The sequence below is a fragment of the Schaalia canis genome, from assembly GCF_003858455.1.
Lineage (GTDB): Bacteria > Actinomycetota > Actinomycetes > Actinomycetales > Actinomycetaceae > Pauljensenia > Pauljensenia canis.
This window is the reverse complement of record NZ_RQZF01000012.1, coordinates 1-57671: the sequence shown is the minus strand read 5'-3', so window position 1 is coordinate 57671 and position 57671 is coordinate 1. Positions and strand designations below refer to the sequence as shown.

44 protein-coding genes, 1 tRNA gene, 2 pseudogenes and 1 riboswitch (1 of these 48 running past the window's edge) are annotated in these 57671 nt (G+C 60.5%); of the genes and pseudogenes, 15 read left to right on the top strand and 32 right to left on the bottom strand.

Annotated elements, in window-relative coordinates:
• The 5 genes and pseudogenes from EII11_RS09455 to EII11_RS09435 form a co-directional block, all read right to left on the bottom strand.
• Positions 1–274, bottom strand: partial view of a BMP family lipoprotein gene (locus tag EII11_RS09455; protein ID WP_124872050.1) — the beginning only. Its footprint begins 827 nt before the window's first position; the window shows 274 of its 1101 coding nt (coding positions 1–274); it begins with the start codon at positions 272–274; the stop codon falls past the left edge of the window.
• A gap of 301 nt (positions 275–575) precedes the next feature.
• Positions 576–848 (bottom strand): annotated as a pseudogene (locus EII11_RS09450) (50S ribosomal protein L25/general stress protein Ctc); the annotation flags it as partial.
• 169 nt (positions 849–1017) lie between these two features.
• Entirely contained in the window at positions 1018–1998 is a 981-nt protein-coding gene (locus EII11_RS09445; RefSeq protein WP_124872044.1) for a ribose-phosphate diphosphokinase, read from the bottom strand.
• Positions 1999–2051: 53 nt separating this feature from the next.
• Positions 2052–3092 (bottom strand): bifunctional UDP-N-acetylglucosamine diphosphorylase/glucosamine-1-phosphate N-acetyltransferase GlmU, encoded by a 1041-nt coding sequence (locus tag EII11_RS09440; RefSeq protein WP_124872042.1) that lies wholly within the window; start codon positions 3090–3092, stop codon positions 2052–2054.
• A gap of 58 nt (positions 3093–3150) precedes the next feature.
• A tRNA-Gln gene (locus EII11_RS09435) sits at positions 3151–3222 on the bottom strand.
• Between the two features lie 123 nt (positions 3223–3345).
• On the opposite strand from EII11_RS09435, the gene EII11_RS09430 reads away from it, so the two are divergent.
• The 3 genes from EII11_RS09430 to EII11_RS09420 all read left to right on the top strand — a co-directional run bounded on the left by EII11_RS09430 (position 3346) and on the right by EII11_RS09420 (position 6469).
• Positions 3346–3942, top strand: a complete 597-nt coding sequence (locus tag EII11_RS09430) for a MarR family winged helix-turn-helix transcriptional regulator (protein WP_420820453.1) — start codon at positions 3346–3348, stop codon at positions 3940–3942.
• A gap of 89 nt (positions 3943–4031) precedes the next feature.
• Entirely contained in the window at positions 4032–4787 is a 756-nt protein-coding gene (locus tag EII11_RS09425; RefSeq protein ID WP_124872036.1) for an ABC transporter ATP-binding protein, read from the top strand.
• Positions 4772–6469: a hypothetical protein gene (locus tag EII11_RS09420; protein WP_124872033.1), complete on the top strand. Its 1698-nt coding sequence runs from the start codon at positions 4772–4774 to the stop codon at positions 6467–6469. Before EII11_RS09425 ends, EII11_RS09420 begins: the two co-directional genes overlap by 16 nt.
• 422 nt (positions 6470–6891) lie before the next feature.
• Here EII11_RS09420 and EII11_RS09415 read toward each other — a convergent pair whose 3' ends face one another.
• Positions 6892–7182 carry a DUF1540 domain-containing protein gene (locus tag EII11_RS09415; RefSeq protein WP_124872030.1) on the bottom strand — a complete coding sequence of 97 codons (291 nt, stop codon included), beginning with the start codon at positions 7180–7182 and terminating at the stop codon, positions 6892–6894.
• 443 nt (positions 7183–7625) lie between these two features.
• On the opposite strand from EII11_RS09415, the gene EII11_RS09410 reads away from it, so the two are divergent.
• Both EII11_RS09410 and EII11_RS09405 read left to right on the top strand, forming a co-directional pair.
• Positions 7626–8336 carry a hypothetical protein gene (locus EII11_RS09410; protein WP_124872027.1) on the top strand — a complete coding sequence of 237 codons (711 nt, stop codon included), beginning with the start codon at positions 7626–7628 and terminating at the stop codon, positions 8334–8336.
• Complete coding sequence (locus EII11_RS09405) at positions 8333–10636, top strand: transglutaminase domain-containing protein (protein WP_124872025.1); 2304 nt, start codon at positions 8333–8335, stop codon at positions 10634–10636. The genes EII11_RS09410 and EII11_RS09405 overlap by 4 nt, the downstream gene beginning before the upstream one ends.
• 175 nt (positions 10637–10811) lie before the next feature.
• On the opposite strand, the gene EII11_RS09400 is transcribed toward EII11_RS09405, so the two are convergent.
• From EII11_RS09400 to EII11_RS09370, 7 genes are all read right to left on the bottom strand, one after another.
• Complete coding sequence (locus tag EII11_RS09400) at positions 10812–12734, bottom strand: ABC-F family ATP-binding cassette domain-containing protein (protein WP_124872021.1); 1923 nt, start codon at positions 12732–12734, stop codon at positions 10812–10814.
• 120 nt (positions 12735–12854) lie between these two features.
• On the bottom strand, positions 12855–13859 hold the full coding sequence (locus EII11_RS09395; RefSeq protein WP_124872018.1) for a 4-(cytidine 5'-diphospho)-2-C-methyl-D-erythritol kinase: 1005 nt from the start codon (positions 13857–13859) through the stop codon (positions 12855–12857).
• On the bottom strand, positions 13852–14985 hold the full coding sequence (gene rsmA, locus EII11_RS09390; RefSeq protein ID WP_124872015.1) for a 16S rRNA (adenine(1518)-N(6)/adenine(1519)-N(6))-dimethyltransferase RsmA: 1134 nt from the start codon (positions 14983–14985) through the stop codon (positions 13852–13854). The genes EII11_RS09395 and rsmA overlap by 8 nt, the downstream gene beginning before the upstream one ends.
• A gap of 46 nt (positions 14986–15031) precedes the next feature.
• Positions 15032–16372 carry an aggregation-promoting factor C-terminal-like domain-containing protein gene (locus EII11_RS09385; RefSeq protein ID WP_124872012.1) on the bottom strand — a complete coding sequence of 447 codons (1341 nt, stop codon included), beginning with the start codon at positions 16370–16372 and terminating at the stop codon, positions 15032–15034.
• A 153-nt stretch (positions 16373–16525) separates the two neighbouring features.
• Positions 16526–17650 (bottom strand): resuscitation-promoting factor, encoded by a 1125-nt coding sequence (locus EII11_RS09380; protein ID WP_240623135.1) that lies wholly within the window; start codon positions 17648–17650, stop codon positions 16526–16528.
• Between the two features lie 220 nt (positions 17651–17870).
• Positions 17871–18467: a DUF4853 domain-containing protein gene (locus tag EII11_RS09375; RefSeq protein ID WP_124872009.1), complete on the bottom strand. Its 597-nt coding sequence runs from the start codon at positions 18465–18467 to the stop codon at positions 17871–17873.
• A gap of 1 nt (position 18468) precedes the next feature.
• A complete protein-coding gene (locus tag EII11_RS09370; RefSeq protein ID WP_124872006.1) occupies positions 18469–19863 on the bottom strand; it encodes an alpha/beta hydrolase in 1395 nt (464 codons plus the stop codon).
• A gap of 242 nt (positions 19864–20105) precedes the next feature.
• Between EII11_RS09370 and EII11_RS09365 the strand changes: the two genes are divergently transcribed.
• The gene (locus EII11_RS09365; protein ID WP_165867135.1) at positions 20106–21215 is read left to right on the top strand and encodes an ABC transporter permease; all 1110 of its coding nucleotides are present in this window, start codon (positions 20106–20108) and stop codon (positions 21213–21215) included.
• Positions 21215–21889, top strand: coding sequence for an ABC transporter ATP-binding protein (locus EII11_RS09360; protein WP_124872000.1), 675 nt, complete (start codon positions 21215–21217; stop codon positions 21887–21889). Before EII11_RS09365 ends, EII11_RS09360 begins: the two co-directional genes overlap by 1 nt.
• 3 nt (positions 21890–21892) lie before the next feature.
• On the opposite strand, the gene EII11_RS09355 is transcribed toward EII11_RS09360, so the two are convergent.
• Positions 21893–22804, bottom strand: a complete 912-nt coding sequence (locus tag EII11_RS09355; RefSeq protein WP_124871997.1) for a TatD family hydrolase — start codon at positions 22802–22804, stop codon at positions 21893–21895.
• 103 nt (positions 22805–22907) lie between these two features.
• Between EII11_RS09355 and EII11_RS09350 the strand changes: the two genes are divergently transcribed.
• A complete protein-coding gene (locus EII11_RS09350) occupies positions 22908–23984 on the top strand; it encodes a CPBP family intramembrane glutamic endopeptidase (protein ID WP_165867134.1) in 1077 nt (358 codons plus the stop codon).
• Positions 23985–24070: 86 nt separating this feature from the next.
• On the opposite strand, the gene guaA is transcribed toward EII11_RS09350, so the two are convergent.
• Both guaA and EII11_RS09340 read right to left on the bottom strand, forming a co-directional pair.
• Positions 24071–25648 (bottom strand): glutamine-hydrolyzing GMP synthase, encoded by a 1578-nt coding sequence (gene guaA / locus EII11_RS09345; protein ID WP_124871991.1) that lies wholly within the window; start codon positions 25646–25648, stop codon positions 24071–24073.
• A 98-nt stretch (positions 25649–25746) separates the two neighbouring features.
• Positions 25747–26454, bottom strand: coding sequence for a biotin transporter BioY (locus tag EII11_RS09340; protein WP_124871988.1), 708 nt, complete (start codon positions 26452–26454; stop codon positions 25747–25749).
• 90 nt (positions 26455–26544) lie between these two features.
• On the opposite strand from EII11_RS09340, the gene EII11_RS09335 reads away from it, so the two are divergent.
• The gene (locus EII11_RS09335) at positions 26545–27249 is read left to right on the top strand and encodes a TetR family transcriptional regulator (RefSeq protein ID WP_124871985.1); all 705 of its coding nucleotides are present in this window, start codon (positions 26545–26547) and stop codon (positions 27247–27249) included.
• 88 nt (positions 27250–27337) lie between these two features.
• Here the strand turns inward: EII11_RS09335 and EII11_RS09330 are convergent, their stop codons facing one another.
• From EII11_RS09330 to purH, 3 genes are all read right to left on the bottom strand, one after another.
• Entirely contained in the window at positions 27338–29080 is a 1743-nt protein-coding gene (locus EII11_RS09330) for an ABC transporter ATP-binding protein (protein WP_240623134.1), read from the bottom strand.
• The gene (locus EII11_RS09325) at positions 29077–31173 is read right to left on the bottom strand and encodes an ABC transporter ATP-binding protein (protein WP_124871982.1); all 2097 of its coding nucleotides are present in this window, start codon (positions 31171–31173) and stop codon (positions 29077–29079) included. The genes EII11_RS09330 and EII11_RS09325 overlap by 4 nt, the downstream gene beginning before the upstream one ends.
• Before the next feature lie 201 nt (positions 31174–31374).
• A complete protein-coding gene (gene purH / locus EII11_RS09320; RefSeq protein WP_124871978.1) occupies positions 31375–33339 on the bottom strand; it encodes a bifunctional phosphoribosylaminoimidazolecarboxamide formyltransferase/IMP cyclohydrolase in 1965 nt (654 codons plus the stop codon).
• Positions 33340–33368: 29 nt separating this feature from the next.
• A riboswitch (ZMP/ZTP riboswitch) is annotated at positions 33369–33456 on the bottom strand.
• Between the two features lie 262 nt (positions 33457–33718).
• On the opposite strand from purH, the gene EII11_RS09315 reads away from it, so the two are divergent.
• On the top strand, positions 33719–34978 hold the full coding sequence (locus tag EII11_RS09315; protein ID WP_124871974.1) for an ATP-binding protein: 1260 nt from the start codon (positions 33719–33721) through the stop codon (positions 34976–34978).
• Positions 34979–35163: 185 nt separating this feature from the next.
• Here the strand turns inward: EII11_RS09315 and purN are convergent, their stop codons facing one another.
• The 5 genes from purN to EII11_RS09290 form a co-directional block, all read right to left on the bottom strand.
• A complete protein-coding gene (purN, locus tag EII11_RS09310; RefSeq protein WP_124871971.1) occupies positions 35164–35817 on the bottom strand; it encodes a phosphoribosylglycinamide formyltransferase in 654 nt (217 codons plus the stop codon).
• The gene (locus EII11_RS09305) at positions 35810–37918 is read right to left on the bottom strand and encodes a cell division protein PerM (protein ID WP_124871968.1); all 2109 of its coding nucleotides are present in this window, start codon (positions 37916–37918) and stop codon (positions 35810–35812) included. The genes purN and EII11_RS09305 overlap by 8 nt, the downstream gene beginning before the upstream one ends.
• A gap of 421 nt (positions 37919–38339) precedes the next feature.
• Positions 38340–39260 carry a succinate--CoA ligase subunit alpha gene (sucD, locus tag EII11_RS09300; protein ID WP_124871965.1) on the bottom strand — a complete coding sequence of 307 codons (921 nt, stop codon included), beginning with the start codon at positions 39258–39260 and terminating at the stop codon, positions 38340–38342.
• 29 nt (positions 39261–39289) lie between these two features.
• Positions 39290–40480, bottom strand: a complete 1191-nt coding sequence (gene sucC, locus EII11_RS09295; RefSeq protein WP_124871962.1) for an ADP-forming succinate--CoA ligase subunit beta — start codon at positions 40478–40480, stop codon at positions 39290–39292.
• A 405-nt stretch (positions 40481–40885) separates the two neighbouring features.
• Positions 40886–44173, bottom strand: a complete 3288-nt coding sequence (locus EII11_RS09290) for an ATP-dependent helicase (protein ID WP_420820452.1) — start codon at positions 44171–44173, stop codon at positions 40886–40888.
• 219 nt (positions 44174–44392) lie between these two features.
• On the opposite strand from EII11_RS09290, the gene EII11_RS09285 reads away from it, so the two are divergent.
• On the top strand, positions 44393–44644 hold the full coding sequence (locus tag EII11_RS09285) for a type II toxin-antitoxin system Phd/YefM family antitoxin (protein ID WP_124871959.1): 252 nt from the start codon (positions 44393–44395) through the stop codon (positions 44642–44644).
• Between the two features lies 1 nt (position 44645).
• Positions 44646–44900, top strand: a complete 255-nt coding sequence (locus EII11_RS09280) for a Txe/YoeB family addiction module toxin (RefSeq protein WP_124871956.1) — start codon at positions 44646–44648, stop codon at positions 44898–44900.
• A gap of 132 nt (positions 44901–45032) precedes the next feature.
• On the opposite strand, the gene EII11_RS09275 is transcribed toward EII11_RS09280, so the two are convergent.
• From EII11_RS09275 to EII11_RS09265, 3 genes are all read right to left on the bottom strand, one after another.
• The gene (locus tag EII11_RS09275) at positions 45033–46523 is read right to left on the bottom strand and encodes a DUF1846 domain-containing protein (RefSeq protein WP_124871953.1); all 1491 of its coding nucleotides are present in this window, start codon (positions 46521–46523) and stop codon (positions 45033–45035) included.
• Positions 46524–46786: 263 nt separating this feature from the next.
• On the bottom strand, positions 46787–47437 hold the full coding sequence (locus tag EII11_RS09270; protein ID WP_124871950.1) for a LuxR C-terminal-related transcriptional regulator: 651 nt from the start codon (positions 47435–47437) through the stop codon (positions 46787–46789).
• A gap of 4 nt (positions 47438–47441) precedes the next feature.
• Positions 47442–48713 carry an ATP-binding protein gene (locus tag EII11_RS09265; protein WP_240623133.1) on the bottom strand — a complete coding sequence of 424 codons (1272 nt, stop codon included), beginning with the start codon at positions 48711–48713 and terminating at the stop codon, positions 47442–47444.
• Between the two features lie 115 nt (positions 48714–48828).
• Here EII11_RS09265 and EII11_RS09260 point away from each other — a divergent pair, with 115 nt between their 5' ends.
• On the top strand, positions 48829–50847 hold the full coding sequence (locus tag EII11_RS09260) for a PspC domain-containing protein (RefSeq protein ID WP_124871947.1): 2019 nt from the start codon (positions 48829–48831) through the stop codon (positions 50845–50847).
• A 10-nt stretch (positions 50848–50857) separates the two neighbouring features.
• Positions 50858–51403 (top strand): hypothetical protein, encoded by a 546-nt coding sequence (locus tag EII11_RS09255; RefSeq protein WP_124871944.1) that lies wholly within the window; start codon positions 50858–50860, stop codon positions 51401–51403.
• Positions 51404–51526: 123 nt separating this feature from the next.
• On the opposite strand, the gene metG is transcribed toward EII11_RS09255, so the two are convergent.
• Positions 51527–53338: a methionine--tRNA ligase gene (gene metG / locus EII11_RS09250; protein WP_124871941.1), complete on the bottom strand. Its 1812-nt coding sequence runs from the start codon at positions 53336–53338 to the stop codon at positions 51527–51529.
• Between the two features lie 135 nt (positions 53339–53473).
• Here metG and EII11_RS09245 point away from each other — a divergent pair.
• Positions 53474–54025 (top strand): annotated as a pseudogene (locus EII11_RS09245) (isochorismatase family protein); the annotation flags it as partial.
• Positions 54026–54157: 132 nt separating this feature from the next.
• Here the strand turns inward: EII11_RS09245 and rsmI are convergent.
• The 4 genes from rsmI to EII11_RS09225 form a co-directional block, all read right to left on the bottom strand.
• Positions 54158–55015 (bottom strand): 16S rRNA (cytidine(1402)-2'-O)-methyltransferase, encoded by an 858-nt coding sequence (rsmI, locus tag EII11_RS09240; protein WP_124871935.1) that lies wholly within the window; start codon positions 55013–55015, stop codon positions 54158–54160.
• On the bottom strand, positions 55008–55766 hold the full coding sequence (locus tag EII11_RS09235; RefSeq protein ID WP_124871931.1) for an HAD hydrolase-like protein: 759 nt from the start codon (positions 55764–55766) through the stop codon (positions 55008–55010). The genes rsmI and EII11_RS09235 overlap by 8 nt, the downstream gene beginning before the upstream one ends.
• Before the next feature lie 60 nt (positions 55767–55826).
• Complete coding sequence (locus tag EII11_RS09230) at positions 55827–56687, bottom strand: DUF4352 domain-containing protein (RefSeq protein ID WP_165867133.1); 861 nt, start codon at positions 56685–56687, stop codon at positions 55827–55829.
• Between the two features lie 681 nt (positions 56688–57368).
• Positions 57369–57608: an Rv0909 family putative TA system antitoxin gene (locus EII11_RS09225; RefSeq protein ID WP_124871924.1), complete on the bottom strand. Its 240-nt coding sequence runs from the start codon at positions 57606–57608 to the stop codon at positions 57369–57371.
• Positions 57609–57671: the final 63 nt, after the last annotated feature.

Genomic DNA, 57671 nt, shown 5'->3' with positions numbered 1-57671 from the left:
CGGAGTGGGACTCGGAGTAGGAAACCTCAACGCCGAGTTCTGCCTTAGCCTTCTCCAGGCCTTCCTTACCGGACTGGTTGAAGGACTTGTCCTCGAAGCCGCCAGCGTCAGAAACCATGCAGGCCTTCAGGGTGCCCGAAGCTGCGGGGGTGCCCGATGCTGCGCCGTCGGTGGCGGGGGCGGAGGAAGCGGGTGCGTCGGGAGCTGCACCGCAGGCTGCGAGAGCCAGGGCTGCAGCAGCGGCAACTGCGCCAAACTTCAGGGAGTTCTTCACAGGGATTCTCCTTTGGTTCCGAAAAGAATCGCTGGGTTGCGGCCCCAGCACGTTTCACCATGCTAAACCTGTCAAATGAGAAACATCGCATTCGTTTCCTAATCGCAACACATCTGAGACGAGAGAACTCTCACATCTATGAATATCTGAAAGATTCCCTGCTTCCCGCGAAGAAGCCAGATGCTACTACCAAGAAAGCACTGTGGGCCCCGCGCAATCGCGGGACCCACAGGAAATATTGAAGAACGGCAACAAGCACTCTGTCAGAGAGATGCTGCCTCAATGCTCACTTGTCGAGCTGGAAGTCGACGTGCAGCAGAGCGCGGCTGACGGGGTGCACCTGCACGGACTTGATGAAGGCAGCGATCTTCTTGCCGTCAAGCTGCAGTTCAACCTTGGCGCCCTTGGTGGAACGAGCAATGAGGAAGAGGTCGTGGCCGGGAACGTCCAGGTGAAGGGTCTCTTCGCCTGCACCGTAGAGAACGCCGGGGACGAAGCCTGCGCGGCGGGCGCGGCGGGCAGCACCCTTGCCGAACTCGGTGCGGGACTCAACGACGAGAACGTTTTCGCTCATGGGATATCTCCTTGAAATGGTCGATGTTTTCAGCAACGGCGTACAGCCAGGAGATGTCCGTAGACGCCCTGTCGATAACGGCAACAGCTCACGAGCCGTCGCCCTCGCCGGAGCAACTGTATGAGTCTAGCGTGAGTGGGCCACCCAAAGCGACCCCCCACACTAGGGTTTAGGCCACTCCATCAAAGAGGGAGGCCACCGAACCGTCCTCAAAAACTTCCTTGATCGCTGAGGCGAGCAAAGGAGCAATGGACAGGACTGTCAGGTTATCGAAACGCTTATCATCGGTGATCGGCAAGGTGTCGGTGACGATCACTTCAGAGGCCCCGCATTCAGAGAGACGCTCGGCGGCAGGTGCTGAGAGGATGCCGTGGGTGGCGGCAATAATGACCGACTCTGCGCCCTCGTTGTAGAGGACCTTGACGGCCTCAGCAATAGTGCCGCCGGTGTCGATCATGTCGTCAACGAGCACACACTGGCGGCCGGCAACGTCACCAACAACACGGTTAGCAACCGACACGTTCGGACGGGTAATGTCGCGGGTCTTGTGAACGAAAGCCAGGGGGCATCCGCCGAGCTTGCGCGACCACTTTTCTGCCACGCGAATACGACCGGCATCAGGGGAGACCATGGTGACCTTGTCGAGATCAACATGGTCGCGCACATAGTCAACGAGGACGGGCATTGCCCACAGATGGTCGACGGGGCCGTCGAAGAAGCCTTGCTCCTGGGAAGCGTGCAGGTCAACGCTCATCACGCGGTCAGCGCCAGCGGTTTTGAACAGGTCAGCCACAAGGCGTGCAGAGATGGGCTCGCGGCCTTGGTGCTTCTTATCTTGGCGGGCGTAGGGGTAGAAGGGGGCGACGGCGGTGATGCGCTTAGCGGAGGCTCGTTTGGCTGCGTCAATCATGAGCAGTTGTTCCATGAGCCACTTGTTGATCGGCCCCGTGTGGGACTGGATGACGAAGACGTCAGCGCCGCGCACGGATTCGTTGAAGCGCACGTAGATTTCCGAGCTGGCAAAGTCGTAGGCGGTGGTGGGGCTGACGCCGCAGCCGAGTTCTTCACCTACCTGTCGGGCGAGTTCAGGGTGGGCCCGTCCGGACACCACAACGAGACGCTTTTCTCCGCTAGTCACCAAGCCGGTCATGCGGCGTTTCCTTCCCCTGTTGCAATCTCTTTGCTTCGCCCACTATCCACAGATCAGTTGAGGATCGAGTGCGGTGTTCCAATGGTATCGGCTGGGAGGTTCACGTTTGAACCCCACAGGGACGGCAGAACGCTTCGCGCACCAACCGTCACGTCGGTCAAGGTGGTGTGGGGGCCGATCTGGCAGCCTCCCTCGATCTGAGTGTGTCCACGTAGGACTGTGCCCGGCCAAATCGTCGTATCTGGGCCGATGGTGACATCAACATCAATCCACGTTGAGGCTGGATCAACGATGCTGACCCCTTCACGCATATGGGTCAGGCAGATGCGTCGGTTCAGCTCTGCACCAAGTTCAGCCAGTTGCGCGCGATCGTTACATCCGCGCGCCTGCCATTCGTCTTCAAGGACGAGGGCGCCTGCGGTGCGTCCGGCGGGCGCGGCGGCGGCGACAACGTCGGTGAGGTAGACCTCGCCCTGGGCGTTGTTCGTGCCCACGCCTTGGAGTGTTGAGTGGAGGAAGGCAGCGTCAAAAGCGTAGATGCCGGCGTTGATCTCACGGACGGCGGCTTGTTCGGGGGTGGCGTCACGTTGTTCAACAATGGCGACGACGTGGCCCGCTTCGTTGCGGATGATGCGCCCGTACCCCGTGGGGTTGTCAACGATGGTGGAGACAAGGGACACTGCGTGGCCGGCTTTGTCATGCAGATGCACGAGCTGGGCCAGGGTGTCGGCGGCGAGGAGGGGGACGTCGCCGGAGGTGACGAGAATGGTTCCAGTGAGTTCACCGATGCGTTCACGCAGCTCAGCGAGCCCGCAGAGTACAGCGCGACCGGTGCCGGGGATTTCATCCTGGTCAGCGATAACAACGTCGGGCAGAACCCGCATGGCCTCGTTCATGACCTGTTCACGCTGGTGGCGTACGACGGCAACGACGTGTTCAGGGTTGAGGTTGTGTGCGGTGCGCAGGGCGTGTCCGATCATGGACAGGCCAGCAAGGGGGTGAACAACTTTGGAGAGCTCTGATTTCATCCGCGTGCCTTGACCGGCGGCGAGCACGATCACTGCGGTTGGTCGAGATACGTCCAGCAAAGACATTGGGATCCTCCCCCAAGCATGTTGTGACATGCGGAAACATTGACGTGTTCCCGACTAGCTCCGCCCCAAGGACTCGAACCTTGACTAAAGGCACCAAAAACCTCTGTGCTGCCAATTACACCAAGGCGGAAGGCACCCACGATTGTGCCACATTTTGGGGGCCTACGTCTCCCCTCTTTTCGCCAGGCGATCGCTTTGCGGCTCGTCCTACCGTGAAGAAACGGCGAAACTTCGGCCTTTTGAGACTCTTTGAGTGGTGAATTTGCTTTCCATCACAGCTGCTTTTCTCGACCTCAAGTATCTTGGTGTTATGGCTACTTCGTCTTTGCCTCACCTCCCAGCCACATCCTCTGCCTCAACCCCCACCGACGAGGTTGACGCAATCCTCGCCGCCTGGGCTATTGAACGCCCCGATGTGGACACGTCCCCCATGCAGATTCTCTCTCGGGTGGGACGCCTCAGCCGTCACCTTGACCTTGAGCGCCGTAAAGCCTTCGCCGCCCATGACCTTGAAACCTGGGAATTTGACGTCCTGTCCTCTCTGCGACGCGAAGGCGAACCCTACGCTCTCACTCCCGGCGCCCTCATGAGCGAACTCCTCGTCTCATCGGGAACCATGACCAACCGTATTGACCGCCTCGAAGGCGCAGGACTTGTCACGCGAACGCCCTCGCCCCACGACCGGCGGGCCGTTGTTGTCTCCCTCACTGACGAGGGTAAACGCCGTGTTGACGCGGCGCTGATGTCCCTGCTTGAGTGCGAACGCGCGATACTGGCACCCCTAAATGTCCCTGAAAAAGAGCAGCTTGCGACACTCCTGCGCTCACTGCTGCTAGCGTTTGAACAGTAGGTTTGCCCCGCTCACCCAGCTATGCACCGTCTGCGAGCGGCGAGCAGACCCGCATAGTCTGATCTCTCTGTATCGCGGAAGGCATCCTTATGGACGTTCCAGCACTGTCAATGCGCGGCCTCGTCAAGGTCTATGGCAATGTCGTCGCCGTCGGCGACCTGTCACTCGACATTCCCGCAGGCTCCTTTTACGGCGTTGTCGGCCCCAACGGTGCGGGGAAAACCACCACCTTGACGATGGCCACAGGTCTGCTGCGCCCCGACCGTGGCACCTGTCTTGTCAACGGAACTGACGTGTGGGCAAATCCGGCCGAGGCAAAAGCCAAACTTGGCGTGATGCCTGACGGTATGCGCCTGCTCGACAAACTCTCTGGCGGCGATTTCCTCACCCACGTTGCCATGTTGCGCGGCATTGATCGAGACACGGCGCGCGCTCGCGCCGACGAGCTCCTTCACGCTCTAGATCTGACTGAGGCGAGCTACAAGCTCATCTCCGACTACTCGGCTGGTATGACCAAGAAGATTGCCCTGGCTGCTGCCCTTATTCACGGACCGTCCGTGGTTGTCCTTGATGAACCTTTCGAGGCTGTTGACCCTGTCTCGGCTGCCAATATTCGTCAGATCCTCCAATCCTTCGTTGCTGGTGGAGGCACCGTGGTCCTGTCCAGCCACGTCATGGCCACCATCCAAAAGCTCTGCTCCCACGTTGCCGTCATCCATCGCGGCCAGGTGCTCGTCGCCGGAACAACCGACGAGGTCGCCGCCGGCATGGATCTTGATGACCGTTTCGCGCAGCTTGTGGGTGGCCAGCGTACCGAGGAAGGGCTGTCATGGTTGGGCAACTGATGCGCCTCAAGCTCAAGCTGACGTGGAACACCATGAAGCGTCAGACCTGGGTGCTTGTCATGTCTATTATCGGCATGCTCTATTTCCTCATGCTCTTTGTTGGCCTAGGCATTGTCGGTATTGGCGCTGCTTACTTTGGAGAGATCGCAACCGTCGGAGCCGTCAGCGTTTTCGTCGGTGCTGCTCTTGTGCTCGGGTGGATTATCGTTCCGATTATTTTCTCCTCCCTGGATAACACCCTTGACCCGCAGCGCCTCGCCCCCTTTATTCCCCCTTCGCCGCGCCTGGCCCTTGGCCTTGTGGGTGCAACGTGGGCAGGTCTGCCTGGTCTGGCAACCACGCTTGTTTTTCTGCTGTCAGTAGTTGTATGGACGGCCGGTGGCCAGTGGCTTTCCGCTGTCGCAGTGCTTATCTGCGTACCTGTGGGACTCTTTGCCGCTTTTGTGTGGGCGCGAGCGGTCAGCACCTGGCTATCCGTGCAGATCGAGGCAAGCTCACGTTTGAAGGACCTGATGACAGTCGTTGGCGTGCTGATCTTCATTGCCGTGTTCTCTCCCCTGGGCCTATGGATCCAAAAGATCACCGAATCTTTCGACCCGGCGTGGATTCAACGCAGCGCCTCAATCCTGAGCTGGACGCCCTTTGGTGCCGCGTGGGGCGTTGCCCACTCCCTCTTTGTCGGCCACTACTTTGCTGCCTTCGGTCAGCTTCTTCTTGCATGTGCCTTCGCAGCACTCGGCTGGTGGGCGTGGCTGAAAGTGCTGCCCTACGCCATGGCTGGCCTCGCTCATCCCGTGTCTGCCGAGGCTGACAAAGCCATCGCCGCTGGACGCCATCTTGTCGACCCCACCCAGGAGACGACACAAGCCACATCGAAGACGACTACGGGCGATCACCCGCGTTTCTTGCGTGGAGCTGACGCCTGGCAGAAACTGGGGCTCAATACGCCCGCAGCCTCCCTTGCTGCACGCACCCTGCGCTACTGGATTGCTGATCCGCGCCTATCGACGGCCATGGCCTCCATGCTGATCTTCCCATTCATGGCCGTACTCATGATGAACATGCCTGGCGGCGGCACAGGCCTGGCATACTTTTTCCTCGTCATGATCTCCACCATGATGGGAATGACCATTGGAAGCTTGCCCTCCTACGATTCGACAGCGTTCTGGCTACTGGTTGCCTCAGGTATTCGCGGACGCGACGAACGGCTGGGACGCCTGGCAGGCTCCCTCCCCCTGGCACTCCCACTTCTCTTCATCGGTACAGGCGTTGTCGCGCACTTCGCCGGTTACGGCACTGTAGGTATTGCCACTCTGATTGCCCTGCAATTTTCCCTCTTTGCTGGTGCAGCCGCAGCGGCCTTCATCATTACTGGCCGCTTTGTTTTCCCCGTTCAGCCACCGGGAGCCTCTCCCCTGTCGGCCAAGGGGACCGGCAATATGATGCTGACCATGGGCGTGCAATTTGGCTCCATGTTCGCGTCTTTTGTACTTGCTGCACCGCCTCTGATTCTTGCCGCAGTGGCCTACTTCAGTGGTGCTTTCCCCGTGCTTATTGCGGCAGGATTTGCCGCTATCTGGGGCGTGGTACTGCTGGTGGCTGGTGTCATTATTGGCGGCAAGGTCTGGGACTCGTCGAATGTGGACGTGCTTCAGAGCATCAGGAGCTGGCCCGGGCACTGAGGATCCTGTTCTTTTTCTACCAGGAACGGCGGCACGGCCCGCCCGCTCACCCCTTGCGTCCCGCAAGGGCCTCGAAGCCCGACCAGGCCCTGCCGTGCCGCCGCCCCAGGCAACCCCCTGCTAAGGCATGCCAACCTCACTACAAGCACACCACCCCAGCGACCGTCATACGACTCAACGTCCACCTAACCTGACGAGACGCCACCTACCTTCCCGCTTCACCTCACTACACCGCGCCGCAAGCACCCCACCCCAGCGGCTTAGTGCCAGGCCCTGCCGGGCTGCCATCCCCGGCAACCTCCCTACTTAGGCATAGTGGTGGGGCCTCGCGCTGAATGCGCGAGGCCCCACCACAGTATTGAGAAAAGTACTTCCAGAAGTCTGGAAGGGTGAGGGAAGATCAGCAGTGTTGCTGAAGAAGCTCAGCGAGCCTGGAAGGTCAGGCAGCCGGCGGTTCCTGCAGTGCCCGAGCCAACGCTGATAGCGGAGGCGGTGCACTCAAGGTGATCGTTGTGGGCGCAGTCAGACTGCTGGCATGCGCCAACGAAGGTGCTGTGTGCCTGCTCAAGGCCACCCTTGACAGACAGTGGAATGAAGGTGACGCACGACTGCGCTGCACCCATGGTGATAGCTGCCGCGCCGCAGCTCTTGGCCTTGTTGTAGGAGCAAGAGTCAACTGCGCAATCCTGGATGAGGGGGAGATCGAGAGCCATTGTGGGCCTCCTAGTCGATAGAGAACGGATATATCGAATATGTGATGAGCCCTTGCGTGTGGCGTTTCCTGAAAGGAACTCGCCTCCGGTTCGGGGTGCGATGACTTCAGTGTTCCTTTTGCGTAATTCACTGTCCAGAGATCATGCATTTATGCAGGTCATAGCCTTATTTGAAGGAGAGGCTGGACTGAATATAAAAACACTCTCCCTTTGCTAATATCGCAACATTTTGACCGAATTATGTTTCCTAATTCGGGTAGGTCAGACTCACCTTCCCCGCGCTCAGGGCCGCTAGAGGCCACATATGTCCACGCGCACTCTCTTGTCTTCGCCCGCATCCAGCCATGGACATGCCCCCGCTCTATCTCACCTCTTTTCGCAGCTCTGGATATACTTCACCTCAGGATTCACCGTCGAATCTGACACCAATGGAGGTGGCCCCAGTGAACCGCAGTTCCCGCCGCACGACCCTCAACGCAATCGCCATATCCCTGGCCCTCGTCCTTATTGCTGGACTCTTCTTTACCTTGCGCGCCTTCGGTCTTCTACCCCACGGCGGAACAATGAATGAAGCCTCCTCTCACCCCTCCTCCAGCACGCCTGGGCTAAGCTCCGAGCCTGCTCACACGCCTTCCGAAGCAGCGGCGACAGCAGCCCCTCTCCCCCACTCGCCCAATCGACCCGAAACAGCTCCCGCTGACGTGGCCGAAAAACGGCGTGAAGAGGGCCGTGCCTACAACAATCCTGGTGGAGTCGAATCATTCCGTAAGCTCATTGAACTCTACAAACAACCCCACAGCGGCACCATTACCCTGCGCGCGCAATCACACCGTGGCGCCGCCCTCGTCACGCTACGTTCCCCATCTTTACCCCAGAACGAACCGGGCGACTACGGCACAAAACAATTTGCTATCCCCGGCGGTTATACCTGGGAAGAAACCATCTCAATAACCACAATGGGGCAGAGCGTCTGGCAGATTGATGTCACGCCCCTTGACCGAGGGATAGAGGACAACTTCTCCTGCACAACCCTTCTTGAAGGGCATCCCAATGAGCCCTACACAAAGGCCACCGGCCCATCTGCCCACTGCACTGTCACCGGAAAGACCCCTGAAGAGATTGGCTACCACCCCGAAGGGGAGCCGCAACCATGACATCCCAAGGCCCATACTCAACAATCCTGAAGGCTCTCACCATCGCCTTTGCTCTCTCACTGACCGTTACTGCCTGCGCCCCTCATGATGCGCCTCCACCGCCATCTGGCCAAGAACCAGGGCAACAATCCAGCCAGGGGCCAGGGCAGCAGCCGGGCCAGCAATCCAGCCAACAGTCTGGCACTCCACTCCCGCCAACCGGCGAGGTGCCCGCCCCCATTCCCCAGCCGGACAGCGCCCTCGCCTGGCAGGCCCCTCTCGAAATCAACCCTGACGACGGCCTTTATGTGGCCAAGAACTTTTCCACGCCTGACAGATGGCAAGAGCTCTACACCACCCTGTCTGAAAACCCCTTGAAGGGCATCCCCGTATCAAACGACGCTCAGCTTTACCTCGATGCAGAGCTGGCCCTCCCCCTCCCAACAACCAACGCCATACAAGGCGAACGCTATGAAGTGGTTCCTGGAACCAACTGGTCGGCCACGAAAGCCTCGCGAATCTACACCCATCAAGGGCCCGATAAGCGCCTTGCCGAACAGACGCTATTCACCGACGGCAACTGGAGCGCTTTCGCCACCTACTACCTGCTGCAACGTACCGACCGCGACGGCAAAATCCTCCAGCGCCCAGAGGTTACCCCCATCATCGTCAAGGGACACGTTGCTTTGCCTCCACCGCGCCTGAGCTACATTGACGGCAGAGTCCTCCTATCAACGGGTGATCTTGGCCCAGGCATTGAGGACATTCGCGTCGTAAAAGCAACGCGCGAATGGGATATTGATAACCAAGAGTCTCACCTTGCCTATATTGGGCTGCCACCCGAACACCTCGTGAAAAAAGGGGCCTTCTACGACATCACAGGCAATGTCGAAGCCACGCAGCACACGACCAACTTTGTCCTGTCGCGAGCGCGCAATAGCCTAGAAATGTTCGAGAACCTTACCGCCAACCAGCAAAAGGAATACCTCGACCATTCCGGGGCGCAGGTATTTGTCCTTGCCCTTGTAAACGGACGATGGCAAGCCTCCGCCCCCACACCACTGACCCCTTTGGCGGCAAAAGTGCCCATCAGCATTGTTGGCGATCCTCTTGCCCAGGGTGCCGATGCCCTTGCGCAATGGGACTACCCAAGCATCGATGCTCTTCCCAACACGGTTGGTGCGATTGCAGCCGACGGGCAGGCGCGTCATTTTGCAACGAACTTCAGTGTGATGTCCATTGACGAAGAACCCGCCCCTGACGGTTCCCACACGGCCACTCTGCGGCTCAGCCCACGGGATTCTTCCATCTGGCGTGCCGTCACACTCACCTTCGATGGCAATCGAGAGGCCCTTGAGGCCGCGTTGAAGGCTCACAATGAGCGCCCTATCGCCACCGAGGGCACCCCATTGCACTTCCACCGGCCAGTGAGTCCTTCTGCCTGGGTGGAGGAAGCTCCTGGAACAATCGAAATCCCCCACTACGTCTTTGGCACAACCCCCATGGCCCGTTTTATCGCCGCCAATCTCATTGCCGGATACAACCGCATGTCTTTGAGTTCCTTCCCTGAATCGGCAAGCTATTCGAAGGTGGAAAATGCTCTGTTGGAAGGCGTTAGCCAGAATCCGGAGATCCTCAATATCGGTGACGGTTTCCCGCCTTTCACCTACGATGCGTCCACGCAGTTGCTGACGGTTGATATGCGCATGGTCCAGGCCGGAAGCCGCTCGGAGTACCTGACATTGCAGTCCCAGGTGGTTGCGCGCGCCCGCTCAATCGTGCAGGGGATTATTACGCCGGGTATGAGTGATGATCAGAAGGCGCGGGCAATCAATCAGTGGCTTGTTGATAATGTCGAATATGACGACGGCTGGCTGAAGAAACGCCGCGCTGAGACCTTGGAGCAGTACGGTCACGATACTTTCATCTCCGATGACCGCGGAGTGGATAAGCCGCAGCAGGCGATTGGCTCGCTTCTGTACGGTAAAGCGATCTGTTCGGGCTACGGGCAGGGGTTCCTGCTTCTTGCACGCCACGCTGGATTGGAGAGCATCGTCGTTGAGGGCAGTGTCGGCCCTGAGCCTCACCTGTGGAATAAGGTCAAGATCGATGGCATATGGCTGCATTACGATTCAACCTGGAATGATAACGAGTGGAAGCCGAACACCTATATCAATTTGACAGATGGGCAGATTGAGAACGATGGTGCACGCTACATCGTGTGGAATGGAACGCTGCAGGAAAGCAACGCCGACCAGTTTAAGAACGGGGATAGCCCCCACCGTGAGCCTGCACCAAACCAGTCGGGTGCACGAGGTTAACTGCTCTACAAAGACAGTTGAATAGGCGGGGTTGATTCGGTATGCCTGGCAGCTCTTGGGGAAGGTGAGAGAGTTGGGCATCCCTGCTTGGGAGCAGTTCGGCTGCCTCCAGCCGCGCGGGTGCGGCGCGGGGCAGTCTGGCACAAGGCGGTTGCGGCGCCCTCGCCCCCGAGCGTTAGTCCAGCAGTTCAGCGGCCTCCAGCCACGCAAGTTCGGCCTCGTCAATCTCTGCATGAACGCTGCTCAATTCCGCTGAACACTCAGCGAGCTCAGCGACCTTGGTGGGATCCTCAGCGACGGCGACGCTGAGTTGCGCAAGGCGATCCTCAAGTTGCTGGGCTTGTTCACGCAACTTGGTGAGGCGTCGTTCAATCCTATCGGCCTCTTTCTTTGCCGCCCGGCGCGTGGCGGCATCAATAGCGGGCGAGGTGGCGCTGACCTGCCCCTGATTGGCGAGGCCGTCGCCCTCCGCTGCCGTTGTCTGCGAGGTCGCGCTGGCAGCGGGAACCGCAGCGGCAGACACGGTGGCCGCAGCGCCAGCAGCACGCAGTGAGAGGTATTGCTCGACGCCGCCGGGCAGGGCACGCACCTGTCCATCCCCCAGAAGGGCCACCTGGTGGTCAGTGACACGCTCAAGCAGGTAGCGATCGTGGCTGACAACGATGAGCGTGCCGGGGAAGGAGTCGAGCAGATCCTCCATAGCGGCCAGCGTGTCCGTGTCAAGGTCGTTGGTCGGCTCATCCAGGAGCAGCACATTGGGTTCTGCCATGAGCAGTCGCATGAGTTGGAGGCGGCGGCGCTCGCCGCCGGACAGCTCTGCCACGCGCGTCCAGGCCCTCTCCCGAGTGAAGCCCATGCGTTCGGTCATCTGCGAGGCGGTGACCTCTTTCCCTCCAACTACAACCATTTGAGCGACCTCGGCCACGGCCTCAACCACCCGCATGTCGGCAAGGGCGTCGAGTTCGTGGGTTTCTTGCGACAGCGTTGCCACCTGCACGGTTTTACCGCGCTTCACCCGGCCACTGGTGGGTTCCAGGTCGCCGCGCAGTAGGTTCAAGATGGTGGTCTTGCCCGCGCCGTTAACACCGACGATACCGACGCGTTCAGCGGGGGCCAGACGCCAGGTCACATTCTCAAGCACCCGCAGGAGGGATCCGTCTGGGCGCGTGAAGGTGACGCTGACATCCTCCAGATCAAGGACGTCCTTCCCCAGGCGAGCTGTCGCCATTTTCACCAGCTCTACCTGATCGCGCGGCGGGGGGACGTCAGCGATAAGCGCCTCGGCAGTAGCAATGTGGAACTTCGGCTTGGAGGTGCGGGCGGGTGCGCCTCGACGCAGCCATGCCAGTTCCTTTTTCAGCAGGTTCGCGCGCTTTTTCGCGGCCAAATCCGCTTGACGCATACGCTCGGCGCGAGCCAGGGTGTAGGCGGCGTAGGAGCCGTCATAGATTTCAACGCGTCCAGGTATCTGAGGGCGTGAACCGCCAGGGTCAATACCAGGCACGACCTCCCAAATGTGTTCGCACACGGTGTCCAGGAACCACCGGTCGTGGGTGACGACCAGCAGCGCCCCCTGCGCTCCAGGGCGGGCAAAACGTCCGTTCAGGTGGGCAGCCAACCAGGCAACACCCTCAACGTCCAGATGGTTGGTGGGCTCGTCGAGGCAGACAATGTCTGATTCAGCGGCGAGGACGCGTGCCAGTGCCACACGGCGACGCTGCCCGCCGGAGAGCGTGCCCACCGTTGCGCTCAGGGCGATACCGTCCAAGAGTCCGGCGTGGATGTCGCGAATACGCCCATCTGATGCCCACTCGTATTCTTCTTTGCCGGGGTGAACCGCCTCAACGACGCTGAGGGTGGGGTTGAGAGTGTCAGCTTGGTCGAGGACGACGACGCGCACCCCGTCGCGCACGGTCAGTGCCCCCTCGTCTGGGGCCTGCGTGCCCGCGACAAGGCGCAGCAGGGTGGACTTTCCAGCACCGTTGGGGCCCAGGATGCCCACGCGTGAGCCGTCGTCGAGTCCGACGGTCACGTCAGCGAGGAGTTGGCGTGAGCCAGCAAGAGCGCCAAGGGTGTGAGTGCCAAGCAGGTGAGCCATAGGGGTCCTTCAGAATATGGGTGGTGTGGGCGTCGTGTGCCAAGGGGCGTGAGCGGCAAGCGCTGTCGCGCTCAGCATCGGAGGCACGTCCAGGGGCACAGATGAGGGTTGCAGGCAACGCTAGTGTGCGTGCGCGGCCTCTATTCGTGCTCCGGGGGCAGGGCCAGAGACAACATGCAGGTCTTTGATGACACCCTCCGCACGTAGGGGGTGGGAGGTCAACGTGTCAGCGAGGGCGTGGGCGTGGGCCTCGTTTTCGGCGAGGGCGGCACAGGTGGGGCCAGAGCCGGAGAGTATCGCCGCGAGGGCGCCAGCCTGGCGGGCAGCGTCAAGAACTCTTTCCAATTCCGGGCGGATGGTACGCGCCGCACAGTAAAGGTCATTGTCCAGCACAGCAGCAAGTTCCCTCGGGCCTCCACTGTAGAGAGCGCACTCGGTGTCCTGCGGCTCATCAAGCTCACCCCAAGCGTGGGTGCCGTCCTTACCCAGTGGCCCGCCAAGGGCATCAAGGGCGCCGAAGACCTCTGGGGTCGATAGGCCCTGAGCAAAGGTGATCATCACCCAGTGGCGCGGTTCTGCCGGTTCGGCCAAGGAACGCAGGTGGTCGCCTCGGCCTGTCCCCAGGGTGATGCCGCCGCGTAGGCAGGCGGGAACGTCAGCGCCAAGCGTTCGGGCGATAGCCTCAAGCTGGTCGATGTTCAGCCCGATCTGCCACAGCTCATTGCAGGCAACGAGGGCGGCTGCCGCGTCTGCCGAACCGCCCGCCATGCCGCCTGCAACGGGAATATGCTTTTCCACTGTGATGCTGAGACCCGCACTGGTTGACGCCCACGGTCCCATTGCTGCCAAAGGCTGCAGGGCTTTGGCAGCGCGCACCGCTAGGTGGCTATCCCCTGGCAGGGCGTCAAGTTCGGCGCCAAGCGCCTCATCAATACTCCCATCTGGGCGATGCACCGTAGTGGTGACGCGAACGCCGGGTGATCGGGACGTCCGAACGGTCACATACTCACGTACATCCAGACATTCAAAGATTGTCACCAGCGGGTGGTAGCCGTCGTCGGTGGGGGCACCGCAGCGGAGCAGCAGGTTCACCTTACCGGGGGCAGAAGCGGTGACTTCACGCATTGCCAGCCTCGCTTACGCTGACACCCTCGCTTATAGTGCCACCCTCATTTGCGCTGGCGACCTCGCTTCTGCTGGCGGACGCACCCCTACTGGCAGGGTCGGCGTGAGGCCCATTCTTGTCCCCGTGAGGGAAGGTGCCCGCATCCCGCATAGCTACCAGCTCGCGGCCAAGAGCGACGAACTCGTCGATACCCAGAGTTTCACCGCGAGCGCCCGGGTCAACTCCCGCAGCCTCAAGGAGTGCGGTTGCGACCTCGGAGGATCCCGCCCAGTTCTTCATTGCTGCTCGAAGGGTCTTGCGGCGCTGGCCGAAGGCCACGTCGGTGACTTCGAAGGTGGCCAGACGCAGGGTGTCATCCCCGCGAGGTTCAGGCGTGCGACGCAGGCGCACCAGCGCAGAATCAACGTTTGGCACGGGCCAAAAGACGGATCGGCCGATAGTGCCCGCCCGTTCTGCGTGTCCGTACCAGGCGGCTTTAACGGAGGGCACGCCGTAGATGCGCGTGCCGGGGCCTGCTGCCAGGCGGTCGGCAACCTCGGCCTGAACCATAACAAGCACATCGGTTAACGAGGGCAGTCGTTCCAGCATGGTGAGCAGCACCGGAACAGCTACGTTGTAGGGCAGGTTTGCCACCAGTTTGGTGGGGGCTGGCCAGTCGGGGTGCCCAAAGTCTTCGTCGGCGCTGATGGTCATGGCGTCGCGGTTGATCACAGCGAAACGATCCACAGCTTCGGGCATGCGGGCGCGAATGGTTTCCGGGAGGGCTCGGGCCAGCGGCGGGTCGATTTCGACAGCGCGCACGCGGGCGCCGGTCTCAAGCAGGGCGAGGGTGAGGGATCCCAGTCCAGGGCCGACCTCGATTACCTCGTCACTGTCTTCAACGCCGCCTGCTTTGACGATCCTGCGGACGGTCCCGGCGTCGTGCACGAAGTTTTGCCCCAGGGTTTTCGTGGGGCGGATTCCCAGGGCTTCAGAAATCTGGCGAACTTCAATGGGTCCCAGTAGGCCTGAGTCCGAGGCGGTGACACCTTCGGGCAGAGTGGGGTCGGAATAACGCTGAGGGCGCCGATCGCTTCCTCGCTCAGAAGCAGCACGGCGAGGGGGGCGGGAGGGGCGGGAGGACATCACAAGGAAAGTCTAATCGACTGCGAGCACGGCAGGAGAAAGTGGCCTAGTACCAGCCAACTGCCTGTGAGTGTCCCCAGGCGCCGCAGGGGTCACCGTACCGGCTCGCGATGTACCCCAGGCCCCATGTGATCTGAGTGGCGGGATTTGTTTGCCAGTCATCTCCGGCAGAGGCCATCTTTGAGCCCGGTAGGGACTGGGGAATGCCGTAGGCCCCTGAGGAGGGGTTTTCCGCGTAGGGGTTCCACCCCGATTCCTTTTGCCACAGGGCAACCAGGCATCGGAATTGGTCCTCATTCCATCCGCGGTCACTGACTTGTTGTTTAGCAATATTTCGCGGGTCCTCACCGGTGTAGACCAGTGGCACGCCAGCCAGTTCAGTCGAGACGCGTAATGCGGTGATTTCTTCGGGGGTGGAGATTGAGCCGAGAGTCGCGCGGTAGCGGATCGAGGGCGTACCGTCAGCTTCAACGCCTTCTTCGAGCGTGGCCTTAGGATCAATGCCCGCAGCGAGGAGGGCCTGAGGCGTAGCTTCCTTTGTGCCCCGAGATCGCACTTGCTCCTGAGGAGCGCTTACTGCTTCTTCACTGAGCACAGCCTGATGCACCACCGAACCGTCAATGGTTTCCTGCCATGCGATTTGTCGTGTTGTACCCGGAACTCCCTTAGTGGTGACAATCGATTCACCGGCAAAAAGCTGCGCATTGTCTTCGACGCGTTCGGTGAACTCCGTTGGCGTATCAACAGTGACGGTACCGCGGGTGACGGTGGATACCTTGACGTTCAGAGCACCTGCCTGGCTAAAGACTGTGACGCGGTCAAGGGGGCCGACTTCAATTCCTGCCGATGTCAGTAGCGAGCGAATATCGTCACCCGGGCGCATGAAGATCGAACGTTGAACGCCTTTGTGAGTAACGGTGACGTTCTGCGGGCGAGATGTCAACGCGGGGATGGTTCCTCTTAATGCGGAACGACTGGCCGCAATGATGGCACCGTCGCCGTGAGGGTCGGCGGCGGAAAGAATGTCATCAAGGGTGGATGCTGTGGTCCAGACAGTCCGATGCTGACCGTTGATATTGAGTTCGACCGGGCGCGCTTTACGGACGACGATGGTGCTGCCTTCGGTGATGCTTTCCCCGCGCGCGGGGGAAACAAGGTCGTGAGGGTCAAGGGAGATGCCCGCATCAGTGAGGGCTTCTTCCACCGTCGTTGCCCACGCGGAGTACGGGCGGGACACGCCGTTGACTTCAACGGTGTATTCAACGTGGGAGGTAGCTGCTGCGGTCAGGGCTGTTGTGCATACAAGGGTGCTTGCTGCGAGCGCTGCTGTCACGACGTGTCGGCGGCATGGCGCGAAAGACAAGAGCGCCTCACGTGCCTGCGTCATTGTGCGTGTGACATCGGAAAGCAATGACGTGTCCTTCCTGTAGCCTCGTATGTCCTCTATAGATGCTATCTTCCTCCCCTCATGTAGGGAAGGCGAATGAGCATCAAAAAGCGTGGAGGTGGCCACCCTTGAGCGGGTGACCACCTCTTCACGTCAGTACAGACCCAGGCTGGCCGAGCAGGCAGGCCATTGGCCCCAGCCCGAGCGGGCTTGCAGAATCTGTGCGCGCATTGTCTGCTCAGCTGCGGAAGCATCTGAGGGAAGTCCCGAGCCTCCCACGGACTGCCATGTCGGCAGGCTGAACTGGTACATGCCGTAGTAGCCGTTTCCGGTGTTAGTCGACGGGTTGCCGCCGGATTCGCAGGCAGCAAGTGCGGCCCACACGTCTCCGCCCACAGAGGACGCAACAGGCTGCACGTCACTTGCAGACGATGACGCGGGGGCGACGGCGGCTGGGCGCTTAGTGCCAACAGCGATCACGCGTGCAACGGGTTCTTGGCGTTCAGTGCCGACCACAGTATCCACCGTGGTGCGCCCGCCGATAGTTTCCTTGTAGGTGCGGGTGATGACCTTACCTTCAGCGCCTTCTTCGAGGACACGAGTTTCGCCCTGTTCGAGGGTGTCATCCTCGCGTTCCTCAACGGGAACTTCAAGGGTTTCGACTTTCTCAGAGGTGCCACGGGTGACTCGAACGACGCGCAAGGTCACGCCCTCGTTGGTGGTCACAAAGGAGACGCGGTCGATAGGCGAGGCGGTAACGCCAGCCTTTTGAAGGAGGGTGGCCGCGGTGTCAGTGGCGCTCGCCGTCACGGGTTTCTTCGCACCGTCAGCCTCGATCATCACTGTGCCGCCGTCGGTGAGAACGGGCAGGGCAGCGCGAGCATTAGAACGGTCTGCGGCGTAGGTGACGCCGGAAGAACCGAATTGGCTCAGCAGGTCAGCCACGGATGAGGCGGTAGACCATGCCACCTTGGTAGTGCCGTCAATGTTGACGGTGTAGGGCGAGGCCGTGCGCACGACAATCGTCGAGCCGTCCTCAACGGATTCATGTGTGCCAGGGGCAACCAGGTCATGTTCACCTGGCTGGAAGCCCGCAGCTCCAAGCGCGCCTTCAACTGTGGAGAAGAAGCCACTAACAGGCTGGGCCACACCGTCGACCTCGATGGTGACATTTCGGTGGGCGTTTGCGATACCAACTCCGGTGATGCCCATAATGGCAACGGTCAACGCGGATGCGGCGGCGATAACAGTACGGCGCGTGGATTGCGTGTTCTTCACAAGACTCCAGACTTCGGCGTTCTCTGCACCGAGTCGGCCGTGGTTCGCGGATTCCAGTACTGGGTGCCGCGAGGCGGAGTCGGAACAGACTTACCGTGCCACCGTAGCGACGTTTTCTGGCCATGTCCTGTGAAGGTGGGTCATCTCACCTGCTGAAAGCCACAGATTGTGAGCTACAGCAAGGAATACGCCGTTCCCTGCCCGCATGAGGCCGATCGGGTCACTGTGCCTGGGAACGCCAATACTCCGGCTCGAAAGTTTGGGGATAGTCTGCGGGACGCTCAGGAACAAACTGCAAGGGCTGCGTCGTTGATCCGTCGGTGGGCAGGCACGAGGATTCATAGTGGAAACGTGTCGAACCATCGGAGGCGCCGAGGCCTACGTAGCCGCCGGTCAGCGGGTTGAACCATGACAGTGCCACCAGGTCCCCTTCGCTGGAATCGGTGATATCAGTGAAGCCGAGGGGCACAAGGATTTCTTCGCCTAGTTGTTTGAGTTCCTCAGCATCAAGGATTCCTGTCACAAACATTTGGCTGTGCAGAACCCAGCTTCCTTCTTCACTGCAGGCGTCGAGTTTAGAGTCCCCATCATGCTGAATGACTGACGCGGTCCGCAACGCTACTTCATCAACATATCGCAAAATCTTAGGTTCAATCTCCCGCTGGAACTCTTCTGTAGTCATTCGCTGGGAGATCGGCTGGGAGCCATCTGGGGTAAACAAAGAATCATCCTTCCACAAAGAACACGACGACAAGAGTGCGCTGACAATGACGGCCATACCGATGGCGCGTCTATGAACTGAAAAGCCCCTGCTCATATCACTTCTTTCCGGCGCTCACGCGCGCGATGTCATCCAATGCTGCGGTCTTTTCTTTGAAGTAAGAGGTATGCCTGTCCATGGGTCCTGTGATCCACCCATTGTCACCCCCAGAAATATCGGCATTGAGATGCTTGATTCCCTCAAGTTTTTGCGGGTTCGTCCCGAAGCTTCTATCCGGGCCGACACCAAGCACAGGATCCCAAGGAGTTGCTGAGACGTAGACATTCCCCTCGGGTACAGAGTACTCGTCAAGAGATTTCACGCCACTACCAGGAGAACCCGCCAGCACCAACTTATCAATGACGCCGTCTTGAGTCTGTGTCGCAGCAAAACCAGAGGTAGTTGAGCCGTAAGAATGTCCGATGAGCGTCAAGAGAGGGTCCCCCGCTGGCGAGTGTTCGCGACTGGAATCCAGACCAGTGACAAAGGATGAGAGTTTCTCTGCACCCTTATGGGCCCGATCAGTGTTGGATGCGCCAATCAACCCCTGCGGAGCGTCATACCCGAGCCATGCCACTACCGCGATATCCTCGCGCCTCATTCCTCCCAGTACCGCGGCGCGGTTCTTCACATTCTCAGCGGCCGATATGTTCGTACCGAGGCTGTCGTGAACATTCGTCGTCATTCCAGGAACGATCACCGAGACGTGGCTTGCCTTATCGACGTTGCCTACACTCACGGCTGCTTTAAGCCGTTCGCCACTGAAGTCGAGTGCTATGAGGTGACGCGGATCGTTAGGGGTTCCACCATTGAGGGCATTCTCCACACGTTTGAGTTCTTCGAGGTCGTGCTTGAGGCGGTTGTATTCCATGATCCTGACTTCGTCAGGTTCAGGGGAGAACGTCTTCCAATAGTTATCCACTCGTTCTTGGGCCAGCTTTTTCTCTTCGGCCAGCACGATCCGATTCGCCTTATCGCGCGAAGCCGCATCGACGCCATCCAGGCTTCCAATCATGCGGGGATCTTTTTCGATCATGCGCTGTTTTTCAGCATCGCTCAAACCCGCCCACCATCGGCTGGTTGCCTGCGGATCGTCTCCAAGTCCACTGGGAAGAGCAACGCTGGGGCCTGCTCCTGCAACGCTGGCGCCTGCTCCTGTGACGGCCGCCCCGGCACCACCATTTCCGCGCGACGCTTGTTCTTGTTCATTGGCATTGGCGGTGACGCGTTCGCTGGCCTCACGAAGTTGCTGAGCAGCGCGACGCAAAGATGGTTCCAGTGAGGCTGACCAGTCTGAGCGGAAGTGTTCGGCGTCGGGCCCTCGCCACGCGGAAGTGCCTCGCACCTGGTTGGTCAAAGAGTGCGCAACGCTCGTTTCAAGCTGTTCCGCCTGAAGAACCAATAGGCGTGCAAGTTGCCTCATCTGGGCAATGTCAGCACCGTAGAGAGCCATGGGAATCCTTTCCCGCCAACAACAATTTCCTAGCTTAAAGCTACGCACGGTAGTACGTCTCGCCAATGGGGAGGCCTCCCCATGGTGCTATTGCTAGGTGCTTTCCCCAGGATTTCCTTCCTTCATTTTTCTCACACTGTGTTCCCCAACGCGCGCGAGGCAGGCAAACAGGGAAGAATAGGACAAGGCCTTGCCTAAGACGGGGTCGTGACCTTATCCACCCCTACGGCAGGAGCATCTGCGTGTTTCTAGCGCTGCGCGAGATCCGACACTCACCCACCCGCTTCATCCTCATTACTGTGGTGATCTTCCTTGTCAGCTACCTCGTGTACTTCCTCACTGGCCTTGCCTACGGCCTCGCCTCGTCCTACACCGAAGCCATTGACGAATGGGATACCTCCTATGTCGTTGTCTCGGAGGACGCTAACCGCAACCTCGTGGCCTCCCGTATCACTGAAACAACTGCCACGGAAGTCAGTGCCATCCTGCCAGAGAGCACGCCCCTTCTTGCCCGCCCTGTTGTCTACGAGGTTCCCGAGAGTGCTCGCGATGGGGAAACTGACACCGGAAAACGTTCCGCTTTCCTCTTTGGTGTTGACGAGGGCGAGCCCGCTTCGGTGCCTGTGGTCGAGGGACGTTACCCTGCTGAAACGAACGAGATCCTCCTTGACGAGGCCCTGCGCGCCGAAGGCTACGCAGTAGGCGACACTCTTGAGCTCATTGACTCTGAAACGACGTGGACCATCAGTGGTTTCACGGATTCGCGGCGTTTCCAGGTGGCACCAACCTTCTACATTCCGCGTGAGCACTTTCAAGAGGTTTTTGCTTTTGCTTTGGCGAGCCGAGATGACACGGTGGTTGCCCAGGCGCTGATGCTCGACTACCAGCCGCCAGCTACCGACCTTGAGGCGTTGAGTGACCTCAAGCTGGAGGCACTGAGCATTGATGACCTCATTGAGGAACTCCCCGGCTATCGCGCGCAGACCTTAACCTTCACATTGATGATCGGCTCGTTGATCGCCATTTTGTCCTTCGTGCTGGGCATCTTCATCTACGTCCTGACCCTTCAAAAGCGCATGATCTTTGGGATCATGAAGGCTCAGGGTATTCCCACCTCGTACATTCTGTCGGCGGGCACCATCCAAACCCTGTTACTCACCATCGTTGGTGTTGGCAGCGGCGTGGGGTTGGCCTGGCTGACAGGATATTTCCTTCAAGGCAAAGTCCCCTTCCAGGTTGACCTCACGCTTTTCGGTATTGTGACGGGCGCGTTCTTCCTCTTTACGTTGATCGGCGCGCTCTCTCCGATCCGCACCATTTCACGCATTGATCCACTGGAGGCGATCGGCTGATGATTACCCTCAAAGGCGTTTCTAAAGACTTCACCCAGGGCGAAGAAACCATCCACGCCCTGCGCACCACCGATTTTGAGGCCCACCCAGGTGAGCTCGTGGCGATTATCGGCCCGTCCGGTTCGGGTAAGTCCACCTTCCTCACAATTCTGGGTGGACTGCAGACACCCACCACAGGTGAGGTGACTCTAGCTGGTGCGAATATTGGTCAAGCTAGTGAGCGCGAGCGCTCTCAGGTACGTTTTGAACACCTCGGCTTCATTTTGCAGGCTTCCTCGCTGGTGCCTTTCCTGAAGGTTGGCGAGCAATTACTCCTTCATGACCGTGTCGCCAGGCGCAGCTCTGACCTTCAACGTCGCGATGAACTCCTTGAGTCCCTGGGGATCATGAAACTCGCGAATAAGTACCCGGCGGACCTGTCAGGTGGTGAGCGTCAGCGCGTAGCCATCGCCACGGCGCTCATGCACGATCCTGAGATTATTCTGGCCGACGAACCCACCGCCGCCTTGGATTCTGAGCGGGCCTTCGAGACGATCAGACTCTTGCGCGAGGTCACTCACGCAACGCAGAAAACCACGATTATGGTCACTCACGATCAGCGCCTGTTGGAGTATTGCGATCGCGTGTATCGGATTGTTGACGGTGTTCTCAGTGAGGAAACGCCACCGGCTTAAAGGTCACCACCTGCCGTAGACGCGCTGGGAGTTGTCCATGAGCTGCGCGCACGCCTGTTCCTCGCTACAGTCCCACAGGTCAGCGATGGCTCGTACCGTGTGGGCCATCACGTAGGAGGCATTCGGGCTGCCTCGGTGGGGTGCGGGCGTCAAGTACGGAGCGTCCGTTTCGACGAGCACTAGTTCACGAGGCATCCGCCGCAGTCCCTCGCGCAGATCTTCATTCGTGGGATAGGTAATGGGGCCTGCAAAGGAGGCGTACCACCCGTGTTCTGCGAGGATGTCAGCCATGGGACCATCCCCCGAATAGCAGTGGAAGATGATCGGGTAGTCGCTGGTAGCGGAGTCTTTGAGGATCGTGATGGTGTCCTCATGAGCATCGCGGTCATGAATCTGCAGGGGCAGGCCGTGGACACGCGCCATTTCCAGGTGGGCGCGGAAGGATTCAGCCTGGGCCACTCGGCCGGGCTCGGCTGTGCGATAGTAGTCCAGGCCGGTCTCCCCCACCGCCACAACGAAAGGGTCTTTGAGGTGGGAATCAACGGCGGCGAGGGCCTCGTCAAGCGGGATGTGGTAGTCCCGTTGTTGGGGGACTAACCCATCTGGCGAGGCGTCCGCGTGCCCGGCGTGCAGGGCAGCGTCGTTGGGGTGCAGGGCCAGGGCGACGCGCACCTGCGGGTAGCGGCGGGCCAGCTCAAGGCTGGGGTCAAACTCGGGCAGTTCGCAGGCACTCGTAATGAGGTGAGTGACCTTTGCGTGTGTGGCGCGGGCGAGTTGCTCATCAAGGGAAAGGCGCACGCCATCTGCTTTGGGAATCTGCAGCTCATGAACGGGAAGGTGGGTGTGATTGTCCATGACAGGCCCCGCCAGGGGCGCGGGGGCCTCAGGCCACACCCGCGAGCGCTTCTTTCCCATGCGTCCCACTTTACTTCATGCTGAAAGCAGTCATTCTCAACGAAAGTGTGGGGCTGTCAACGCCTGGTGGCCAACCGCGTGGGGCTTGAATGAGAATAGAGGCATGGATACTCCCAGTTTCGACCGCCAGACGCCGCCCGAATATCACTATGCTGCCCCTTACTCTACTGGCCCTCACACTGCTGCCAATCACGCGGCTGCCAATGATGCTGCCGAGCAGCCGTGGCCCGCAACTGAGCCGCGGTCACTGATTCTTCGGCGCATTGTCGTCTTTTGCCTCTTTGCCTTTGGTATGGCATGGGCACTCTGGTTTGGGATGCTTTACCCGATGGCATCGGACTCGTCTGCCCCACTTGCTTCCTCTGCGGTATTGTTCCTCACTCTGGGCATGTTTACCCCGGCGTTGTCGGTGATTCTGACCCGTCTGGTCACTCGCGAGAAAACGCCTCTGGCGTGGATTCGTCCTCGTCAGTTCTCTCGTACCTGGCCGTATTATGTGCTGGCATGGTTCGCTCCCCTGGTGGCGATCGTTGCCGGGGCATTTGTCTATTTCGCGGTTTTTCCGCAGGAATTTGACGCTCTTTCCAGCTATTTTGTGCAGACTCAGCGCGCGGCAATTCATGGGTCAGTTCCTCAAAGTACGATCTCTGATGATCAGTTGCGTGCCGCCGTGTGGGGCCAGCTTGCACTGGTGTTGATCGCGCCTGTGATGAACTTCGTGCCTTGTTTTGGCGAGGAGTGGGGGTGGCGCGGCTACCTGTTGCTGAAGCTTCGAGAGGTGTTCTCCATGCCGGTCACGCTGTTCGTGTCAGGCGTCATTTGGGGCCTGTGGCATGCGCCGATCATTGCCCTTGGCCATAACTACGGCACCTACTACCCTACTTACCCCTGGGGTGGCATCCTCGCCATGTGCGTGTTCACCACAGTGATCGGCGCTTTTCTGTCCTATGTGACGCTGCGATCAGGTTCGGTCCTGCCAGCAGTGTTTGCTCACGGCATGATCAATGGTGCAGCCGGTTTTGGACTGTTGTTCTCTGCTTCTTTCGGCGATCCATTTATTGGGCCGATCCCCACAGGCATTCTTGGTGGGGCGGGTTTGATCCTTCTGGGCATCGTGTCATTCATCCTGCTTACCCGTCGCTCTCCTGCTGCTCAAGGAAGCGAACACGCTCAAGGCTGAGGCGGTACGTACGTGAAAAGGCTGGGCGCCCTCACGGGTGCCCAGCCTTTTGCACATTCAACACGTAGCTTTGTGCGGTGGTGCGATTACTCCCACTCGATGGTGGCCGGCGGCTTGGAGGTCACGTCCAAAACCACGCGGTTCACGTCAGGCACCGAGTTGGTAATACGCGTCGAAATGCGTGCCAGCACGTCATATGGCAGGCGCGTCCAGTCTGCCGTCATGGCGTCCTCGGAGGACACGGGACGCAGCACGATCGGGTGTCCGTAGGTGCGTCCATCACCCTGCACGCCAACCGAGCGCACATCGGCCAGCAGCACCACGGGGCACTGCCAGATCTCTGCATCTAGGCCAGCGGCGGTGAGTTCCTCGCGGGCAATCAGATCAGCCGCCCGCAAAATCTCAAGGTTGTGGGCGGTAACCTCGCCAATCACGCGGATACCCAGGCCGGGGCCGGGGAAGGGCTGACGGGCGACAATCTTTTCCGGCACACCCAGTTCGCGGCCGATGGTACGCACCTCGTCCTTGAAGAGCTCACGCAGGGGCTCAACGAGTTCGAACTGCAGGTCCTCGGGCAGGCCACCCACATTGTGGTGGGACTTAATATTGGCCGCGCCCTCGCCACCGCCGGACTCAACAACGTCGGGGTAGAGCGTGCCCTGCACGAGGAATGTGATCTCTGCACCGGAAGCGCCGACTTCTTCAATGACGCGACGCTGCGCATCTTCAAAGGAGCGGATGAATTCGCGGCCGATGATCTTGCGCTTGGTTTCGGGTTCGGTCACGCCAGCCAGGGCGTCAAGGAAACGCTGGGATTCATCGACGGTAATGACGCGGATGCCCATTCCCTTGGCGTAGTCGTCCTCCACCTGTTCACGCTCGCCGGCGCGCAGCAGACCGTGGTCGACGAAGATACAGGTGAGCTGATCGCCAACAGCCTTATGCACCAGGGCGGCAGCGACGGAGGAATCCACGCCACCAGAGAGCGCGCAGATCACATGCTTGTCGCCCACCTGTTCGCGGATGCGGGCGACTTGCTCGTCAATGATGGAGCCGGGGGTCCATGTCGGTTCAATGCCCGCGCCTTCGTAGAGGAAGTTCTTCAGGGCGTCCTGGCCGTGCTCGGAGTGCATGACCTCGGGGTGCCACTGCAGGCCAAAGAGGCGACGTTCGCGCGACTCGAAAGCAGCAACAGGAGTTTCAGCGGTCGAGGCGGTGACGGTGAAACCTTCGGGGGCGGCCTGTACGGCGTCCCCGTGGCTCATCCATACGGCCTGCTCAACAGGGGTACCGGAGAAGAGGCAGGAGTCGCCTGCAACGGTGGCGGGGGTGTGGCCGTATTCTCGGGTTCCGGTGCGTCCCACGGTGCCACCAAGGGCGTGAGCCATCGTCTGGAACCCGTAGCAGATGCCAAGGACGGGCACGTCTGCGTCGAAGATGCTGGCGTCAATGCTGGGGGCGCCGTCCTCGTAGACGGAGGAGGGGCCACCGGAGAGGATGATCGCGGCCGGGTTCTTGGCGAGCATCTGCTCAACCGGCATGGTGTGCGGGACGATCTCGGAGTAGACCGAGGCTTCGCGCACGCGGCGGGCGATCAATTGGGCGTACTGTGCGCCGAAGTCGACGACAAGGACAGGGCGATTCTGATTTCCAGTTGTGCTCACGGGTCTAATGCTACCTGTCTGGGTTGGGGAAAAGGAACGCCTAGGGACCCCATCGTCCCCAGGCGTTACCCGACTCACTTCGCGTCTTACTGAGCGCGTTATTTGTCGAGTGCGCGGTAGCCGAGCAGCATCACGCCAGCAAAGATGGCGATCTTGAGCGCATCCCCAACAAGGAAGGGGAGAACTCCGACGCTGAGTCCTTCAGCCAGGCTCATTCCGGCGAAGGGCACCAGCCAGGCCAGACCCGCCGCGTAGACGAGCCCGGAGGCCAGAGCGCCTGCTCCCAGCAGCACCCACAGGGAGCGGCCGAGAGCACGTTGGGCCACCCAGCCGATGAGGGCGGCGGCCAGAATGTAGCCCAGGATGTATCCCAGCGAAGGAATGGCCCATCCTGCGCGGCCCGCTGCGAAGATTGGCAGACCGGCCACACCCAGTGCTGCGTAGAGGCCGGCGGAGGCTGCGGCGCGGCCGAGACCTGCACTTCCGGCGATGAGCATGACGGCCAGGGTTGCCAGGGAAACGGGAACAGGAGTGAAAGGCAGGGGAATTTGAACCTGGGCCGCGATGGCAAGCAGTGCGGTTCCTGCAAGCACGACGATGGCTTCGCGGACGCGGGTGCCTCCCACAAGGTCGGCCAGGACGCGGGCCTCGGCTGCACGATGCGCGGGTGCCAGCGTGACTGGAGTTGTCGAGGCGGGTGCGGTGGTGCTCAAAGGAAAGCCTTTCGTCAGCGCTGCGTGGCAGCGAAGGTCAATGTACGCCGACTGGTGTGGGATGTTGACATCGTTAAGGCGCCAATCATCCATCCTGAACGGCGTTCAGGTGAACAGTGTTCACTATACTGTTGCCCATTCACTTCCTGCCCACAACGCCACGATTTGTCCATATCTTGAAACATGACTGCTGCTCAGGCCTCCGCACACACCTCCGCACCTGCATCCCCACACACCAGCTCCACCGCCTCCACTTCGATGCCCGCAACGCCTTCGTCACGCCCGCGCCACCGCCGCGAGGACATCATCACCGCCGCCTGCACCCTACTCAATGAGGGTGGCCTCGCATCGCTGACCATGCGCCGCCTCGCGGCACAGCTCAATGTGCAGCCCTCAGCCCTGTACTGGCATTTTGCGGATAAGCAGACCCTTCTGGCAGCCATGTCCTCCCGTGTTCTTTCCACTGCAACGCTTGACGAGGCCACCGCTCCCCTTCCCTGGGAGGGGAAAATGCGCGCCGCTGCAGCCGGGGTTCGTGAGTGTTTGATGAGCTACACCGATGGAGCGGAGTTGGTGTCCTCTTCCTTGGCGTTGGGGCGCGTGGAGCTGCCCGTGCGCGCACAGCTCGCAGACGCTCTGCGCGCGGAGGGCGCCTCGGAAACGGCGATTGACCTGATTGCCTCAACGCTGGGGCATTACGTGGTGGGCGCCGCCTTCCACGAGCAACAACGTCAGAGTATGGCCGCACTTGATGCCAGTGCATCCGACGCTGAGGATATCGACCGCGAGCAGACCCTGCGCACACATGCCGATCAAGAGTTCACCCAAGGCGTTGAACTGATTATTGCCGGAGCCGCAGTGCTCCTGAGCATGGGCACCCACGCCTGAAAAGCTGCCAAAAAAGCGCGGCTGCCAGAGGGTTGTCCCCCGGACAGCCGCGCTCTGTGGTGGCAGCTTCACCGCTACTGACGCGCTCTTAACGCTTCGTCCACTGCTCCCACAGGTGGGCGTAGGCTCCGCCAAGCGCCACCAGTTCATCGTGACTGCCATACTCAATAATGCGCCCGTCCTCCATGACCGCCACACGATCAGCGTCATGAGCGGTGTGCAGGCGGTGAGCGATAGCAACCACCGTGCGCCCCTCCAACAGGGAAGCCAGGGATTGTTCAAGACTCCGCGCGGCCGACGCATCCAGCAGGGAGGTTGCCTCGTCAAGAACCACCGTATGGGGGTCCATGACGATAATGCGGGCAAGAGCAATCTGCTGAGCCTGGGCGGGGCTGAGTTCCACTCCCCCAGCGCCAACCGCGGTATCGATTCCCTTCTCAAGGCCCGCCACCCACTCGCTGGCGCCAACAGCGGCAAGGGCCTGCGCGATCGCCTCGTCAGACACGTCGCGCCCGTGGGCGGCCAGACGGAGGTTATCAGCGATACTGCCCACGAAAACGTGGTGCTCCTGGGTGACGAGGACGACGTGGGAGCGCAGCTCGTCTTCAGTGAGGTCGACCAGGCGCACACCGTCAATGCTGACGCTGCCTGACGAGGGCGGGTGGATGCCGGCGAGCATGCGCCCGAAGGTGGACTTTCCTGCTCCGGAGGGCCCAACAATGGCGAGGCGTTCGCCGGGGCGCAGCGTCAGCGAGACGTCGTGGAGGACAGGCTGGCCGTCACGGTAGGCGTAGGAAACGTTGCTGGCTTCAATCTCCGCGCGTTTCACGCGTGAAACAGTTGGGGTACGGTCGGCTGGCACCTTCCCCACGCCGAAGATACGCTGCAGGGCAACGATGGCGAATTGCAGCTCATCAAGCCAGAACGTCGCCTCCCACACCGGACCGCGCGCCTGATAACCCAGCAGCGTCACCGTCGTGACCTGACCGGCACTCAGCCAACCCAGTGACACCAGGTACACGCCCACACTAATGACCACCAGCAACGGCAACAGGGTGCCGAAAACCAGTGCCACGAACAGCAGCATGCGCGTCCACGCCCCGTAACGCTCCATGCGCCACACCTGCTTGACCACAGCATCCATGTAGGCCATACGCACGCGCCCCAGACGCAGGGAGTCCACCGTCTCGCCGTGGTCAATGGTCTCAGTGACCATGCCCGCCAAGCTCGCCTGCCCGGCTGCGCATGCCCGATACACAGGAGTGGTGTGACGGTAGTACCAGCGCGCCACCACGACAATAAAAGGCAATCCCACCAGCATGAGCGCCGCCAAGATCCACGACGAGGCAAAAGCCGCTCCCACCGTCACCGTGAAGGTAATGACCATGGTGAGCATGGCAGAAATACCGTTACGCACCAGGTGCTGCACACTGCCCATGTCATGGGTGGTTCGCGCCAGCAGGTCGCCCGAACCCGCATTCTCTACCGCCGATAGTGGCAGGCGGGTCAGGGAGTCCATAAGTTCAACGCGCATGGAAGAAAAGACTTCCTCTCCCAGGACGCGCGCCCTGTAGGAGGCCACCCAGTTCAACACGCCAGCAACCATGACCATCGCGAAGGCAATGCCCAGCATGGTCAACACCCAGCGGGCCTGCTGCCCGGCCTCAATACCATCAATGACCACGCCCAGGATCCACGGCAATGACACCGCAGCAAGCGAAGCCACCGTTTGCACGACGACCACCAGAGCCACCTGCCCGCGCCGCGCGCCCAGGTGAGCCAGGAGTTGGCGAACGCTTGCGCGTTTACTAGCCAAGGGAAGTTTCATCATTGCTGATCCGCCTTTCCAAGAATGGCGTGCAGTGAGTAGGCCTCATTGGCGCTGGCCTGGGACGAGGCGTCCAGCAGCTCCTCATATGTGCCGCGAGCGCGCTCGCCTCCGGCCTCGTCAATGACGATGACCTCGTCGCAGTAGGTGAGCAGCAGGGGCGAGTGGGTGACAATGAGCGTCGTACGCCCGCCGCGTGCGGCCTGCAGGCTCTGCCCGACAAGGGCCTCCGTGTGGGCATCCAGGGCAGAGGTGGGCTCGACCAGGATAAGCACGGGGGCTTGCGTGGAGTAGGCGCGGGCCAAGGCCACGCGTTGGCGCTGACCACCAGAGATATTGCGACCCTTTTCAGCGAGGTTGCCGTTGAGCCCACCGGGCAAAGAAGTGAGGACGTCCTCGGCGTGGGCGTGAGCCATCGCTTCAAGGAGGCGCGGGTCAGCCTCAGAGGGGGTGTCGTAGATGGCACCTTCCTCCGTGCGCGCTGCCGTGTCGAGATCATTGCGCCAGACCGTTTCGGTGACGCCCGCCGCTGTGGGCAGCTCGGCCTGGGAGCCGCGCAGGGCTTCACGCAAGGTGCCGGCGAAAAGCTGGGGCGTAGCCTCACTGAGGATGACGCGTTTGCGCAGTTCATCAACGGGGATCTGCGTTGCTGGAATACCGTCGATAAGCAGGGGGGTTGGGTCTTCGACGCGGGCGAAGTTCCTCGCCAGGGCGGCTCCCGCTTCTGGCGTTGGGCCAACGAGGGCGGTAATGCGCCCTGGGGTCAGGTCAACGGTGCCGACGCTCAGGGTCGCCCTCTCCCACGAGGCCGGGGCGGCGGTAGTGGTGGCACCGGCGGATTCGCCCTCGCCAGAAGGTGCGTCTGCAACGAGGGGCTCCACGGCAAAGACCTCGCCAATTCGGCGGGCACCCACGCGAGCGCGCGTCAGATTCTCCAACACCATTGCCGCCATCCACAGCGGGTGGCGCAGGTAGAGCGTGAACCCGTAGAAGGAGAGCAACTGCCCAACCGTGAGCTGTCCGTTCAACGTCAGCAGCGCGCCTTGGGCGACCACCAGGGTAATGAGCAGCATCGGCGCAGCAATACGAGCCGCATACAGCAGCGATGAAGTTGCCGCAGCGCGGATTGCCGCATCACGCACACGCTGGGACTGCTCAGCGTAGGCCGCGGCGTAGGATGCTTCACCGCCAATACCGCGCAGAATACGCAGACCCTGCACGGCGTCAGTGGCAATGGTTGTCAGCTTGCCCTGCTCATCGCGCAAGTCGCTTTGGCGTTTCTCCAACGGGCGAGAAATCCACGCAAGGAAAGCCAGAACAATGGGCAAACCAATGAGCACCGTCAAGCCCAACGGCACTGACGCGGTGAGCATCAGGTAAGAGACGATGCAGATCGAAATGGTGGCAGCGATAAACTCCGGGACAGTGGTGAAAAGGTCACCAATAGCGCCACTATCAGTACTGGCAGCAGTAACCACATCCCCAGAGGCCGTCGTGCGTTTAATCGCGCGTGACCTCTGGCTGATTCGACTGGCGAGGCTACGCTTACTCCCCCAATCCGCTCCCGCCCACATCCCGGTTTCTGCGAGCTGACCGAAACCATCACCCGCAGCCACAACGGTCAGGATGAGGACGAAGACCACGCTCGCCCACGCCAACTCACTCCCGATCCCGTGCGCCAGACCAATATCCAAGGCTCGGCCCATCGCCCAGGGCATAAGAGCCGATGACACCGACCCCAGCAGGAACAATGACAACGCAAAGACCGCTGCCCAACGGCGCTCCCGAAGCAATGCACGCAGCACACCATTGCCCGTTGCAGGAAGAACAAGGGCGGGGCCACGCGGCGAACGTAAGGGCGCGAGCCAGCGGCTCGGGGTGGGAGCGATCGGAGACAACTCCGTGTCCAGCGCGCGCGCCTGACTATCGAGGTCGGCAGCAACCTCGGCACTCATAGTGGAACGCGCAGCCTCCCTGCGACGCTGGGCGCGCTCGCGGGCGAGTCGGCGTTGCTTGCGCGTGCCGTTACGAGGCTGAGGGGTCGTTGTGCGCTCTGAGTTTGTGTGGTCCGGGCTTGTACGGTCTGAGGCAGACACAGGACATCCTTATGAATAGTAGGCAGCTCATTGGTTATCGCCGTCGCATGCCTGAAGCGGACGGCAGTTTCGCGTGTCCAGTACCCACGGCGCACACCGATGCCGGTGGGGAACGATCAATCGCGATCTTTCGGCCACCGGCACCAGTGGAATGTGTCAGCTCCAGAGAGGATGAGGCTCTGTCAGCCCAGTTCGATGAACTCAGTGCGCAAAGTGGCGTGTTCCAGTGAGGTACATCGTAATACCCGCAGCCTGAGCCGCCGCAATTGTTTCCTCATCGCGAACAGAACCACCGGGCTGGACCACGGCCTTTACACCCGCGTCGATGAGGACCTGCAGCCCATCAGCGAAGGGGAAGAACGCATCCGACGCAGCAACCGCACCTTCAGAACGACGCTCTGGCGTGAGAGCAGTGACGGAGGCAGACGCAGGCCTCGCACCTCCAGGTTCGTTCACGTCCGCTGCCGCATCGCCTGTTGAGCGGCCCCCCAGGGTGTTGGCGCGCTCAACGGCCAGCTTGCATGAATCCACGCGATTGACCTGCCCCATGCCCACGCCTACCGACGCCCCATCCCGGCAGATGATGATGGCATTGGAACGCACAGCGCGAACCGAGCGCCATGCGAATTCCAGGTCGGCCAGGGTGGCCTCGTCAGCGGGCTGACCGGCCGCGAGCGTCCAGTTCTCGGAGCTGTCACCTGCGGCATCCAGGTCGTCGCGTTCCTGAACAAGCACACCGCCGCTGATCTGCTTAAACTCCACCTCAATCTCGCCGCTGTCCACGTCAGAGGTCGCCCGTACTGGCGGGGTAACCTGCAGGACGCGCAGGTTCTTCTTGGTAGAAAGGACCTCCAACGCTCCGTCCTCATAGGCGGGTGCCAGGACAACCTCAGTGAAGATCGGCGCAATCTGCTCGGCCAATTCCACACTAACGGGTCGGTTCACGGCGATGACACCACCGAAGGCGGAGACAGGGTCGCAGGCGTGGGCTTTGCGGTGGGCCTCGGCCACGTCCTCACCTACTGCGATACCGCAGGGATTGGCGTGTTTGATAATGGCGACGCAGGGCTGCTCGTGATCGTAGGCGGCGCGCAGGGCCGCGTCACCATCGGTGTAGTTGTTGTAGCTCATGGCCTTGCCGTGAAGCTGGCGGGCATTAGCAATGCCAGGCAGGGGCGCGACATCTTCGGCAAGGTCTGTGGCAGCACCGCCTGCGCTCTCTTCGTCCTCGTCAAAGCGAGCCTGACGGTAGACGGCCGCGTTCTGGTGGGGGTTCTCGCCGTAACGCAGCACTTCCGCCAGCTCGAAAGCCTCCCCCACAACGGTTGGCCAGGCGAAGTTGGTATCGTCCTCGCCTGCGCCTTCGCCTGCCACAATCTCACCGGCAGCGTCATCGGAGGTGGCGCACGCACAGCCAGCGCCACAGCCGCCCTCGCCCTCGTTTTCGTTCAGTTCAACAAGGTCCAACGCGTCGGCAACAGCTGGGCCCATGAAAGCACTCAAGAGCGCGGTTTCAATGTCATGTCGGCCGCACTGTTCACCAAACCAGGTGGCCACAGCCATGTCGTACAGGGCCGTGTGGGTGAAGGCCTCGGCGGCCAGCTCACGGCGTTCGTCCAATGTGAAGCCCTCGCCAGCGGCGGCGCCGACAACGTCCTCGTAGCGCTCAGGCGCGGTCACCACCGCGACGGAAGGGTGGTTCTTCGCGGCGGCGCGCACCATCGAGGGCCCGCCGATGTCAATCTGCTCAACGCAGGCGTCAAAGCCCGCGCCCGAAGCGACGGTATCAGTGAAGGGATAGAGGTTGCACACAACCAGATCAAAGGCCACGATATCAAGGTCAGCGAGCTGCTGGCGGTGGTCAGCCTTGCGCTGGTCAGCCAGAATGCCCGCGTGAACATGGGGATGCAGGGTCTTGACGCGGCCTTCGAGCACTTCGGGAAAACCGGTCACATCATCAACGGGGGTGACAGGGATTCCGGCCTCGGCAATGCGTGCGGCGGTTGAGCCGGTGGAGACGATTTCCACACCAGCGTCAGCCAGAGCGCGGGCCAACTCAATGAGGCCAGTTTTGTCGTAGACGCTGATGAGGGCGCGGCGGATGGGGCGGACATCAATGGCGTCAAGGTTGTCGAGGTTAACCGTGTGGGTAACGGGGGTGGACATGTTTCCTCCGGTAGGCGAGCGTATCCTCGCCCCGGCGCCCAGGCGGGCGACGCCTGTAGGGCCTGTCCCCGGCCGCTCCCCGGTGGTCCTCCACCCTCGCCAGTTGCGGCCACAGCTCACTTTAGCGTCTGAGCGCACACGCGGGAAGGGCGGTCCACGGTGTAGGAAGCTGGGGGCGATGCCGGCGCGTGTGGATGCGAAGGCGAGCGGGTGACGGGGTGGTTCCGAACGCCATTTTGGGTGCGCTAAGGGCCGTACACACGGATGTCGGAGGTGGAGAATCTCTATAGTCACTAGTGGAGAACTCCTATAGTCAGATATGGAGAAATCCTATACCCTTTAGTGGAGAACTCCCATAGTCAAGGCTATACTCAACCTCATGAACGACTATATTCCGCGCATTGTTGACGCTGAGATTCAACTTGCTCTCGAAAGTTCGGGGGCGATAGAACTACGTGGCGCTCGCGCTTGCGGCAAGACGGAAACTGCCTTGCAGTTTGCCACCTCTTCACTGCGCCTGGATATGAACGAACCTCGCGCTTCTTTAGCGCAGCAGCAGCCGAGTACAGCCCTGGCGGGAGAGAGCCCTCGCCTGCTGGACGAGTGGCAGCTTGTTCCTGGCTTATGGAACGAGGTTCGCCGCGCGGTAGATGAGCGCCGCACATCGGGCCAGTTCATTTTGACAGGGTCGGCGACCCCTGAGGATGATCCTCTGCGTCATTCTGGGGCGGGGCGTTTCGATCGCATTCTTATGCGCACCATGTCTTTGATGGAGACGGGGCACTCTTCTGGAGCAGTCTCTCTGTCAGGGCTATTTGACCTGAAGGATGGCCAGCAGATTCCTGTTACAGACTCTCCCCTTGAGTTCTCTGATGTTATTGATCGTCTCGTTGTGGGCGGTTGGCCAGGCTGGTGGGATGCGTCGCCGGAGGTTGGGGCGCGGCGGATTCGTTCCTATCTGGCCGATATTACGGAGCGTGATTACCGCACCTTGACGGGTGCCTCGCGTGATCCTCGGCGTTTTTTGGCCTACCTGCGTGCGGTTGCCGCCATGACCGCTCAACCCGCTGCCTTCACGGCACTGACTGCGCACATGGGTGACTATTTGGCGACAACGGTTGGCCCTCAAGCGGCATCTACCCTGCATGACCTGGCTTCACGAATGTTCCTGGTAGAGGATCAACCTGCATGGTCACCGAAGCTGCGTTCCAAGACGACTGCGAGCCAGGCACCGGTGCGTCACTTAACGGACCCGTCGCTGGCGGCTTCGCTTTTGGGTGCGACCCCGGATCGCTTGCTTGCCGAGCCCAATACCTTGGGTTTCCTCTTCGAGTCTCAGGTGACACACGATGTGCGCATCTACGCCCAGGCGATGGGCGCGCGCGGTGTCTTCCACTTCCGTGATACAAAGGGCCGCGATGAAATCGACATCATTGTCGAGGACGAGGCCGGGCGCTGGGTCGGCTTTGAGGTCAAAATCGGGGTGGATGCGGTCGATAAAGCTGCAGCGAATCTGCTGCGCGTCGCGGCAAAGGTTGAGCGCGAGCCTGCGGCTCTCGCCGTCATTACCCCGACAGGCATTGCTCACACCCGCGCGGACGGCGTGCATGTGATTCCACTTGGGACGCTGGGGGTGTGAGGTCACGATGGAGAGTTGAAATCTGCGCCACCTCTGGCTACTCGACTGACGCTCTATAGGTTTCTGCGCGTGACCTGGATATTGTCCGTCTCATCAACGTACCCAGATTGAGTGCGGGAAACATGAAAGTGATAGCCCTCGATAGAGATGTCAAAATCGCCGTTCATCGGACTCTCAGAGCCCCCTCACCCCTCCACCCCATACCGCACGCGGCGCCCGTTAATGGTCCAGCCTTCGCGGATCATGCGGCCAACGGCCTCGACCAGTTGCTTTTGCTCGGCAATTTTGATGCGTGCCAGTAGAGAGTCCGCGTCGTCATCATCCTCAACGGGCACAGCCACCTGAGCGACAATCGCGCCCGTGTCCAGGCCGGGGTCAACAATGAATAGGGTGGCGCCAGCCAGCTTCACGCCTGCTTCAATGGCGTCGGCGGGCCCGCGCACACCGGGGAATGAGGGCAGTAAAGAGTTGTGGGTGTTGACGATGCGCCCCTCGAATCGCTCTAAGACTGCGGACCCCAAGAGCTTGAGGTATCCGGCGCAGACGACCATGTCAGGCTCATACTCGGCCATGAGTTCGGCCAACTCTCGGTCCCACTGCGCGCGATCCCCCCGGGCATCGTCCGTGCCGCGTGTGAAGGGATGGCAGAAGGTGGGAATCTCCTGTTCTGCGGCCCACTCCAGACCCGCACATTCCCGATCCGCGCCGACGGCCACGACTTTTCCGCCCCAGTAGGGGGCGCGGGCGGCCTCGACAATGGCCTTCATATTTGAGCCCTCCCCTGACACAAGGACGAGGATGCGGGCGGGGGCCAAGGGTGCTTGCGTCTGCTTAGTCATCGGCGGGGTCCTCAATGCGGGGGATACGGGTGGTGGGGATGTTGTCGGCCTCTGTCGCTGGGCGAGGCCGACGCGCGGTGGCGTACAGCGAGCCGGTGTCGACGGAGCCGGTGTCGGCCGGTTCTGTTGAAGGGTTCTGGGCAGAACCGCGAGCGTCTACATCAGAAGCGGCCGCGTTTATGGCCGGATCATCCGTAGCGTCCTCCGCTGAGGCGGTTACCTCAGACAGTGGAGCCGTCGTCTCGGTGGGCGCAGCATCCGTTTCAGTCGTTTGCGAGGTCGCAGCGTCACCCTCAGACGACTCGAAAACTTCGACCAACTCTGGCTGCACAGAATCAGCACCCTCGGCAACTGAGAATACCTCGGTGGGAATATCGTCGGGGTCCCTCACCTCAGACGTGGACACCTCGGAGGCAGGTTCAGCGCTAGGCACTTCATCGGTGGAAACCTCAGCATTCGCGCCCTTCACGTCGGCTGTTGTGCTTTCGCCAGACATGGCATCGGCCTCGTCCTCGTGAGCAGCTTGTCCTGCACGGATCTTCTGGCCCAAACTACTTCCAGCCAGTGCCTCGTGAGCGTCCACGCGACGCCCCTGCATCCATGCACGAGTGATGGGATGTGAAAGCACCACGATCAGCGCAACCGCGCCCAGGATTTCCCCCAGCAACGCAGGCAGCGCCCACTCCAGACGCGGGCCGATCCCCACCATGCGTCCCTGTCCCAAGGTCAGGATCGACAGCCACATCCACGCAGCCATGAACAGGGCGAACACTCCCGCAGCAACGCCCAACGCATAGGCCTGCTCGCGTAGGGAGGGCAGGCGGCCTCGCCAGGCAAAAAGTACCCCCACCAGGGCACCCAACGCCAGCGGCACACACACCACCCATGCGCCCACGGGAGAGGAAGGCAGCACGCCGAGGAAAGGCACCGGCGGAATCGGCGCGGTCGGAGCTGACGTCAGTGAATGGACAGTGTCGGGCCCCAGGACGATGCCTGGCCCCGCCCCCCAGGCCGCCACCCATGCGCCTGCCGTCGGCACAAAGAGCGCCTGCGCGATAGCCAGCATCACCGTGTCTACCGTGGTTGCCGGTTGCAGCAAGTCAGCGATGGCAACGACGTTCTCCCAGCGCACGAATACCAGGCTCATCAGCGCAATCAAGCTGGCCACCCCAACGATGCCTGTCATGGCCGCCCCCTGACGCAGGCCGATGCGCAGCCATTCGGGAATCTGCATCATTCGGGGAGGTTCTGGTGGCGCGGTGTCGGCTTCACGAGCCAGCGTGCAGGCTTTACGGTAGGCGGCGCGGGTCTGCCCCAGGGCCGCCCACGCGGTTGCCAGCGTAGCGCAGCAGAAAGCGCCGATCATTGTCGCTGGCCACGAGTGATGCGTCGTGTTGCTCCCCACTAGCAGGGCGGTTGTGCCCATGTATGCAGGCACGGCAAACCACAATGCGGAGGCCGGGAAGTGGCGTCCCGTGAACAGCAGCAGGCGCAGGATGACCACAGCTAGCAGAGTCATCAGCAGTGGCACCGCACGGTAGGTGACTTCGTTGACAGTGAGCGGGCTCCCCAGGCTCATCGCCCACAGGTCAGACCCCACCGCCATCGCGTCATCCCACGAGATTTTGCCCATCCATGGGTTACCAGAAACCCCCAGGTAGGTGACGAGCACCAGCGTGGTCGACAGCGCCCACCCCAGCAGTGCTCCTTCAACGCCTGCCAGGAGTGACCGCCCCCAGCCGTCGGGAATACGGATGCGCAGGGTTTTACGTTCGGTCCGTGCAGCGCGCGGACGCTGTTCATCTGACGAGGTCGGAGGCGGCGTGGCGCTTTGGCGGGTCGGTGCGGTCACGCCGTCGGTTGGGGTGGCACTTGCCTGAGCTCGACTGCCCACACCGTGAGTGGGCATGCTGATACCTCGGACGGGTGTCACCGCATGACGTGAGGCTTCAGCCGAGGTGCTGGCAGAGGCGCCCATGCTTCGGGCATCCGATCGCGCGCTTGTAGTAGCACTGTCGCCAGGCATGGCTGGGCCACGCGAGGCTTGACCATTCAGGGCTTCGCCGCGTGAGGGGGTGCTGGGGGTGGGTGTTTCACTCATCGTCTCCATCGTCGCCTAGATCATGCGCACCTGCTGGGTGCAGCGCCGAGGATGGGTGAATTGTGGGCCTCCCCAATGGGTCTCAATGCTCACATCGCCTCTGCGTTCTATGTACCAGGAGTACGTCCATGGCTCTTCGTTGCTTGATGTCCTCTTGGTCGCTCACATGCAGCCGTGCGCGAGGAGCCACGAGCGACCAGGAGCTTCGCGTGTAACGAGCCCCGCATGCAATGAGAATCCCCATGAGCCAGAAGGCGGTTACAGGACAAAATGCGCCCACACGCGAAAGTTCCCTGGGTGCGTGGCCAAGAGGGCCACGCACCCAGGGAACTAATCTCGTTTATCACGGACGAGGTTCTGCAGGAGAGTGTGAGCGCGACTCCTGGCCGACGTCCCTTGCAGATTGGGGTGATGTGTCCCCTCAGCCCTGCAGAATCTCCCTGGCCAGCAAAGCGGTCTGCGACGGAGTACGCCCCACCTTCACGCCCACAGCTTCCAGAGCTTCAGCCTTGGCAGCAGCGGTGCCGACCGAGCCGGACACAATCGCACCGGCATGGCCCATAGTTTTGCCTTCAGGAGCGGTAAAGCCCGCCACGTAGGCCACCACCGGCTTGGTCATGTTTTCGCTGATCCACGCGGCGGCACGTTCCTCGGCGTCACCGCCGATCTCACCGATCATGACGACCAGGTCAGTGTCGGGGTCCTTCTCGAAGGCCTCCAGAGCATCAATGTGGGTGGTGCCGACAACCGGGTCACCGCCAATACCGATACAGGTGGTGAAGCCTAGGTCGCGCAGTTCGTACATGAGCTGGTAGGTCAGCGTTCCCGACTTCGATACCAAGCCGATGCGGCCGGGGCCGGTAATGTCGGCGGGAGTGATGCCAACATTGGACTGTCCGGGGCTGATAATGCCGGGGCAGTTGGGCCCAATCAGGCGCACGCCAGCTTCCAGAGCGCGGGCCACGAATTCAACGGAGTCCGCCACGGGTACGCCCTCGGTAATGACAACAACGGTTTCCATGCCCGCATCGATGGCTTCAAGGACGGCTGCCTTGGTGAAGGCAGGGGGCACGAAGACGACGGAGACGTTGGCGTTGGTTTCGGCTCGGGCCTCGGCGACGGTGCCGTAGACGGGAACCTCAACCTCGCCGCCTGTGACGGTGTCGGCAGCGGGGCCGTAGCCTTCAACGGTAAAGGTGACGCTGGTGCCCGCTTTACGAGGGTTAACGCCGCCAACAACGTTCGTCCCGGCGCTGAGCATGCGCGTGGTGTGCTTCATGCCTTCACCGCCGGTCATGCCCTGAACGATGACGCGCGAGTCGGCGTGGAGGAAGATCGACATTGTTTCTCCTAGTCCTTAGTCGTTCCGGGTCACTTTGCTGCGGCTTTTTCGGCGGCGGCAAGTTCGGCTGCACGGCGGGCGGCACCGTCCATGGTGGGATCCAGGTGGACCAGCGGGTGAGCAGCCTCTTCCAAGATGGCGCGGCCTTCTGTGACCTTGTTGCCGTCCAGGCGAACCACAAGCGGCTTCGTTGCTGCATCCCCCAGGAGCTCAAGGGCACCGAGGATGCCCTTGGCAACCTCGTCACAAGCGGTGATGCCCCCAAAAACGTTGACGAAGACCGAACGAACCTGCTCATCACCGAGGATGACGTCCAGGCCCTTGGCCATGACGGCTGCGGAAGCACCACCACCAATGTCAAGGAAGTTAGCGGGGTGCACGCCCAGGTCTTCACCGGCCATTGCCACAACGTCCAGGGTGGACATAACCAGGCCGGCACCATTGCCGATAATGCCGACCTCACCTTCCAGGCGCACGTAGTTCAGGCCTTCGGCCTTGGCCATGGCTTCGCGGGGATCCTCAGCGGTGATGTCTGCCAGCTCAACATGCTCAGGGTGACGGAAGGCCGCGTTATCGTCCAGGCTGACCTTGCCGTCCAGGGCGATAATCTCGCCATCCGGGGTGGAAACCAGGGGGTTGACCTCAACCAGGGTGGCATCCTCACGGGAGTACACGTCCCAGAGTTTGACGAGGATTGGAGCGATGGAGTCTTGTTCTTCGGGGGTGAAGCGTGCGGCGCTGAGGATATCGCGGGCGACCTCGTCAGTGATACCAACTCCCGCTTGAAGCGGGACCTTCGCCAGCGCCTCGGGGCGTTCCACGGCGAGGGCCTCGATCTCCATGCCACCTTCGCGTGAGCACATGGCCAAGTGGCGGCGGTTGGAGCGGTCCAGGAGGATGGAGAAGTAGTATTCGGCGGCAATATCTGCGGCCGAGGCAATCAGGACTTTGCGGACGATGTGGCCCTTAATGTCCATGCCCAGGATTTGCGAGGCTTTCTCTTCTGCTTCTTCAACCGAGGTGGCCAGCTTGACACCACCCGCTTTGCCGCGGCCACCGGTCTTGACTTGGGCCTTGACGACCAGCAGCGAGGCGCCGCCATCGAAGAGAGTGCGCGCAGCATCGCGGGCTTCTTCAGTGCTGGTGATGACGATGCCAGGCAGGACGGGTACGTCGTGGGCAGCGAACATGTTTCGTGCTTGGTACTCGTAGAGGTCCATACTTTTCCTTCTACTTTGTGTGTTCTGGCACTACCAGGGGTGCGCGGCAGTGCGCTGAGACTCAGCGTTGAGACGTCGCGTCCAGATTACCCCCTTTTAGGCCTTCAGTCCCAAATTTGGACAATTTTACTGCGCCTTTGCCCGGCGAAGGGAGGGGCGTTGCATACTGCAGGTTTGGGCCTTGCCTGGCAGGCTGTGCTCTTATGTACGGCTTAATGCAGTATGTACGCCTTAATGCACTATGCACAGCCTGCCCCCTTATGTACGACTTAGTGCACTGTGTACGACTTAATGCACCATGTGCGCGGCACACCATGTACATAAAGCCCTAAGTCGTACACCACACAACAACAGGAACGCCCTTCAGCCCCATTCATCACAGTCGTTGCCTAGGCCCTGTTGTATTCAGAGCTTTTCGAGCGGCGCCATGCGCACGAGCAGTCGTTTCTCGGTGCCGCCGAAGGAGATTCTCGCGACAGTACGCGCATCCGATCCCTCAATGCCCACAACTGTTCCAGTTCCCAAAGTGGCGTGGGAAACGCGATCGCCTACCTTCAGTGTGAGCACGGGTTTATCTGACGAAGTCCCCGCCGCCCCACTCTGGCCCGCAGCGCCGTTTGTCCCAGTTGACTGGCCCATACGCACGGTTGTGCCCAGGCGGTGAGGAACGAAAGGCTTTGAGGATGAGCCTGAGCTCCGGCCAGAACCAATCACAGGGCCGTCATCGTCCCACTCTCCCCTGCGTGCACTGGAACCATAACTGCCGGAACTGTCACCACCACCGGAGCGGTAACCCGAGCCACCATATCCAGTACCGCCATAGCCAGAGCCACTCCGCCACTCGCCACTTCGAATACGCTGCATGGATGAGGCAGCTCTGCGCACATGCACGACTTCTTCGGGAATGTCATCAAGGAATCGCGAGGGCGGCATTTCTTGAGGTGTCCCCCAGGCTGATCGCACAGCCGCACGCGTCAGGTAAAGACGTTCACGAGCGCGGGTAATCGCCACATAGGCGAGTCGTCGCTCCTCAGCAAGCTCCGCCACTTCACCAAGGGATCGCTGGTGGGGGAAAGTGCCATCTTCCATGCCGGTCACGAACACGATCGGGAACTCCAAGCCCTTGGCCGTGTGGACGGTCATGAGCGTAACCTGTTCTGAACGCCCATCCTCGGAAGGAAGCTGGTCAGAGTCGGCCACCAGAGAGATACGCTCAAGGAAATCAACGAGGTGTCCGCGCGGCTGGGCAGGTTGTCCACCTTCCGGAGCCTGCGCAGCATTCACGCTGGCGTTGAAGTCCTCGGCAACAGAGTGCAATTCAGCGAGGTTTTCCACTCGTGAGGCGTCCTGCGGATCCTCCGACCTGCGCAGTTGCTCCAAATACCCCGTGCGGTCCAGGACTTCTTCGAGAATGTCACCGACGCTCATGCCCGCATGGTCACAGCGCCGCAAAGCATCCAGTAGCCCCCAGAATCGGGCAATAGCATTCAAAGCCCGGGTACTCACACCCGCCGGCCCCGGCCTTTCCACTCCCCTATCCGCAGTGGGGGATGTGGTCTCGCGGGTCTCAGCAGCCTCAACAACCGTCGGCTCGGGTTCCATCAACGGAACTTCACCCGCCAGCGAATCAGCGGGTTCGGGGGCGTTCGTCGCGGTTAGGTCGGGCGTTGAGGCCGCGCCGGAGGCGCCAGGCCTCATGGGCGAGACGAGCGCCCCCGCATCCGCACCGCTACCGGCGCTCACCTCGTCCTCCGGCAACCGTCCGCTTACAAGGCGGGCGCTCTCGGATGTGTTCGCCAGAGCGCCGGGCACTTCCAACCCTTCGGCCTCGCCAGCCGGGCGGCCTGCTTGCTCCCACACGTCAGCGATGGCCTGCCCGAAGGAGATGCCGTACTGGTCCGCGTAAGCAACCAATAATTCCTCGGCCTTGGCACCAATACCGCGCCGAGGCGTATTTAGAACGCGCCGCAATGCAACGGTGTCATCGGGGTTGGCAATGGCCTGCAGGTAAGCTAGGGCGTCTTTGATTTCTTTGCGTTCGTAGAATCGGGTGCCGCCTACAACCCTGTAGGGGATGCCTTGACGGACGAAGAGTTCTTCAATGGAGCGTGATTGAGCGTTGGTTCGGTAGAAAACGGCAATGTCGCCCCAGTTGGTGCCCTCGTCATTCAGGCGGTCGATTTCGGCGACGACAAAACGGGCTTCGTCGCGGTCAGAGTCGGCGGCGTCAAGGGTAATGAGCGAGCCTGCTCCCGAGTCGGTCCACAGGTTTTTGGGTCGGCGGCCTTCATTACGTGAGATGACGGCGTTAGCGGCGGTGAGGATGTTTTGCGTTGAGCGATAGTTTTGCTCAAGCATGATGGTGCGTGCGCCGGGGAAGTCGCGTTCGAACTCTTCGATATTACGGATGGTGGCACCACGGAAGGCGTAGATGGACTGGTCAGAGTCACCTACGACGGTCAGCTCAGCAGGCGGAACGCGGTCCTCACCGTCTCCAACAAGTTCACGGACCAGCACATACTGGGCATGGTTAGTGTCCTGATACTCGTCAACCAGGATGTGGCGGAAACGCCGGTGGTAGTGCTCAGCGACAGCCGGATTGTCGCGCAGCAGGGCGACGGTACGCATGATGAGGTCGTCGAAATCAAGCGCATTGGCTTGGCGGAGGCGCTTGTCGTAATCACTGTATGCGGCTGAGACGATGCGTGAGATTGGGTCGTTCGGCGCGGTTTCTGCGTAGTGCTGCGGGCTGATGAGCTCGTTTTTCAGGTCAGAGATGCGTGCGGCAACGAGCTTTGGCGTGTAGCGCTTAATGTCGACGTCATGGGATTTGAGCACCATCTGCAGCAGGCGTTGGGAGTCTTGGGAGTCGTAGATGGTGAAGGTGGAGCTCAACCCTGCGGCCCGGTATTCCTTGCGGAGGATGCGCACGCAGGCAGAGTGGAAGGTTGAGACCATCATGCGTTTAGCCTCTGGCCCGACGAGGTCGGCGACGCGTTCACGCATTTCGGCGGCGGCTTTGTTGGTGAAGGTGATGGCGAGGATTTGCCCGGCTCGGGCGCGGCCTGTGGCCAAAAGGTAGGCGATACGGTGGGTCAGGACACGAGTTTTTCCTGACCCTGCACCGGCCATGATCAGCAGAGGTTCGCCCTCATGGACGACGGCGTCATGTTGCTGCTGGTTGAGGCCTTTGAGCAGTTCACTGGTGTCGATAGCGGGTGGCTGATTTCCCCAGTTGGCGAGGCCACCGCCCCCGTAGTAGGCCGCAGTGTTGCCTTCAACGCCGCCGGGATAGGCGACGCTCGGCCACGCATTATTGTCGTCGGGCGCGTCATCCGCGGGCATGTACTCGGAGGGTACATATTCGGCGGGTACATAGTCGGCGGGGGCGTCGTCCTCGTAGGCAGGAGCATCTGCCGGGACGTAGCCTTCAGGGAGAACTCCACCCGGCATGCCTGCCATAGCGGAACTGTCTGCACGTGACGCACCATCAGGGGCGAGGCCGTAGGCGCTTTCATCCAAGGTGCGCACGGGAGCGCCGCCCTTGCCTCCAGCAGAAGCAGGTGTAGTGGTGGCAGACGGAGCAGAGGCAGGGGTGCCGATGTCGAAGAGGCCTTGGTCGAAGGAGTCAAGATCCGGCAGGCCTAGGTCAGGCAGTCCCAAGTCAGGCAATCCAGTGAAGTCAATACTCATGGTGTCCCCCACTTTAGGCCAGCAACCCCGCATTTGCGTGATCGCCCAGCGCAGAGCCCTTCATTACACAGCCCATACCCTTAACGCGCCACGATCTACACCACACCCCCTCAGCCCCTGATCCTCAGCGCCCAACACCCCAAACAGGAAAACTCGTACCAAAAAGCGGTACCATAAGCACGAGGGCTCTGCCTCATCCTCAACCGAAGGGAGTCTCCGATGTCGATCAGCGCAAGCGAAGCGCGTCGCACGCTCTTTCCATTGATTGAGCAGGTGAACAATGACCGCGAAGCGGTTGAGATTGTCTCTCGCTCGGGTAACGCCGTCCTCATGTCGGCCGATGAATACGCCGCTTGGAAGGAAACCGCCTACCTGTTTCGCTCCCCTGAAAATGCTCGTCGCCTCCTTGATGCCTATCAGCGCGCAACGGCAGGCGTGACCGAGGTTCACGATCTCGACCGCGAGGACTGACATGCGCCTCGTATGGGATCAGTCAGGATGGGAGGATTACCTCTTCTGGCAGCAGAGCGATCGCAGAATCCTCAAACGTATCAATACGCTCATTGACGCCTGTTTGCGTGATCCTTTCGAGGGCATTGGCAAGCCTGAGCCTCTCAAATACGGTGCCTCCGGCGCATGGTCACGGCGCATCACCGACGAACACCGCCTGGTGTACCTCGTCATTGACGGCGACCTCATTATTCTCCAGGCGCGCTACCACTACTAACGGCTCGTCAGCTCAAAGCCTCGCCTCACAGCACGACAGCCCGCAACACCGCAGTCGATACAGTTCGAGGGCACTTCTGGACAGTATGCAACATCGCCCAGAAGCACCCTCGACCTCGAAGAAGAAAGCCCCTTAGCTCTTCTTGTACAGGCTCTTTGTCTGATACACGGGTTCAGAGGTGACTTGCACACCGAGGTTACGGAAGATGCCCTCATCCACGGATCCTAGGATGGTGGAGGTGTGGACGTCGCAATGACGCAGGGTTCCAAGCTGAGCTAGGGCGGCGCGAGCGTTGGGATCGTGGTTGGCTGAGACTGCCAGGGCGATGAGCACCTCGTCGGTGTGCAGGCGCGGGTTGCGGCTGCCGAGGTGGCCGGTTTTGAGGGCTTGGATGGGTTCGATGGATTCGGGGGACAGGAGCAGCACTTCATGGTCGAGTCCGGCGAGCATCTTGAGGGCGTTGAGCAGCATGGCTGAGCATGCGCCCAGCAGGGGTGAGGTTTTGCCGGTGACGATGCGCCCGTCGGGTAGCTCGATGGCGGCGGCGGGCGCGCCGGTCATTTCAGCGACGGTGAGGGTGGGTTCAACAACGGGTCGGTCGGTCTTTTTGACGCCCAGGGTGCCCATGAGGAGGGCGATGCGCGCGGATTGGTCGGGGTCAAGTTCCTTGCGGCGTTCTTCAACAAGGGCCTTGTAGTAGCGGCGGATGACTTCCTGTTTGGAGGCTTCGCGGCATGCTTCGTCGTCGCTGATGCACATGCCGGCCATGTTGACGCCCATGTCGGTGGGTGACTTGTAGGGGGATTCACCCAGGATTGTTTCGAAGAGGCGTGACAGGACGGGGAAGATTTCGACGTCGCGGTTGTAGTTGACGGTTTGCACCCCGTAGGCGGCGAGGTGGTGGGGGTCGATCATATTGACGTCGTCGAGGTCGGCGGTGGCGGCCTCGTAGGCGATGTTGACGGGATGATCGAGGGGGAGGTTCCAGATCGGGAAGGTCTCGAACTTTGCGTACCCGGACTTCAGTCCGCGTTTGTGGTCGTGGTAGAGCTGGGACAGGCAGGTGGCCATTTTGCCTGAGCCTGGCCCGGGGGCGGTGATGACGACGAGGTCGCGGCTGGTTTCGATGTAGTCGTTCTTGCCGTAGCCTTCGTCGGAGACGATCCGGGCGACATCATGGGGGTAGCCAGCAATCGGGTAGTGGCAGTAGACGCGCATGCCGAGTTTTTCAAGCTTGGCTTTGAAGGTGTGGGCGGCGTGGTTGTCGTCGGTCATTTGAGTAATAACGACAGAGCCGACGTACAGACCGTAGCTGCGGAAGGCGTCGATGTGGCGCAAAACGTCATCTTCATAAGGAATGCCAAGGTCTGCGCGCACTTTGTGGCGGGCAAAATCCTTGGCACTGACGACGACGACGATTTCGACTTCTTCGGCAAGGTGGCCGAGCATGACGATCTTGTTGTCAGGGGTGAATCCGGGGAGGACTCTGGAGGCATGCATGTCGTCGACGAGTTTTCCGCCGAACTCCAGGTAGAGCTTCCCACCGAATTGTCGGCGCCTCTCGGCGATGTGTTCGGATTGGAGCTGAATGTACTTTTCACGGTCGAAACCGATTTTATGCATGTCTCCTCCTGAAATTATCAACCCGCCTAGTTTACTCCCAAGCCGAGCAGACTTGACCATTCCTTGATGAATGTCTGCTCACATTCGCTTTTGACCTCCCCCACGAGGCCACCGCGCGCGTCCTTTTGGCATCACTGTGCCCTCGCGCGGCCCGGGTGGGACGGTGCGGGCCAGGCACTGGCCGACAGGTGAGCGTGCAGGAGGAGGAAAGCAGAACGGGACGCGGGAGGCGGCTAGCAGCCTCCGCCCGCTTCTGCTCCGCCTCAGATAATGTGGCGTTGGGCTGCCCATCGGCTGAGCTCGTGGCGGTTAGAGAGCTGGAGCTTGCGTAGCACTGCCGATACGTGAGTTTCCACGGTTTTGATGGAAATGAATAGTTCGGAGGCGACTTCCTTGTAGGTGTATCCGCGGGCGATCAGGCGCATGACTTCTTGCTCGCGTTGGGACAGCAGGTCCAGTTCGTCATCTTGGATGGCGACGGCACCGGTGCCGAATGCGTCGAGCACGAAGCCTGCCAGCCGTGGGCTGAATGCGGCGTCTCCTGCTGCGACGCGTTCAATGGCTTCGACGAGTTCGGCGGTTGAGATGGACTTGGTGACGTAGCCGCGAGCGCCTGCGCGGATGACGGACACGACGTCTTCGGGTGCGTCGGAGACGGATAGGGCGAGGAAGCGTACGCCCTCAATACCGGCGCAGGTGTGGGCGACTTCAGCGCCGCCTCCGCCTCGTCCTCCGGGGAGGTGGACGTCGAGGAGGGCTACGTCGGGGCGCAGTTCGTTGCAGATGGCGATGGCGCTGTCGACGTCTGCAGCTTCTGCGAGGATGTCAAGGTCAGCGCCGGATGCTTCGAGTTCGGCGCGCACGCCTGCACGCACCATGGGGTGATCGTCGATGACTACGAGTCGAATGGTCATAGTGTCATCCTACTTGCGGGTTGGTGGTTTTCGGGACGCTGAGGTGGATTTCGGTGCCGGGGCTGAGTGCGCGGATGACGGCGCTGCCGCCTGCTCGTTCGACGCGGCCAATGATGGATCCGCGTACTCCGTGTCGGTCGGCGGGGATGGCGTTGAGGTCGAATCCGACTCCGCGGTCTTTGATGAAGACTTCGACGGTGTTGCGTCCGACTTCGAGGTAGACGGAGACCGGTGGGGTTCCGTGGCGCACGGCGTTGGTGACGGCTTCGCCTGCTGCGGCGATGAGGGCAAGTTCGGCGGGGCCTGGTTCGGCGTCTCCGACGCTGACGAGGTCGACGGCGACCCCGTAGGTTGCTTCGGTGCTTTCAACGTGTTCGCGTAGGGCTTGGGCGATGGAGGTGGCGGCTTCATTTTTGCCGGTGTAGAGCCATGCGCGTAGTTCGCGTTCTTGTCCGAGGGCGAGGGCGCGCACCTGTTGGGGGTTGTCGGCGTGGGATCGGATGAGGGTGAGGGTTTGGAGGACGGAGTCGTGTAGGTGGGCGGCGATGTCGGCGCGTTCAGAGTCGCGGACTTGGCGTTTTTGTGCGTTGGAGAGTTCGGCGCTGGTTCGCACCCATAGGGGGATGAGGGTCAGCACAATGACGAGGACGACGCCGGCACCGTAGAGTCCGCCTTTAACGAGGTCGAGGGTGGGGCTCCCTCCTGCGGCGAGGATGGTGACGCCGATGATGACGAGGGTGATGCCTGCGATCACCATGAGCCAAAAGCGGAGGGTTCGCCAGTTGCGTAGGTTGTTGCTTTGGCTCCAGACCATGCCGATACCGGCGAAGATGGGCAGTGGTCCGATGAGCCAGTAGAACTCAAGCGATGCGGATTGCAAGGAGAAGACGAGGATCACCGCGAAAATCAGGAAGGCTGCTCCGACCATGAGGAGCTGATTGCGGGCGGCGATTTTCTTATTGCCTGCTGAAAGCTGTTCGAGGCCGGAAGCTAGGCGGTCGCTGCTGGTGAGGGAGACGTGGTCGCCGTCTTTGGGAATGAGGACGGCGATGAGGAAGTAGCCGAGGATGCCAGCGCCGAAAAAGAATGAGCTGAGGACGACGATCCAGCGGATGAGAGCGACTGAGATGCCGAGGTGGACGCTCAGTCCTGAACAGACGCCGGCAAGCCACGGTGTGGGCATTTGGAGGGACTGTCCTGTCGCGCGCACGAGGGGTGGGCGGGCAGTGTTGATGGGAGGAGGAGTCCACTGCCAGGTGGGGCGTACTTCGTTCACCCCACTATCTTCACATTCTTTTCTGCTCTGTCCCCACCCTGATGTGGGGAGTTCAGGGTTTGTTCAGGGCTTTCCCTCATAGATAAAGCCACTGTTTTTCGGCACAGTGGAGTACATGAGCACACATACCCCTTTCGAGGGTCCTCACTCTCCGATGGAGGGTCCTCAGATGCATTCTGAACCTGGTTCTTCTCAGCCTGGTTCGGCTCGAGGCTTTTCGGGCCAGCAGGGGCAGCCTGGCGGCGGCCCTCAGGCTGCATTTTCTCCACATGTGGGCGGCTATCACTATGGTGGCTCCTATCCGCCTCCGCCTCCTACTGGCGGCAGTTTCTTTGATTCTGTTCGTTCCAGTGGCTTTTTCCGCTCTGAACCGCGCGTTCTGGGGGGTGTCTGTGCTGGTCTGGCGGCCCGCTTTGGTTGGGACAGGACTCTTGTTCGTGTTCTGACCGTTGTGTTGACGCTCTTTGCTCCTATCCTTTTCGCTGTCTATGGCTTGGCCTGGGCCTTTTTGCCGGAGCATCGTGATGGGCGTATCCATTTCCAGACCCTTCTCCAGGGCCGTTTTGATATCGCTCAACTAGGCGCACTTGTCATGGTTCTCCTGGGTCTGGGCAATATTGGCCCCTGGTTTGCAGTCTTTGGAAGCACTGGGATTGGCGTCATGCTTGCTCTGACTGCCATTGCTGTCACCGTGGTCGCCATTGTTGGGGCAAGTGCATCTTCTCAAGCGCCTTATGGTCGCTCTTTCTCTTCGCAGGCTCCTTTTGCCTCCCCTTCACATGGAATGGAGACTCCTATGCACACCACCTCGCAAGGTGGCGTTCCTTCTCCTGAGCCGTCTGACGATTGGCGAATTCAGGGGGGACCATCTACTCCTCCGCCGTCTCAGGGCGCTACTTTTGCCCCCTCTTCAGGGCCTGCTGGATCGCAGATGCCACAGCATCAGGCTCCCCCTGTTTCTCCGATGGCTTCATCCGCTGCTGGTCCTGCTCCTTTCAACGCCCCCCGTGCTAGCGCTCAGCCAGTCCCACCCCGCGTTCCTCCGCAGGGGATGGCGAACGCAATGGGGCCAGGCATGACACCAGGGCGGCCACAGCAGGGCGCATACGGCCAGGGGGCTTCTCCTTTTGCTGCTCCTCATAGTCCCTATCAGACGCCGTATCAGGCTCCGCCTCAGCCGGGCGTTCCCCTCGGAGGCGCCACTTCGCCTGCGGGTGGCCCTGTACCGCCCCCCTCCTTTGGGCCTGCTCCTGCATACGCGGGAACTCAGGTTCGTTGGGCGCCTCCAGTCCCAGCAATGAAGCCTCGTGTGCTGCCCACATGGCTAAACCTTGCGACCACTGGCCTGATCGCTCTCGTGATCGCAGCGACGCTATACATCCTTCACGACATGACCTACAGCGACGCTACCTACAATGATTTCGCGCAGGTTCTTCTGATTGGTGGCGGCGCCTGCTTGGTGATCGTTGGCATGGTGATCGCTTTGGCTTCGCTGCGTGATCGCGGCGCAGGATGGATGGTTGCCCTGTCGATTATCGGGACGCTGATCGCTATTCCGACCATCATGATCGGGGTGGCCGGGCTTAATCATCACGAAGATAACTCGTGGCAGTACTACTCGGCGGAACAGTCACCTGCCTACTACCACTGGACCGAAGGTTCCCAGACTCAGATTGTTAACGGCGAGTTGGATCTTTCCGATATGCCCACCAATCTGCATCCCACTATTGAGATTGAGGATGTCACGGGGGAGCTAAAGCTCCTGGTTCGAAAGGATCAGCCTGTCGAGGTTGAGATCGTCGATATGCTCGGCACCTTGAAGGCCGACTACCTCACTCCTGGCGACGAATGGGTGCCTACGCAGCTTGGTTTTGCTACGGACACAACCTTCCGTTCAGTGCCAGCTCAAGATTCCCCCATGCCAACGGTGCGGATTCACAATATGCTCGGAACACTACGTATTGTCGAGCTTGATCTTGAAGAGGATTCATTCGCCTCTCAAAGCGTTGAAGCTGTCGAGCCCGCCTCTCCCTCAACACAGACACCGCAGTCGACGTCCACCCCTCAGTCGGGCGACGCGTCCCAATCCGCTGACCGTCCCCAGTCCGCTACTACTCCGGCCACCGGCCAGTGAGGTGAGAACAATGAGTGTTGAGAACACGCAACGCGACGATGAAACCACCGTCTTGCCCGTAGCAGACGAAGAAGAAACTGTCATTCTGCCTGCGGCTGAGTCGGATTCGGACTCAATCTCGGCAGGTACAGTCACCGCTGACGGCGATTCGCCTGACAATCCTGCAGGCACGCAGGCCGATTCCCCCACGCTTGAGGCTCCTGCACCCACTTTGTCCGATGATGGCGTTCCTTCGGACAAGCCTGGCGCATCTGCTCAGCCTTTTACTGGCACGCCTGATGCTCCTCGCCCTGATATTGCTCCGGATGCACCCGCCACTCCCGCAGCCCCTGCCGCTGCCCCCACCTCTGCGGTATCACTGAAGGAATCTCCTGCTAATGGGGTGCGCGTCGCTCAGCTCGTCTGGGCGGGCCTGGTCATCATGCTGGGGATTTTCATGATTGCTATTTCCTTCCTGCGATTTGTGTCGATCCCTCTACTGCTGATCTCGTTGATTGCGGCACTAGGCATTGCCCTGATGGCTGCTGCCGTGGTGACATCCGTGAAGAAGGGATAACGCGCCACAAAGTCAACTGCAAACACAGAGACAACTGCAAACACAGAGTCCCGCACCCCTCACGGGGTGCGGGACTCCCTGCATTCACAGTGCAAAATAGTGAGCTGCTAGCAGAGTGCGTTATCAGCTCTCAGCATTCGCCCGAGCAAGCTCCTCTTCGACGATCGACTCATCAAGTTTGACGAACACCGGCGTGGGCTTGGCGATCACGCGGCCCACCTCAATCTCACGTCGGCCCCAGGCAGGGTAGCCCTCGTAGTCGCCGGTGAGGATCGGGTAGCGGCGAGGCGAACCGTCCTCGTTGGTGACGTCCAAATCCTCGACTTCTTCGATGCGTGGCATGGGCGCAACCTTGCCATCTCCACCCAGCACGAGGTCCACATCGTTAGCTGCGTGAGGGAGGAAGGGACTGAGCATCAGGTTCAAATCGTTGACAGCCTGAGCAAGGGTCCACAGCACGGTGGCCAGACGAGGCCGCTCCTCCTCACTCTTGAGCTTGAAAGGCTCAGTGTCGGTGACGTACTTGTTTGCCTCGCCCACCAGACGCATAGCCGCCCCCAGGGCTGCCTTCTGACGGTGAGTGGCGATGAGCTCTCCGACCTCGTCAAAACCTGCGGCAATCGCATCCAAAAGCGCGCGATCAATGTCCTCCAGCTCAGCGGGGGCGGGCACCTCGCCAAACTTCTTGTGGATCATTGAGGCCGTGCGGTTGACCAGGTTGCCCCAGCCGGCCACCAGCTCAGAGTTAGTGCGGCGCAAGAACTCCGCCCACGTAAAGTCAGCGTCGGAGGTTTCCGGGCCGGCAGCGCTAATGAAGTAGCGCAGGGCGTCGGCCTGGTAGCGGGCGAGCATGTCGCGCACGTAGATGACGATGCCTCGCGAAGAGGCAAACTTCTTGCCTTCCATCGTCAGGAACTCGGAGGAGACTACCTCGGTGGGCAGATTGAGGGTGCCGAAAGCGCCGGGCTGGCCGCCCTTGTCACCCGCACCGTTATAGCCGAGCATTTCGGCTGGCCAGATCTGGGAGTGGAAAACGATATTGTCCTTACCCATGAAGTAGTAGGACAGCGCTTCAGGATCGTTCCACCACTTACGCCAGGCTTCCGGGTCGCCGCTACGGCGGGCCCATTCAATGGAGGCCGACAGGTAACCCACAACAGCATCGAACCATACGTAGAGACGCTTGGAGGGTTGGTCCTCCCATCCGGGAACGGGGATACCCCAGTCAATGTCGCGGGTCATGGCGCGGGGGCGAATGTCCTCCAGGAAGTTCTTAGAGAACTTGATGACATTGGGGCGCCAGGTGCCTGACTTGTCGCGGTCGTCAAGCCACTCGGTCAGGGCGCCAGCAAGTGCAGGCAAGTCCAAGAAGTAGTGGTCAGTTTCAATGAACTTCGGAGTCTCGCCATTGATACGCGAAACGGGGTTAATAAGGTCAGTGGGATCAAGCTGGTTACCGCAGTTGTCGCACTGATCGCCTCGAGCGCCGCCGTCACCACAGATAGGACAGGTGCCTTCAATGTAGCGATCGGGCAGAGTGCGCCCTGTGGAGGGAGAGATCGCACCGTGCGTGGTTTCAACGAGCATGTAGCCGTTGTCTCGTACAACCTCGAACATGGCCTGCACGACGGCGTAGTGGTTGCCGGTGGTGGTGCGGGTGAAAAGGTCGTAGGACAGGCCGAGTTGTTGCAAGTCCTCAACGATGAGGCGGTTGTTGCGGTCAGCGAGTTCGCGTGCGCTGATTCCGGCGGCGTCGGCTGCCACCAGGATGGGGGTGCCGTGCTCGTCCGTGCCGGACACCATGAGCACCTCGTGGCCTGCCATTCGCATGTAGCGGGAGAAAACATCGGAGGGAACGCCGAAACCGGCGACGTGTCCAATATGGCGGGGCCCGTTCGCGTAGGGCCAGGCAACGGCAGAAAGAATACGACTCATGGGTTATAGCCTAGCCTCGTTGAGGGGGCAAAAGCGAAGTGCTGCGCAGCAAAGTCACTCACGCCACGGCATCGGCCTCGTCCTTTCGTTACGCTTGGATTGACGTATTTCGCATTGGCGTGTTTGGGAGGACCTATGTCGCGCGCTTTGATCCTGGTTGATGTGCAGCCGACCTTCTGTGAGGGCGGCGCGCTGCCTGTTGAAGGTGGCAACGCCGTCGCTCAGCGTATTGCTGATTACGTGGGTGGGCATCGTGATGAGTATTCTCTGGTGGTCACCACTCAGGATTGGCATATCAATCCCGGCGGGCATTTTTCGACCACGCCAGATTTTGTCGACACCTGGCCGCCGCACGGTGTTGCGGGCAGTGAAGAGGCTGACCTCCATCCAGCCCTATCGGAGGTCGCTGTTGACGTTTCTGTGAAGAAAGGCCAGTTTGAGGCCGCTTACTCTGGCTTTGAGGGCGTCACTGACGAGGGCGATCACCTCGCTGATATTCTGCGCGAGAAGGGCATTACCGCAGTTGATGTGGTGGGTTTGGCGGAGTCTCATTGCGTGTGCGAGACGGCTCTAGATGCGGTTGGCTACGGGTTTCCTGCCCGCGTGCTTTTGGACCTGACTGAGCCTGTGACGGAGGAACTTGGGGCTCTGGCCCGCGCGCGCATGGCTGAAGCTGGCGTGGAGCTCACTCTTTCGGCTGACGCTGACGCTGTTTGGGCTGGTGCTGAGTGGTCTGATGCTGATGAGCTCCCCATTGACGCTACCCGCCCTGCCGATGATTTTCCGGCGAGCTAACGCAGCATCCTTTGGCGGCACGCGCTAGGACTCGTTGCCAAGCCGCTCCAGGGCAGCCTTGAAGAGTTCGTTTTTTCGTAGGCCCGTTGCTTGGGCAACCTGCCCGGCAGCGTCCTTGAGCCGCACACCCTCGTGAGCGAGGCTGAGGACAGCGTCAACATAGTCGGCAGCGTTTCCTCCGTGTGTAGCTCCTTGGACAACGATGGTGATTTCGCCAAGAACCTCGCCATTAGCTCGTTCGGCAAGTTCTTCAAGGGTGCCTCGCCAAATATCCTCGTAGGTTTTGGTGAGTTCGCGGCACACGACAGCCTGGCGTTGTCCGCCCAGCACGCGGCACATCCGGTCAAGCGTGTCGTGCAGGCGCTTGGGTGACTCAAAGAAAATGAGGGTGTGTGGCATTGCAGCAACGCCCTCCAGGTAGCGCAGTGCCTCTCCTTCTTTACGAGGAAGGAATCCTTCGAAAGCAAAGCGATCAGAGGGAAGTCCTGACACGGCAAGGGCTGTTACAGGGGCGCTGGGGCCGGGCAGTGCAGACACGGGGATAGAGCGTTCAACGGCGCGTTTAACTAGACGGTATCCGGGGTCGGACACCGTAGGCATGCCCGCATCCGACACGAGGATCACGCGTTGTCCTGCCTCCACGCGGTCAAGAAGGGCGTCGGCTTTTTCCCCTTCGTTGTGGTCATGCAGGGCCACAACCTTCCCTTTCAGGGAAATGTCGAGGCGTCCGGCCAAAGCCTTCGCTCGGCGGGTATCCTCGGCGGCAATAATGTCGGCCTGTTCAAAGACAGCGATAAAACGCGCGGATGCGTCGCCAACGTCACCGATGGGCGTCGCCGCGAGGTAAAGCACTCCTGCGGGTTGCGTGTAGTGCTCAGTCATGGTGTTGCCCTGGCATTTGCTCAGCAGGGTCTGTGTGCTCGGCTGATCGCGATCCTACGGCAGGTTTCACATCAGATTGGGATCCTGCGCTGTCGGAACTATTCTGACCAGTCAGGAGCGCCACGAGTGCCTCAGGCGTGGCCACCATGTCGACAACACCATCGAGTTCACCCTCTTCGGCGTAGCCCCATTCCACCCCGATTACGGGGATTCCAACGGCTCTACCGCCGATAACATCCCACTTACGGTCTCCGATCAGCACGGGGCGCGACACGTCCGCACCGCCTTCGGCTAGGCGTGCGAGGGCCTCTTCAATGACTGTTTCCTTCGTTGATGAGGGGTCAGGAGTGGCGCCCGCAACTACGGTAAAGACCTCGTCGAGTCCAAGGAAAGTAATCTGTTCGCGTGCCATCACTGCCTGCTTAGAGGTCGCCGTCGCCATCGGAATCCCCGCAGCATGAAGCGCCTCAAGCATATTGCGTACGCCAGGGAACATTGGCGGATCTAAGAAGATGTCGTGGTAGAACTCCCTGTAGTGAGCGACAGCCTTGACGGATTCCTCTGGTGAAAGGCCATAGTGGGCGAATGTTTCCCATAAAGGTGGGCCCACGAAGGCCATGAGTTCTTCTGGGCTTCGTTCCTTCAATCCCATGCGCATCATCGCGTGTTGAATCCCTCGGATGACGGCATCAGCAGAATCGACAAGGGTTCCATCTACATCAAAAAGAACCACGGTATAGGGACGATTCATTAGGGTGCTTTCCTCACGATGTTGGCAGCAGTGCTCTGCGAACTTCAACGCATTCAGTATTCAGGGAAGAGCATAGAACACAACAGGGTAGTCGTAGTCATAGGAGTAGAACATCAGGGTCCCCAGAACACCGCGTTCGACGAGGAACAGAATCTGCCCTTCACGTGTTCCATTCGCATCGGGTTTGGCCTCGTAGCGGAAGTCATCGTTGCCTCTAGAGATCTCGCCGTGAATCGCTTCATCGTCATCGTTGATGATGACGGGATCGAAGTCGATGACTCGTTTCGACGGGTTTTCGAGGCGTATATCCACCAAAACGTACTCGTATCCAGGTGGAGCCATATCCCACGCGGCACGATCGGCCTCTGAACCGCGTTGAACGTTCTCAACGGTAAGGGCAACATCGTTAATCGAGATGCGTTCGCCAATTTGGGCTGGAGTCTCTCGGGAACCTGACTCCTGCGGAGGCAGTTTTTTCACGTCAACAAGGATGTTTTTCATCGAGGTGGGGACAGGCGGCTCAGCGAAGATCGTCGTTGCGCTGTCAAAATCTTCATCCTGACCCCCGATGGCGACGACGTCATCAACATCCCATGGCCTGTCGGGCATGATCGCATCAACAATCTTGGGGGCCATGTATGTGAAGAAAAGGAAAATTGTGATGACAATGGCGGCAACGTTCTTTGCTTTACGGGCAGGCTGGGCTTGTCCGGCGTCCTTTGCTCTGTTGCGTGTCGTGTCTGCGGTCTTACGCTGAGTCCGTGTACGAGTCGGAGCCGATGCGGGACGCGCAGGTGGCGGCGTGGGACGCGCGGGGGCTGGATGGGGTGCCGAAATGACAGGCGGCGTTGACGCTGCACTGCTGTATGACAGTTCGCTCAGATCCAAGGTGGGGAACACGTCAACATGTGTCTCAGGCACCTGCTGTTGTGGCTGTCGCTGCGGCGTGCGCGAACGATTTGCTCCACGCCCGTTGCGCGTCTGAGTGCTGCTTCCAGAAGCCTGCGACACCTGTGGTTGGGGAAGGTGGGTCGGCTCTATTGCGCCCGTCAGGCTAGAGGCTCCCGCGGTCGATCGCAGCGTATTCTTTTGGGAGGCGTAGGGTGCACGAGAATAGGATGAGCGAAGTGGCACCATACTGACGCGTCGCGTCGGACGTCCCTGCCCGGTGTCATGAGGCTGTGCAGGCATTGTGGCTACCTTCCACTGATTTAATGCCCATCCTAGGGCTACGGCTCTACCTCATCCCATTGTGGCATGGCGTGTATGTTCCCTGCGTCCTTGCCACAAAAATAGTTCTACATAGTGGATGCCGTCGCACAGTAACAAGCGTCAGCGACCCACTGTCCAGCAACGTTATTTGGCTCCTTTACGGATAGGTGCTCCACTATGCCTCCGACATCGTAGAACCGATACGTTCTATCCTGCGATGATGAGATTTTGAATGCTCCGAGGACACGGGTGACCTCAGGTGGCCGAACTCATCGACGTGCCACGCTGGCAAGCTGGCAAGCTGCGCCCAGCATAGTGAAAAACGCCTTGGCTATCCCTCCAAGAGATATCCAAGGCGCTTTCACCGATTACATGTGATGAGCGAGGAGATCAGACCTCGCCGAGCTTTTCATCAGCGGCGTCTCGAACGGCGTCAATCTTGTCGTCAAAGCGGCCACCGGTGATCTTCTTTGCTGCGTCCGCAACGGCGTCCAGCGCGGCGTCAGTCTTTGCTTCGTCCTTCAGGGTCGAATCGAGGATGCCACCGGAGCTGTCCTTGGCACCTGTTGCTGCAGCGACAGCTTGGTCCTTGACGTCCTGAGCGGCCTTCTTGAGGTCATCGAGATTCATAAGAGCTCCTTGCTCGGATGATTGTGTGTTACCTCTTCTACACTACGTTGACTTCGTCGTCTG

Excerpts from the sequence above, each read along its gene's own strand:
- EII11_RS09445 (WP_124872044.1), bottom strand. The coding sequence starts at position 1,998 with ATGACCGGCTTGGTGACTAGCGGAGAAAAGCGTCTCGTTGTGGTGTCC.
- EII11_RS09440 (WP_124872042.1), bottom strand. The coding sequence starts at position 3,092 with ATGTCTTTGCTGGACGTATCTCGACCAACCGCAGTGATCGTGCTCGCC.
- EII11_RS09425 (WP_124872036.1), top strand. The coding sequence starts at position 4,032 with ATGGACGTTCCAGCACTGTCAATGCGCGGCCTCGTCAAGGTCTATGGC.
- EII11_RS09420 (WP_124872033.1), top strand. The coding sequence starts at position 4,772 with ATGGTTGGGCAACTGATGCGCCTCAAGCTCAAGCTGACGTGGAACACC.
- EII11_RS09415 (WP_124872030.1), bottom strand. The coding sequence starts at position 7,182 with ATGGCTCTCGATCTCCCCCTCATCCAGGATTGCGCAGTTGACTCTTGC.
- EII11_RS09405 (WP_124872025.1), top strand. The coding sequence starts at position 8,333 with ATGACATCCCAAGGCCCATACTCAACAATCCTGAAGGCTCTCACCATC.
- EII11_RS09400 (WP_124872021.1), bottom strand. The coding sequence starts at position 12,734 with ATGGCTCACCTGCTTGGCACTCACACCCTTGGCGCTCTTGCTGGCTCA.
- EII11_RS09395 (WP_124872018.1), bottom strand. The coding sequence starts at position 13,859 with ATGCGTGAAGTCACCGCTTCTGCCCCCGGTAAGGTGAACCTGCTGCTC.
- rsmA (WP_124872015.1), bottom strand. The coding sequence starts at position 14,985 with ATGTCCTCCCGCCCCTCCCGCCCCCCTCGCCGTGCTGCTTCTGAGCGA.
- EII11_RS09385 (WP_124872012.1), bottom strand. The coding sequence starts at position 16,372 with ATGACGCAGGCACGTGAGGCGCTCTTGTCTTTCGCGCCATGCCGCCGA.
- EII11_RS09375 (WP_124872009.1), bottom strand. The coding sequence starts at position 18,467 with ATGAGCAGGGGCTTTTCAGTTCATAGACGCGCCATCGGTATGGCCGTC.
- EII11_RS09370 (WP_124872006.1), bottom strand. The coding sequence starts at position 19,863 with ATGGCTCTCTACGGTGCTGACATTGCCCAGATGAGGCAACTTGCACGC.
- EII11_RS09360 (WP_124872000.1), top strand. The coding sequence starts at position 21,215 with ATGATTACCCTCAAAGGCGTTTCTAAAGACTTCACCCAGGGCGAAGAA.
- EII11_RS09355 (WP_124871997.1), bottom strand. The coding sequence starts at position 22,804 with ATGGGAAAGAAGCGCTCGCGGGTGTGGCCTGAGGCCCCCGCGCCCCTG.
- EII11_RS09350 (WP_165867134.1), top strand. The coding sequence starts at position 22,908 with ATGGATACTCCCAGTTTCGACCGCCAGACGCCGCCCGAATATCACTAT.
- EII11_RS09340 (WP_124871988.1), bottom strand. The coding sequence starts at position 26,454 with ATGGATGATTGGCGCCTTAACGATGTCAACATCCCACACCAGTCGGCG.
- EII11_RS09335 (WP_124871985.1), top strand. The coding sequence starts at position 26,545 with ATGACTGCTGCTCAGGCCTCCGCACACACCTCCGCACCTGCATCCCCA.
- EII11_RS09330 (WP_240623134.1), bottom strand. The coding sequence starts at position 29,080 with ATGATGAAACTTCCCTTGGCTAGTAAACGCGCAAGCGTTCGCCAACTC.
- purH (WP_124871978.1), bottom strand. The coding sequence starts at position 33,339 with ATGTCCACCCCCGTTACCCACACGGTTAACCTCGACAACCTTGACGCC.
- EII11_RS09315 (WP_124871974.1), top strand. The coding sequence starts at position 33,719 with ATGAACGACTATATTCCGCGCATTGTTGACGCTGAGATTCAACTTGCT.
- purN (WP_124871971.1), bottom strand. The coding sequence starts at position 35,817 with ATGACTAAGCAGACGCAAGCACCCTTGGCCCCCGCCCGCATCCTCGTC.
- EII11_RS09305 (WP_124871968.1), bottom strand. The coding sequence starts at position 37,918 with ATGAGTGAAACACCCACCCCCAGCACCCCCTCACGCGGCGAAGCCCTG.
- sucD (WP_124871965.1), bottom strand. The coding sequence starts at position 39,260 with ATGTCGATCTTCCTCCACGCCGACTCGCGCGTCATCGTTCAGGGCATG.
- sucC (WP_124871962.1), bottom strand. The coding sequence starts at position 40,480 with ATGGACCTCTACGAGTACCAAGCACGAAACATGTTCGCTGCCCACGAC.
- EII11_RS09290 (WP_420820452.1), bottom strand. The coding sequence starts at position 44,173 with ATGAGTATTGACTTCACTGGATTGCCTGACTTGGGACTGCCTGACCTA.
- EII11_RS09285 (WP_124871959.1), top strand. The coding sequence starts at position 44,393 with ATGTCGATCAGCGCAAGCGAAGCGCGTCGCACGCTCTTTCCATTGATT.
- EII11_RS09280 (WP_124871956.1), top strand. The coding sequence starts at position 44,646 with ATGCGCCTCGTATGGGATCAGTCAGGATGGGAGGATTACCTCTTCTGG.
- EII11_RS09275 (WP_124871953.1), bottom strand. The coding sequence starts at position 46,523 with ATGCATAAAATCGGTTTCGACCGTGAAAAGTACATTCAGCTCCAATCC.
- EII11_RS09270 (WP_124871950.1), bottom strand. The coding sequence starts at position 47,437 with ATGACCATTCGACTCGTAGTCATCGACGATCACCCCATGGTGCGTGCA.
- EII11_RS09260 (WP_124871947.1), top strand. The coding sequence starts at position 48,829 with ATGAGCACACATACCCCTTTCGAGGGTCCTCACTCTCCGATGGAGGGT.
- EII11_RS09255 (WP_124871944.1), top strand. The coding sequence starts at position 50,858 with ATGAGTGTTGAGAACACGCAACGCGACGATGAAACCACCGTCTTGCCC.
- metG (WP_124871941.1), bottom strand. The coding sequence starts at position 53,338 with ATGAGTCGTATTCTTTCTGCCGTTGCCTGGCCCTACGCGAACGGGCCC.
- rsmI (WP_124871935.1), bottom strand. The coding sequence starts at position 55,015 with ATGACTGAGCACTACACGCAACCCGCAGGAGTGCTTTACCTCGCGGCG.
- EII11_RS09235 (WP_124871931.1), bottom strand. The coding sequence starts at position 55,766 with ATGAATCGTCCCTATACCGTGGTTCTTTTTGATGTAGATGGAACCCTT.
- EII11_RS09225 (WP_124871924.1), bottom strand. The coding sequence starts at position 57,608 with ATGAATCTCGATGACCTCAAGAAGGCCGCTCAGGACGTCAAGGACCAA.